Source organism: uncultured Ruegeria sp. (assembly GCF_947497005.1).
Lineage (GTDB): Bacteria > Pseudomonadota > Alphaproteobacteria > Rhodobacterales > Rhodobacteraceae > Ruegeria.
Genome location: NZ_CANMFF010000004.1, coordinates 173,015 through 230,685, shown reverse-complemented (window position 1 = coordinate 230,685; position 57,671 = coordinate 173,015). Strand labels below are relative to the sequence as shown.

Genomic DNA, 57,671 nt, shown 5'->3' with positions numbered 1-57,671 from the left:
AAAACCGCGTAGCGCTTGTTGTTCTGCGCTGGCTGTATCGCTGGCCCCTGTTCATTCCTTTTGTCGTCGCCGCACAACTGATGCGGACTTTCCTTGCCAAGAACGGCATGATGAATAACATCATCGTTTCAACCGGTTTGATGGAGCCCTTGCAGGCCGCCAGCTATCTGGACTGGCGCGGGATCGTGATTACTTTTGTGTGGAAACAGACACCATTCGTGGCATTGCTGGTCGCAGGAGCAATGGCTTCATTGGATCGCTCTACGATCGAAGCCGCACGCAATTTGGGCGCATCCCGCCTGAGGATTCTATTCGAAATCGTGGTCCCGCAGGTCGCCACCACACTTATGGTCGGGTTGATCCTGTCTTACGTCGTGATGATGTCCGTTTTGTCGGTTCCACTTATGATCAACGCGCAGACGCCAACGATGATCACGGTCGACATGGCATGGCGCATCAACGCCTATTCCGATTATGGCGTCGCAAACGCGCTTGGCTTCATCTCATATGCAATGACGGCCGTTATCGCCTGGGTCTATCTGCGTCAGGGCGTGCGCGAAGGAGGGAAACCCGCATGACCATCCTGCGCACAACCCTAACAGCCGTTCTATTGGCCCTGCTGGCGTTTGCCATCTTCGGACCGATCACCAATATGCTGATCTGGTCCGTAGCCGAAACGTGGTATTTCCCGGCGAAGCTGCCGCAAAGCTACGGTTTCTCTTTCTGGGAGCGCGTATTCCGCCCTCAAGGCAACGCAATGGAGTCGCTTTGGAGTTCGGTTCTGATCGCACTGTTTACTGTACTGGCGTCTCTAGCTGTAGCAATTCCGGCCGGACTGGCTTTGGGACGGGGCAGCCTGCCATGGCGGACATTTTTCCTGCTGTTGTTCCTGTTGCCGCAGGCCTTTCCATCAATTGCAGTCCATATGAACATCGCCCGCATTTTCTATGGATTGGGCTTAAACGGCACCTATGGCGGCGTGGTTCTGGTTCATACGATTCAGGGGCTGGTGTTCTCGGTCTGGATCGCCACCGCCGCCTTTGCCGCAGTGGATCATGAGCTTGAAGAGGCCGCCGCAAATATGGGCGCGTCCCCCTTCACGGTTTTCCGAACCGTGACCCTGCCGCTTGCCCTTCCCGGTCTTATGGCAAGCGCAATCTTCGTATTCCTGATTTCTCTGGACGAGTTCACCGGAACCTACTTTGTCGGTGTGCCGGACATCACCACAATGCCTCTGCTGCTGTTCACAGCTTCGATGGAGGGAAACTATCAAATCGCTTCGATCACAGCTCTTATTCTGCTGGTCCCTTCGGTTGGGTTCATGTTGTTCATCGAACGGTTCCTGAAATCGGACGTTCTGGCAAAGGTAGGAAGCTGACATGACCGACATCGAGAACCGTTTGGACTTCGCCAAATCTCTGGCACAGGAAGCAGCAGCGCTGGCTGTCCGGCTTCGTGACGAACGCGGCGCGGAATTCATCGCCGAAAAAGGCCCGCAGGATTTCGTAACCTTCGCAGATCGCGCTGTTGAGGATCTGATCCGTAACCGCATTGCGGAACGCTGGCCATATGACGCAATGTTGGGCGAGGAAGACGGCGTGTCCGGATCCGGGAGCGCGCTTTGGGTCGTGGACCCAATAGACGGCACTGCCAATTTCATGCGCGGGCATCGTGACTGGGGCGTATGCATTGCCTTTTGTGATGGTCAAAACATATCGCTTGGTGTGATCTGCGCACCGGATCTGAACATGCTCGCCTGGGCGTCCACCGGGAGCGGTGCCTGGTTGAACGGAGAACGCCTAAGCGTGTCAGATTGTACCGATCCGACCCGCGCAGTGCTTATGCTGGGCTGGTCGACCCGTCGCCCGATCGCAGAGCACACAGCACTGATTGAGACCTTGCTTGAAACAGGTATTGAATACCGCCGTAACGGCTCCGCCGCGATCAGCCTGATGGCTGTCGCAACGGGCCAGGCCGAGGGGTATTATGAGGCCCATCTGAACGCGTGGGATGCATTTGCAGCAATTCCGATTATCTCGGAAGCAGGTGGGCAGGTGGAGTGCGCACCGCTGGACCGGTTCATGAAAAGCGGAAGCCGGATAATGGCTTGCAACATCGGGGTTCTCGACACATTCCGACATCTCATCGATAGCGAAACAAGCACAGTGTAGTTGGTGAGAAATTGCAAAAGGCGTCGAGTGCATTCTACGCCGTTACATTCCTTTGGACCGAAATACTTTGACGGGTGACCAGAGTGCGCCGCCTTGGGTCTACAAAGCCCAGATACCGATCCGACATGTGTGCGGAATTCAGAGAGACGGCATATTCACGTTTTTTTCGTCATTATGACACATCAACCAATCAATTCGTCACATTGATACCTATGAATTGTCGCGGCTTCCCATCACGCTCAGGACAGGATGGGAAAACACGGAGATATTGATGTCCTGGAATGTTTGCGTGGTCGGGGCTGGAAAGATTGGGCAGATGATCGCGACCCTACTGAAAGGGTCGCCGAATTACTCTGTGACGGTAGCAGATCATGATTTGAAAGCCTTGGGCGACATCGCACGGATGGGCGTTGGCACCAAGCAGATTGACGCCAAAAACGCGGATGGTCTGGCCAAGGAACTGAACGGATTCGATGCAGTCATCTCGGCGGCGCCATTCTTTCTGACCCCTATGATTGCCAAAGCCGCCAAAACGGCAGGCGCGCATTACTTCGACCTGACCGAAGATGTCGCAGCCACAAATGCGGTACGTGAGCTTGCCGAGGGCAGCGAGACTGCATTTATGCCTCAGTGTGGTTTGGCACCGGGCTTTGTCGGCATCGCCGGGTCTTCGCTGGCGGCAGAGTTTGATGAGATTGACAGCTTGCATATGCGGGTAGGCGCGCTGCCGCTCTATCCGACCAATGCGCTGAAATACAACCTGACCTGGTCGACCGACGGGTTGATCAACGAATATTGCAACCCATGCGATGCCATCGTGAATGGCAAGCTGGTCAAGACCGCACCGCTGGAGGATTACGAGGTACTGGGCCATGACGGAGTGGAGTATGAATGCTTCAACACCTCGGGCGGTCTGGGCACTTTGCCGGAAACGCTGGAAGGCAAGGCACGCGCTGTGTCCTATCGCTCGATCCGCTATCCGGGCCATTGCGATATCCTGAAGCTGCTTTTGAACGATCTGGGGCTGGAACGCCGTCGCGACCTGTTGAAAGAGATCTTCGAGGCCGCCCTGCCCCGTACCGATCAGGACGTGGTACTGGTTTACTGCACCGCCAAGGGCAAGATTGACGGCGTGCTGCGCGAGAAATCCCTGATCAACAAGAGCTTCGCTCGCACCATCAGCGGACAAGTTTGGAGTGCCATTCAGGTCACCACCGCCGCTGGCGTTTTGGGAGTTGTCGATCTAATGCGTATCGGCGCGCTGCCCTCGAACGGATTTGTCAGGCAGGAGCAAGTCAAACTGAACGATTTCCTTAACACAGAATTTGGCCAGCTGTATCGCGCTGGCGACGTCACCGAACAGAACAAGGCGGCCTGAGATATGAAAGACATCGTAATGACAGCCCAAACCACGCTTGCAAATCTGGATCTGACCGAGGCTGAGCTGACAGGCGGAACACTCAAGGTGACGTCGCCGGTCGACGGCAGCCTGCTGGCTGACGTGCACGAAACGCCGATCTCAGACATGGATGACATTTTTTCCCGCGCCAAAGCAGCCTTCAAGGAGTGGCGTGTAGTCCCAGCGCCGCGTCGGGGCGAACTGATCCGCCTGCTGGGGGAGGAATTGCGCGCTGCCAAGGATGATCTAGGTGCTCTGGTAAGTTGGGAAGCTGGCAAGATTACCTCGGAAGGGCTGGGCGAAGTACAAGAGATGATCGACATCTGCGACTTTGCCGTAGGCCTGTCGCGTCAACTCTATGGACTGACCATCGCATCCGAGCGTCCCGGCCACCGGATGATGGAGACGTGGCATCCTGCGGGACCCGTCGGCGTAATCTCGGCTTTCAATTTCCCGGTTGCGGTCTGGTCGTGGAACGCTGCTTTGGCAATTGTATGCGGTGATCCGGTAATCTGGAAACCGTCTGAAAAAACACCGTTGACGGCACTGGCTTGCCAGAAGGTTTTCGAACGCGCGCTGGCCCGGTTCGGCGATGCACCTGACGGCCTGCTGCAAACGCTTATCGGTGGCACTGATCTGGGTGAGGCGCTGGTGGCAAGCGAACATGCCCCGGTGATCTCGGCCACTGGCTCGACCCGCATGGGCCGGGCGGTGGCCCCCATCGTGGCACAGCGTTTTGGCAAGTGCATTCTGGAATTGGGCGGCAACAACGCTATGATTGTCGGCCCTTCAGCTGATCTGGAAATGGCCGTTCGCGCCATTGTCTTTTCGGCAGTCGGCACCGCGGGTCAGCGTTGCACTACGCTGCGCCGTCTGATCGTGCATAACTCGATCCGCGAGGAGCTGGTGGGCCGCCTGAAAAAGGCATATGCGGGTCTGCCCATCGGCAACCCTCTGACCGAAGGTACGCTGATTGGGCCGCTGGTGGACGAAGCATCAGGCGCGGCAATGACCGCAGCACTAAAATCTGCCGAGGCAGAAGGTGGTTCGGTGTTCGGTGGCAAACGTGTGACCGAAGGCGTTCCGGCAGGTGTTTACATGGAACCCGCTATTGTCGATATGCCCGGTCAGACGGCGACGGTGAAAACCGAAACCTTTGCACCGATCCTCTATGTCATGGGCTATGACGATTTCAACGATGCGCTCGAACTTCAGAATGACGTGCCGCAAGGCCTCTCCTCCTGCGTGTTTACTCTGAACATGCGCGAGGCTGAGCAGTTCCTGACCGCGGCAGGATCCGATTGTGGCATTGCCAACGTCAACATCGGGCCTTCGGGGGCAGAGATCGGTGGCGCCTTCGGCGGCGAAAAGGAAACCGGCGGCGGGCGCGAAAGCGGTTCGGATGCTTGGAAAGCCTATATGCGCCGCCAGACCAATACTGTGAACTACTCTGCCGAGCTGCCACTGGCCCAAGGTGTCAAATTCGACATCTGAGTGCCATAGGAAAGTCGTTGGCACAGTTACCAGTCTGATTGGAAACAAGTCATCCGGGACAACCGCGCCCTGGGTGACTTTTTTTTGAGCCTATCCATAAAAAGGCTCAGTCCAGATCACTGTAATGGTTGGTTTCCTTTTCAGAGCCGACCACACGGCAGCACAAATCGCAACCTTGTGAAATAAGCCCAATGGTGCAAGGCGCCCGCGATCATCCCAGTTGACGGTCATTAAGCGTACTGAAACTCATCAAGAATGCCCTCATTCACAGGCCTGACCCTATTGGCATCGGCCACATTGTCACGGCAGGCAAACACATCACTTATCCAGGATCTGCAGCGCCTGAATAGCCGAGCCTGTTTCAGGTCGAGGTTTTTTTGATGCTGAAGGTGCGGCAGTCATTCCAGAGCTGATCGATGGCCATGCACATATCACCAACAACGGAATGACCCTTTCTGATGCGCTGGCCCCATTCACCTCAAATGTTGCCGACCTGCTGAAACTACAGCGCAAAGGGCGCATGATAGCGGGAATGGACGCCGATTTGGTGGTTCTTGACGAAAACCTTGCTGTGCGGCATGTGATGGCCCGGGGGGAATGGCATGTCCGCGATGGCCAGGTAGTCCGGCGCGGCATGTATGAACAGATTTAAGCGTCCGCGCGGTCCCCGGTGACTGCCCGCTTTAGCACCGGAAGGTAGTTAAGATATGTGCCCTGCGCCCGTTGATGCAGAAACCCCACGCGGGTTTATCATCCCAATCGGTGGCGGTGAAGACCGCGTCAAGGAAATGCAGATTCACCGCAAGTTCGTCGAGCTATCCGGCGGTGCGGACGCCGATATCGTCGTGATCCCAACAGCCTCGATGCTGGAAGAAACCGGGCCTGACTATCATCGCATCTTCTCCGAACTGGGTGCGGGTCAGGTCGAGTTTCTGCCCATCTCGCGCAGGGCCGATTGTGACAACCCTGATTATGCCGAGATGCTGGACCGCGCCACCGGGATTTTCATGACGGGTGGGAACCAGTTGCGCCTGTCAGCGATTCTGGGTGGCACTCTGGTCGCGCAGAAAATTCGTCGCCGAAATGCGGCCGGCGTGCCCGTTGCCGGAACTTCGGCGGGTGCATCAATCATGTCCGAACATATGGTGGCAGGTGGCAGCAGTAACTCGGCCCCGGCTGAGGGCAACATCACACTTGCACCGGGCATGGGCCTGACCAATGCCGTCATCATCGATCAGCATTTCACGCAACGAAATCGGCTTGGACGCCTGCTAACCGCTTCATCTTTCAACCCATTTTTGATCGGTCTGGGAATTGATGAAGACACTGCCGCGTTCATCGGGCCCGACAATGTCTTTGAAGTCATCGGCAGCGGTTCAGTTACCGTAGTGGATGCCAGCCATTTGACTCATTCGTCGATGTGGGATGCCCGCCGGGGCGAAGCGCTGAGTCTTCTGGGACTTCGCCTTGACGTTCTGGGCGAAGGGTGCCGTTATGATCTGATGGCTCGCCAGGCTTTTCCGCCGGATGAGCATATGGCGTTCTGCACGTTGCCGGACCTGTCTGGGGACGAGGCCGCCGCTGGGGGGAAAACAAAAAGCTAACCAACGGGGAGCCTCATGAAAATAATCTCGACCAATGTCTTTGTCGGCCCAAATGTCTGGGCAAGTTTTCCGGTCATTCGTCACGTCATTGATCTGGGTATTCTGGAAGATTGGCCCTCGGCAAAAATTGGTTCCGAGTTTATAGATGCACTGATTGAAGCGCTTCCCGGACTGGCGGAACATGGGTGTTCCTACCGCGAGCCCGGCGGTTTCATCCGTCGCCTACGCGAGGACGAAGGCACGTGGCTGGGTCACGTGCTGGAACACTGCGCCATCGAAGTGCAGAACGTAGCCGGCACCGATGTGACCTTTGGCAGGACACGCGGCACGAGTGAGCCGGGTCAATACAACATGGTCTATGAATATAGGCAGCGCGACGTCGGTCTCGATGCGGGTAAGCTGGCCATGCGGCTGTTGATGCACTTGCTGCCGCAATCTCTTAAGGATCAGGTGGATTTCGATTTCGATCCGGATTTCAACTGGGATGATGAACTGCGCAGTTTTGTCCTGCGGGCGCAGCGCAAGGAATTCGGCCCCTCGACGGGATCGCTGGTCAAGGCGGCGCAAGAACGTGACATTCCATGGATCAGGTTGAACTCCGGCTCACTGGTGCAGTTCGGACACGGCAAATTCCAGAAACGCATTCAGGCAACCATCACGTCCGAGACCAAGCATATTTCGGTCGAAATCTCGTGCGACAAGGAAGACACCCACAACCTGCTGAACGATCTGGGCCTGCCGGTGCCGCAACAACGCATGGTCTACTCGGCGCGCGAAGCAGTACGCGCGGCCGGACGGATCGGGCACCCAGTGGTTGTCAAGCCGCTCGACGCCAACCACGGTCGCGGTGTTTCGATTAACCTGAACTCGGATGAAGAGGTCGAGACAGGCTTTGCCGAGGCCAAGGAACATTCCCGCAGCCGCGCTATTCTGGTGGAAAGCTTTATCACCGGTTTCGATCACCGAATGCTGGTTGTGGACAACAAGCTGGTCGCCGTGGCCAAGCGCGTACCGGGCCATGTGGTCGGTGACGGCAAACACACGATTGCCGAACTGGTCGCCATCGTGAACGAAGACCCCCGCCGGGGGATCGGGCACGAAAAAGTGCTGACCATGCTCGAGATCGACAACCAGGCCAAGCGCCTGATGGAAAATGCAGACGTGACGGACCAGACCGTTCTGCCGGACGGAGAGGTGTTCTATCTGCGATCCACGGCAAACCTGTCGACCGGTGGTACTGCAATCGACCTGACGGATGTGGTGCACCCTGACAACCGTGATATGGCAGAACGCGCCATCATGGCAGTAGGGCTGGATGTCGGCGGTGTGGATTTCCTGATCGACGACATCACCAAATCCTACAAGGATATCGGCGGCGCAATCGTTGAGGTGAATGCAGCCCCTGGTTTTCGGATGCATGTGGCCCCGTCCGAAGGTCAACCACGTGATGTGGCGGGCAAAGTGATTGACATGCTGTTTCCCGCCAATGAGGAAACCCGCATCCCGATTGCGGCGATTACTGGAACCAACGGCAAAACCACCACGTCCCGAATGCTGGGCCATATCATGAAGACCAGCGGAAAGACCGTCGGCATGACCTCGACCGATGGTGTTTACGTTGACGGCAAACTGAGCGTCAAGGGTGACATGACAGGGCCAAAATCCGCGCAAATCGTCCTGCGCGATCCGATGGTCGATTTTGCGGTGATGGAAACCGCACGCGGCGGGCTAGTCCGGTCAGGTCTGGGCTATCAACGCTCAAACGTGGCGGCCTGTCTGAATGTCTCTGCAGATCATCTGGGCCTTGGCGGCATCAACACGGTCGAGGAACTGGCCGTGGTTAAACGCGTGGTGGTGGAAAGCGCTACAGATACGGCGGTTTTGAACGCTGATGACATCAATTGTCTAAAAATGGCCGATTATGCCGGGGCGGATCAGATTTTCTATGTCACCACCAATCCGGGCCACAGTCTGGTCAAGGAACATATCAAAGCCGGTGGCAAAGCGATCGTGCTGGAAAAAGGTATGAATGGCGACATGCTGACGATCTATGATAACGGGCTTCACATCCCTGTCCTGTGGTCGCACCTGATCCCCGCCGCACTGGAAGGTAAAGCGATCTTCAACGTTCAAAATGCCATGTTCGCAGCAGCGATGGCCTATAGTTTCGGCGTCGATCTGGACAACATCCGCCACGGGTTACGGACCTTCGACACCAGCTATTTCCAGGCTCCGGGACGGATGAACGTTTATGATGAACATCCCTTCAAAGTGATCCTGGATTACGGCCACAACCCCGCCGCGCTCAAGGCCATGGCTGCACTGGCTGATCAGTTGGAGATCAAAGGTTGCAGATTGTGTGTCGTTGCCATGCCCGGCGATCGGCGAGATCAGGACATTGTCGATGGGGCCGTCGCACTAGCCGGACATTTTGACCATTTCATATGTAAGGCAGATGATCGCCGCAGGGGTCGAGGGCACGATGAAGTACCGCAAATGATGCGTCAGGCCCTGATCGACAATGGGGTGGACGCCGCCGCGATCACAATCATCCCTGACGAAGTTGAGGCCGTAAATGCTGGGCTGGAACGGGCAACACCGGGGGATCTGTTGGTGATTTTCGGCGACGACACCACGCGTTGCTGGAAACAGATCATCTATTTCAACTCCGACGGCGAAGCTCCTGAATCCGATGCTGCTCCCAAGGCCAAGCCCGTCGACACTTCGTTCGAGGATATGTTCGAAAGCGACCAGAACCTGATCCGGGACGAGCGCGGCGTGCGTCTGGCTCGTGAGATCAGTGAAGACGCGGACTGAGCGGAGGCACCGGAATGGACCGGATCGAAGAGCTTGAAACCGCGCTGACTATTGTAAGCGCGACCGCTGACCATATTAAAGTGGATGACGCCCGACGTTTGACTGGACCCGGCCTGCTATGGAGTCGGCCCGGCGCGGTAATAGACGTTTTTTCCACGGAGATTGATCCATCTCAGATCTCCGCGTTGTGGGAGAAACATGCACGCACGGTGCTGGACGCGCTTGGCTGGCGAGATCAGGATCTGACATATCGCACCTTCACCGGCGGTATAAATCTGGCGATTTCCGCGCCAATGGATCAGCTTTATTCGGCAATCTTCGCGGCGCAAACGGCGTGGCACTTCTGCGCTGCCGAACTTCTGGCGGCAGAGCCGGGAGATTTCGGTCAGATGGTGGCGGATGTGAAAGGCGTCATGGCGAAGGAAGCCAACCCGGCCCTCATCGCCCTGATCGCAGCAGCTGACACGCATGGCGTCGATGTCCTTTGCGATGATGACGAAGTCTCCATCGGGCACGGTACAGGCAGCCGGACATGGTCAGTCGATACACTGCCGACCCCCAATAATGTCGATTGGTCCGCACTACACAATGTCCCTGTTGCCTTCATCACCGGAACCAATGGCAAGACCACCACGACCCGATTGCTCGAGGCCATAGCACGCGCTTCAGGCAAGGTCGCCGGGTTGACCTCGACCGAGTTTGTGCGGGTAGGCAACGACATTCTGGACCGCGGTGACTATTCGGGCCCTGGCGGTGGGCGGATGCTTCTGCGCGATAAGCGACTAGAAATTGCGTGCCTTGAAGTGGCCCGTGGCGGCATCCTGCGCCGTGGTTTACCTACGCGCGCGGCCACAGCGGCTGCTGTCACCAACGTCGCGAATGACCATTTGGGGCAATACGGCGTCAACACGGTTCCCGAACTGGCGCAGGCGAAGTTTGCCGTGCACCGAACGCTGGCCGAAGGCGGTGTGCTGGCCCTGAACGCAGACGATGCGTATGTCCTCGCCGAGGCAAAAAACACATCAGCAAATATCTGGTGGTTTTCCTTGGATGCTCAATCGGACCTGATCCGTGAGGCGCGCGATTCCGGCAATTGCTGCGCCTATGTGCAGCAGGAAAATATCGTGTTTTTCGATGGCAAAACCGAGCAGGTGGTGATTGACGTGTCAGACGTACCCCTGACAATGGGTGGGGTTGCGAAGTACAACATCCTGAATGCGCTGGCGGCCTTGTGTCTTGCTTTGGCGCTTGACCTGCCCCTTCAGGCGGTGCGGGCCGGGTTGGCTGGGTTCAAACCCGACGCCAAAGACAATCCCGGGCGTTGCAACGAGTTCCACTATAATAACGCGCGCGTTTTTGTAGACTTCGCACACAACCCACACTCAATTTCTGCAGTGTGCGACGCGCTGTCCAGCCTTCCCGCAAAACGTCGGTTTATCATGCTCAGCCATGCGGGCGACAGGTCGGATCAGGACATTCGGGACGTCACGGCGACGGCTTTGAAATTCGAACCCGACGTGGTCGTCACGGCTGAACTGGAAGGCTACCTGAGAGGCCGTGCGTTAGGAGAAATTCCGAACCTGATTGAAGGGTCGGCATTGGAGCACGGGTATGAGGCCGCGCAGATTCAAAGGGCCCCATCACCGTCTCAGGCGGCGGCTAAGATCTTGAAACAGCTTGAGCCAGGTGATCTAGCCCTGTTGCTTGTGCTGTCCGAGCGCGACACTGTGCTTGAGATGCTCGACACATAATCGAACAACCTGTTTGAATTTCTCTGTAATCGTATGAACAACGACCAAAGTCGCCAAAGAGTCTGTAGCAGCTCAGATGTTGCTGCCACAGACTCGTTGCCAGCGTGGTGCTTGGCTTGTTCAGTTGATGAAGGTGTTATCCTCCATTCGAATTCGCCAGCGGCGGCTGGGCAAAATCATTCGCCGGAGCTGTCAGGTCCTTGGCGCCGGTGCCGGGCATCAATTCAAACCCGAGATCGAACTGGTCCAAGGTCGAAGCCAGTTGCGCTACGATTTCCACGTCGCCTTCGGATTTGGCAGTGCCATCGGTCAGCATCTCGGACATCTTTCGCTCGCCTGTCATGACCTTTTCCAGATCGGCGCGGTTCAGGCTGATCGACAGATCGGCATTTTCTGCGGTCTGGTCGACGATATGAGTCAGCGTGGCATTGCTCATCTCGATTACGATGTTCTCGTCACGATCCGGGATCGACAGGTTGATGGTGAATTCCATGTCGGCAGCCTTGGAGCTGTTGACGCGGATGGCGAGAAAATCCAACCACATGGTGGTCTGCATCGCCTTGATCGTGTCGGGGCCGGTGGTCTCGATAGTGGCGCCTTGCGGGATGCCGTTGCGAAGCTCGAACGCCGCACCAAGGAACGAGTTGCGGACCGAGGGGCTTTCTTTCTGATACCCAATCTGCTCGAACGCGTCGGCCAGCAGGTCCTTGGCGGCCTGGTTTTGCGGCTCGGCATAGACCAGTTTGTTCAGGATCTCTGTCGCTTGCAGATATTGACCATTATTTACCAGTTCCTGTCCTTTGGCCAGGATCGGTTCCGCACCGCCCATCATCTCGACAAACAAAGGTGCGCTGTCTTCGGGCGACAGAGGGGCCAGTGTTGTCGGATTGGCATCCCAGTAGCCCAGATAACGGTTGATGACCGCGCGGCTGTTATGTTCGACCGAGCCATGATAGCTGCGCGCCGCCCATTGTTGTTGCAGGCTTTCGGGCACGTCATAGACGTTGTGAACCTGATTGATGGTCACGCCCTTGTTGGCAAGATTCAGAACGCCGTTATTAAGGTTGGCGTAGGTGTCCCGCTGGGCGCGCATCACTTCCTGAATGCGTTCATTGCCGTAGCGGGGCCAGGAATGCGAGGCGAACATCAGCTCGGCGTCCTGCCCGAATTTGTACAGCGCATCGTTGACGTGTTTGGACCAGCTCAGCGCATCACGCACCAGCGCGCCGCGCAGGGTATAGATGTTGTGAATGGTGCCTGTGATGTTTTCCGCCGCCCAGAACGCTTTGAGATCAGGGAAATAGGTGTTCATCTCGGCTGGAGCCTCGGTGCCGGGCGTGTTCTGGAAGATCATGCGCACACCGTCGATGGTGATCTCTTCATAGTCGTCCGAGACATAGCGGGTCGGCTCGATCAGACCGGTTGTCCCGGCCGAGATGTTCTTGCCGATCGACTGATCCACATGCCCAAACGGGCTGCGCGGCAGTAACACGCCATATTGAAAGAACAAACGGCGGTTCATCACGTTACCGGCATAGACGTTTTCCGACACCGCGTGTTCCATGAACCCTTCGGGCGCGATCACTGCGACGCCGTTGGCCACGTCCTCATCCGTGATGACACCGCGCACGCCGCCATAATGGTCTGCGTGCGAGTGTGAATAGACAACCGCCTTGACCGGCCGTTCACCCACGGTTTCGTTCAGCAGCTTCAGTGCGGCAGCGGCAGTTTCCTTCGAGGCCAGCGGGTCAAAGATGATCCAGCCGGTGTCACCGCGGATGAACGTGATATTCGACAGGTCGAATCCGCGCACCTGATAGATATTGTCATCCTGAATCTCGTAGAGGCCGAAATTCATGTTCAGGATCGCCTGACGCTGCAGCGACGGATGGATCGAGTCGAACTGCTCGCCTTCTTTCAGCAGATAGTCATAGCTGCCGATGTCCCAGGCAACGATGCCATCCTCGGTCGTGATCTGCCGATATTCCGGCATCGCAAGCAGACCCTTGCGGCTCTCTTCAAAATCCCGTTCGTCATCGAACGGTAGCGATTGGCGCATTTGGTTCTGGAAATCGATGGTATACTGCGACGGCAGCTTACCTTTCGGGTCGAAATGTTCATGCCCATGGTCCTGGGCTGCCGCCAATCCTGCGGTGAGGCCTAAAAACGCGGTAGCTGCCAGCGAAATATGTCGTCGTGCCATGTTTGGAACGGCTCCTGTGGATGTTGTGTTCCTGAAAATCGAGTGCAAAGCCAAGAAGGGTTTGACGACCCGAACGCCCCTGTTCGCAGGGCGCGCGACAGACGCGCGTCTGCGATGAGCGGTTGCGAGTAACATTCAAGTGCTCTCCTTGACACTTTGACGCTTGCCGATGTGGCAAGCCGTTCGCACGTGGTAGCCACATGCACGCCATAATGAAGTGCGAACATGTTGCTACATGCCAGCATCCCGCGCTAAGAGCAGTGGGAGCATTGTCTTAACGCTCCGGTTTCAAATGCTTTTCAGGACGGATTGTCGTCGGTTGCCTATTTCAAATCACGATATTCGTGCGCAGATGCAGCATCTTCTGGAGCACCCCGATTTCCCGGCGACTCCGCAGCGCCGGGCATTTCTGAGTTATGTGATCGAGGAATATCTGGCCGGACGCGCCGACCACATCAAGGGCGTGTCGATCGCCATTTCGGTTTTTGGCCGCGATGAAACCTTTGATCAGCAGGTTGATCCGATTGTCCGACTTGAAGCGCGTCGCCTGCGTCAGGACATAGACAACTATTATGCCGGACCGGGCCGGTCTGATCCCGTCCGGTTGTCCATTCCCAAAGGCGGGTATGCCCCCCGGTTCGAAAGGGTTGTACCCCCGGTCGTGGCCTCACCGCCCCCACAGGACCCGCCTGTGTCCGCTGTGGAAAGTCGCCGCTTGCTTTTGATTGGTCTTGGCGCTGTCTGTGCTTTGATGGCCTGCGCGTCGATCTGGATTTCCATATCCGGTTGGGGCATACAAAGATCTGCGCCCACAGATCAATCATTGCCGCAGGGCCCAGTGGTTGCGGTGCTTCCTTTTGAAACTTTAGGCAGCGGACCGGATTATTTCGCCGTTGGCATAACACAGCAACTGACCAGCGAACTGGTTCGCTTCCGTGATATCTGGGTTCTGCCTTTGGGCAGCGTTCAGCGATTTTCAAAGGGCGGCGTGGATTCACAGGCTTTGCGCTCGGAACTCAGTGCGGATTTCGCATTGGAAGGCAGCGTCCTGGATAAAGGTGACACCGTGGTGTTGTCTGCCCGTCTCATTGATCTCAAAAGCGAACGATACGTTTGGGTGCATGATTATGACGTCGGCAATTCTCCTGGAGAAATCTACGCCGGGCAAGATATGATCATCCAGGATGTAATCGGAAAACTTGCGGGCAAATATGGGGTTCTGACGCAAGATGCGATGAAAATCGCGACCCGAATACCGCCACTCAATCGTGACACCTATGATTGCGTGCTGAGCTATTACAGCTATCAGATCACAATCGACCTCAATCGACATCCGGCAATCAAGACCTGCATTCTAAGGGCTTTGGAGCACAGTCCGGATTACGCCGAAGCATGGGCCGTGTTGTCTAACCTTTACCTACAACAGATCCGGTTCGGTCTGGGGGGGCATCGCCAAGAGATACTGACTGCCGCAGACAATGCCGCGCGCCGTGCTGTGGAGGTTGACCCGAACCTGGCTGCGGGGCATTTGATGCTGGCGAATATGCGATTTGTTCTTGGTGATCTTCAGGGCTTTCGCCGGGAGGGTCAAATGGCAATCAATCTAAGCCCGAATGACAGTGCCGTTCTCGCGCATTACGGCATGAGACTTGCCTTTAGCGGCGACTGGGACGAAGGGCTGGCGATTGTGGATCGGGCGATCGCGCTAAACCCAGTGCATCCGCACTGGTTTCATTTTCCACGCGTGTTTTACGAATTCGAACAGGGAAATTACCAGCAGGCATTGACGGTTCTGGATCAGATCGACATGCCGAATTTCTTTTGGACACATCTTTGGGGCACAGTTCTGAATGCAGAATTGGGGCATCAGCAAAATGCGCAGGATTCGCTGAACAAATTGCGATCGCTGCGCCCGGATTTTGCGTCACAGGCCGACGGCATCCTGTCTATCTGGCAGTTGTCTGACCCGTTCCAGAAGAAACTGATGAATAGCCTTCGCAAGGCTGGCCTTGCAACTCAGTCCTGAAGGCCCTCGGTCGCAGGTTTTCCCGTTTTACAATTTACTCGGCCAACATATGCGACAGTTTTTCTGCACCACGGCGCAAGGTGCCGAGAAATGATATCAGGCTGCCAACATCATGCCGTTGCGTCGGGGCATGAACTGAAAGCGTGGCTACAAGCCTACCCTGCCCGTCCTGTACTGGCACGGCAATCGCCGCCATGCCTGTCATGAATTCTTCATCATCGGTGGAAAACCCCCGCTCGGCCGTAATCGTGATTTCGTTAAGCAAAGCCTTGGGCTCAGTAAAAGAGCGGTTGGTCTGCTCTTTTAGCTTCCCGGCTGACAAGAACCCGTTCAGTGTTTTGGGGCGCAAAGTGGACAAATACATCTTGCCACTGGCCGTGCAGTGGAACGGAACCTGTGTTCCTATGGGCAACTGAATCCGCAACGGCCATTTGGTTTCGACGCGGTCCAGATAAATCATGCCCTCTCGGTCCGGGATGGCCAGATTGCATGTCTCGCCCACTTCGTCGGCTACACTGCGCAGGATGGCAAGACGTGCGGTCCGCAGATGTTCGGCGGACATGGTATTCACGGATAACAGCCGCAACCGCCTGCCCGGGCCGTACGAGCGTCCATCAAGATCACGTTGCAGGAAACCTTCGGCCTCAGCCGTCTGCAGCAAACGATGGACTGTGGGTTTGGCCAATCCCAATGCATCGATCAGGTCCGAGGGTTTGACCGCCACGCCGCGCCGCGCCACCTCTTCAAGGATCAGCAGCAGGCGCAAGTTGGTTGGGATCTGGGTTTCTTTTTCTTGTATATCCGTTTCCGCCATCCCTTATCATTCTAGTTATTTGGCAGAAGGATCAAGGCCAGATCGGGGACCAGCGACACTAAAATCCAGACCGACAACAGTGCCACCAGATACGGCACCGTGTAACGCAGCAGCCGGAAGTAGGGCACACCCGTCACGCCCGAGGCTACGTAAAGGTTCAATCCATACGGTGGAGTGATGAACCCGATGGACGCACCGACGAGAAAAATTACCGAGAAATGGATCGGATCAATTCCAACCGAGGTTGCAATTGGTGCTAGAATCGGGGCCAGGATGATCGTGACCGGAAGGCTTTCCAACACCATGCCCGAAAAGAAGACGATCACCATCGAGGTGAACAATACTGCATAATAACCGCCCATCGACGTCACGAAGTCGCCGATAGTTTGCTGCGCGCCCAGCAAAGACAGGATTTGCTGCATCACCACGGAAATCGCGATCAGCGGCGCAAGGATACCGGTGATCTGAGCGGACCTGATAACGATCGAGGGGATTTCGGGGATCGTGAACCCTTCGACCACGAACATTTCGGCGTAGCTTTTTTCAGTTGGCGAGATATCATTCCGAGCCCCCATAATCTTGTTGATCGGGTAGCTAACCAAGCCCGCGATCACACAAAAGCCCACTGTAACACCTGCCGCTTCTGTGGGGGAAAACTTGCCGGTGTAAATTCCCCAGAGTACAAGTCCGATTGCAAAGAAACCCAACCATGCGCCGAACGCAGTTTTCAACACCCGGTTCAACTGCAGCGGGATCAGATGCCCCCAGCCATTTATGCGACAGATTATCCAGCAGGCGAATTGCATCCCGAAGACCATAAGTGCGCCGGGCAGAATGCCAGCGACAAACAGCTCGGAGATCGGCAGGTTCATCAGGAAGCCATAGACGATGAAGATGATCGACGGAGGAATGATGATGCCGACAGTACCGCCCGCTGCAGCGGTGGCCGCGCTGAACCTCTCGTCATAGCCACCCTTCACCATCTCAGGGTGCAACATCGACCCGATGGTTGCCGTTGTTGCCGAGTTCGACCCCGAAATTGCCGCGAAAAGCCCGCAAGCACCCAGCGATGCCATTGCCAGCCCGCCACGGATCCAGCCCAGACAGGAATAGGCAAAGTCGCTGAGACGTCGCGCGATGCCAGACTTGTTGATCAGGTCTCCGGTCAGGATGAATAGCGGCATGGCCAGGAGGGCAAAGCCCTTGTTGAAAACGTTCAGCAGCTCGGCGCCCATATTGTCCAGCGTCAACCCAAGGACAAACGAACAGCCGATGACCCAATAACCGATAACCAGCAGCACCGGCACGCCCAGCATGAAAAGAAAGGTGACCCCCAGCGAGATCAGTGTAACGAGTGTTCCGTCTGTCATCAGTCTGCCCCGATTACGGCCTGCTTGATCAGCGGCTCGCCTGTTTTCCAGTTGTGCAAGTCATCCGCGAGGTTCTGAAACACGCGCCCGACCATCAAAAAAAACGATAATGGTGCCATCAGCAGGAACCACCACTGCATGATATTGTCCGTGCCCAGAACAATCTGAAAGTTCGAGGCCGAAAGCGCCACCAGTCGCGTGGTGGTCACGATGACAATCACCGCAAAAATGAACCACAGCACCGCATCCAGAAACAGGCAGGCCAACTGCCCGCCGCGGGGCATGGCAGAACGGAATTCGCTGAAGCTCAGATGGGTGCGCAGACGCACGTTATAAGAGGCACCAAACCAGGCCATCACCATAAAGAGAAGCGGAGGAATGGTGGTGGACCAGGGTTCCTGATCATTGAAAACAAACCGGTCGATCACCCCCCAGAAAATGATCAGCGCGATAGCAAGATAAGAATATACCATGACCGAACGTTCCAAATGACGCTCGATAAGCGGTACCTTGCGATAGATCAGCATGACCAGCAGACCCCCAAGCGCCGCGACCACCGCGCCAACGACCCACGCGGCGTCGGATTGCAACGCCGTTTGAATCTCGAATGAATCCTGGCTGAGAAAAGCGCTGAAAATCGCGCCTATATCCGCCCATAGTGACATGAACCCCGTCCTCCCAGTCGGTGTTTAATTGAACCGGCCCGTTTGGACCGGTTCAGACAAATTGATCAGGCCTCGCCCTTCCACCAACGGCGCGGTTCGACGTTCTCAGGGAGCGTATCCGCAGGGATCTCACGTGCGATGTCATAGATCTCTTGGTATGTATCGATGCCACCGGCCCATTTGTTCAGCCGTTCACGCCACTGCGCCCACGGTTCGGGGTTGTAATTCGGGGCGCACATTTCTTCGGCCAGTTTGATCTGATCATCCGGCAGGAAGGCTGGGCGTACGCCGTTTTCTGCAAAGATCGTTCCCGGCAGTTGCGGGTCCGAGAACCCAACGGTGTTCAACAATGCGGCTTCATTCGCACCCTGAATCAGCGCTTGCGTGAAATACGAGGATTCCATCACCGCATCCTGCAATTCACCCCCCAGACCGTCAAAGACTTTGGCGGACATCGAGGTATGCTCGGTACCGCAGAAGAATTTCAGGTTCACGGATTGCGAGACCACCGGTGCCATGTTGGCATACGCCACAGCCGAGGCCCAGGTTTCGGCACCATCGATCAGACCAGTCTTAAGCGCATCCAGTGTTTCTTCCCATGCCACCGGCACAGGGTTCAGGTTCAGCAGCTGCATCGCTATCCGACCTAATTGCGTGCCCGTCACGCGGTTTTTGGTGCCAAACAACTCTTCCAGTTTGGTCACGGTCGGCTTGTCGGCAAAGTTCGACCCCATTTGCAGACCGCGCAGTTCACAGTGAGTGAACAGGAACTTCAATCCGTGCCGTTTTTCCAGCGGCTCACGCAGGATGCGCTGGCTCGCGGGACTATAGAAAAAGTGATACTGCGCAGCGCGGCTGGGGAACATATATGCATAGTCCAGCACGTTCAGATAAGGCGCGCCACCTGCCGAGTTCTGGGTTGAAGCCGCATAGATGTCTACAATTCCCTGCTGCGTTTTCTCAACACAGCTAAGCTGTCCGCAAATCTGGTTGTCGCCGATGAATTCAATCCGAATCTCACCATCAGTACGCTCTTCCAAGTCGCGGGCAAATTCGATAGCGCCAGCGCGTTCAATCAGAAGATTGCGCGTATTGAAGCCTGAAGCACCGAATTTCAGCGTGTGCTTCGGTTCTTTTGAGAAGCGTTTTTCATACGTGGATTCAGCCGCTTGCGCCAAATTGGCCAGGCTCATCGCCCCGCCGAATCCTCCTGCCGCAAGTAGTGTCGAGCTCATGCCGTAACGACCTGCAACCCGGAAAAAATCCCGCCGTGAAATACCATTCAGTTTCCGACCGATCCCCATTGCTTACCTCCCTGTTCGCAATTATTGAGACGTTTTGTATCAAAAAAGGCTAGTATATTTCTTACATCTTGCATAGAGTTTTTTTCAACAACGTTGGAAGGAGGCGGTCATGGAAGTGGATTATGCGGTAGTTGGCGCGGGGTCTTCGGGCTGTGTCATTGCCAATCGGCTGAGCGCCGACCCCAACACATCCGTCGCTTTGGTGGAGGCGGGTGGCCGCGATACCAACCCCTGGATTCACATCCCCGTTGGCTACTTCAAAACCATGCATAACCCCTCGGTGGACTGGTGTTATCGAACTGAACCCGATCCCGGTCTGAATGGACGTTCGATAGATTGGCCGCGCGGTAAGGTGCTGGGTGGCTCGTCTTCTCTGAACGGCCTGCTTTACGTACGCGGCCAAAAGGAAGATTACGACCGCTGGCGTCAGATGGGGAATGTCGGCTGGGGTTGGGAAGATGTCCTCCCGCTGTTCAAACGTAGCGAAGATCAGGAACGCGGCGAAGACCCTTTCCACGGTATTGGCGGGCCGCTATCGGTGTCGAACATGCGCATTCAGCGCCCGATCTGTGATGCCTGGGTCGCCGCGGCACAAGCCGCGGGATACCCGTTCAATCCGGATTATAATGGCGCAGATCAGGAAGGCGTCGGCTACTTTCAGCTGACCACCCGTAACGGTCGCAGATGCAGCTCAGCAGTGGCTTATCTAAAACCGATTCGAAACAGGCAAAACCTGAATATCATCACGAATGCACTGGTGACGCGAATAACGCTGGAGGGCAAACAGGCGACCGGCCTAGTCTATCGCGATCGCGCGGGCAAAGAGAAAACCCTGAAAGTGCGGCGCGAAATCATCCTGTCTGGCGGCGCAATAAACTCTCCTCAGATACTGATGCTATCGGGGATCGGCGACCCCGACCACCTGAAGAAGAACGGGATCGAACCGGTGCATGCCTTGCCCAATGTCGGCAAGAAACTGCAGGACCATTTACAGGCCCGCCTCGTTTTCAAATGCAACGAACCGACATTGAATGACGAGGTGCGTAGCCTGTTCAATCAGGCTCGGATTGCCCTCAAATACGCTTTGTTCCGCGCAGGTCCGATGACAATGGCCGCCAGCCTTGCAACTGGATTCATGAAAACACGCCCCGATGTTGAAACGCCCGACATTCAGTTTCATGTGCAACCCTGGTCCGCCGATAGTCCCGGCGAAGGCGTACACCCGTTTTCAGCCTTCACCATGTCAGTGTGCCAGCTGCGACCAGAGAGCAGGGGCGAACTGCGTCTGAACGGGCCAGATCCGTCAGAGCATGTCAAAATCGTTCCAAACTACCTGTCGACTGAAACGGATTGCAGAACCATCGTTGATGGCGTGAATATCGCGCGCAGGATCGCACAAAACAATCCGCTCGCCTCGAAAATATCCGAAGAATTCAGACCCACCTCTCAGCTCTCCAGCGACGATTACGAGGGCACGCTGGACTGGGTCAGATCGAATTCGGTTTCGATCTATCATCCGACCGGTACCTGCGCGATGGGAACGAACGAAACCGCGGTTGTCGATCCGGCACTCAGAGTTCACGGCATCGGAAACCTGCGGGTCGCTGATTGTTCGATCATGCCCGAAATCGTCAGCGGCAATACAAATGCCCCTGCAATCATGATCGGAGAAAAGGCGAGTGATTTGCTGACTGCCGGGGCGTAGCATGGCGTCCCGTGCATCCGTGCTTTTTGCGCATCTGGGCCGCAACCCATGTGTTCCTCGAACGCTTCGCCCCAATGCGGATTTTGTGAAATGCAAAGGTCGCAGACGACCATTGCATCATTAAGACTTCGCGCGGTTTGACATCTACCGTGAGCTAGCGCAAGGGTGGTGTCAGCCATTGATCTGACATGCCAAAGTTGGAGTTCTTCAGCTCCTGCTTAGCAATAGCCTGCAGATGAACCTCATCCGGCCCATCCGCATAGCGCAAGGCCCGGGCCCAGGTATAACTGTCAGCCAACGGCGTATCAGGCGTCATACCCATCGCGCCAAAAACCTGCATGGCGCGGTCGGTGACCGTTGCATGCACATTTGGCGCCACTACCTTAATCAAAGAAATTTCGCGGAACGCCGCTTTCGCGCCCACCTGATCAATCTTCCAGGCTGCTTTCAGGGTCAACAGGCGCGCTTGCTCAATCTCTAATCGGGACTTAGCGATCCACTCTCGGATCACGCCCTGTTCCGAAAGCTGCTTGCCAAAAGTCTTCCGTTCCTGCGCCCGTTCGACCATCAGGTTTAGCGCCATTTCCGCCGCCCCGATCGAACGCATACAATGGTGAATACGTCCCGGCCCAAGCCGCGCCTGCGCCAAAGCAAACCCACCGCCTTCTTCGCCAAGAAGGTTGCTGACCGGGACACGCACATCCTTGAACACAAGTTCGGCATGGCCTTCGGGGTCGTGCATGTTCAGAATGGTGGGGTTGCGCACAATCTCAAACCCTGGAGTGTCCTTAGGGACAATGACCATGCTCTGCTGCTTGTGCCGGTCGGCGTTAGGGTCGGTTTTACCCATGACGATGAACAGCTTTGTGTTCGGATGGCAGGCATTGGTGATGAACCATTTTCGGCCATTAATGACATAATCATCGCCGTCGCGCCGGACCGAAGTGGTAATATTGGTCGCGTCCGAACTGGCCACATCCGGTTCGGTCATTGCAAAGGCTGATCGGATCTCACCGTTCAACAGAGGCACCAGCCACTCCTCGCGCTGCTCGGCCGTGGCGAACATATGCAACAGTTCCATGTTGCCGGTGTCAGGCGCGTTACAGTTGAATACTTCCGAAGACCAGCCAACCTGCCCCATCAACTCTGCCAAAGGCGCATATTCCAAATTGGTGAGCCGTGTGCCGGGTTCATCTTCTCGCAAGGAAGGCAGGAACATATTCCAAAGCCCTTCGGCCTTGGCCTGCGCTTTAAGATCTTCCATGAAGGAGACAGGGAAATTGCCTGCCTCAATCTCTTCTTTGTGGTCGCGGATACGCGGATAGATATATGCCTCCAAAAAGGCTTTCAGCCGGTCGTGCATTTCCGCAGCGCGCGGCGATGGGGCAAAATCCATTGTGATCCCTTTCAGTGAGTTGCGGCCGAGATTTCGTCGAGCGCCATTTGCGCCAGAGGAGCCACCAGACCCTTGAACGCCATTGCGTTCTGATTTGAAGCATTGCCCGCTAACGCACGGCTGTAGACACCCTGCGCAATCGCAGCCATGCGGAAGAAGGAAAACGCCAGATAGAAGGTCCAGTTTTCAATTCCCGACAACCCACGCAACGCACAATAGCGGTCGATCATCTCAGCCTCGGACGGGATGTTCAGCGCAGTACGATCCAACCCTTGCAACCCCCGGATCAGACCGGTCGGCGGCAACCTGAGACAAACACAGAAATAGCCCAGATCGGCCATCGGGTGGCCCAGTGTGGAAAGCTCCCAATCCAAAACCGCCGCGATTTGCGGGGTGCCCGAAGCGAAGATGAAATTGTCGATGCGGAAATCGCCATGGATCAGACTGACCGAACCGTCATCGGCGGGCAGGTTGCCGACCAGCCAGTCCATCAACTGTTCCATTCCGGGCAGGTTATCGGTTTCCGCGGCGCGGTACTGCTTGGTCCAGCGGCTGTATTGGCGCTCGAAGTAATTCCCCGGCTTGCCAAAGCCCGACAGACCAACAGTATTAACGTCAACTGCGTGCAATGCGGCCAAAACGCGGATTACTTCGTCGAAGATCGGCTGACGGTTTGCCATCTCCACCTTGGGCAGTGCCGGATCCCAGAATATCCGGCCCTCTTGAAATCCCATGACATAGAACATGGAACCAATGATATCCGTATCGTTACACAGCACGAATGGCTTGGCGACCGGCACCGTACTGCCATGAAGCGCCCTGAGAACGCGGTATTCTCGATCCACCGCATGGGCCGAAGGCAGCAGATCGCCGGGTGGCTTCCGCCGCAGCACGTATTTCGCACCGCCAGTGGTCAGCAGATAAGTTGGATTGGACTGCCCGCCTGAAAACTTCTCGTATGTCTGAAGACCGGTGAAATCTTCGATATGGCGCTTAAGGTAAGCTGAAAGGCGTTCGACATTGAGTTCGAGGCCTGATGGAGTCATGCAGGGGTCTCCGTGATCCGCTGAGATACGTTGTAGCTTACCGTCACTGATGGCGTTTGTGAAACTTACCTATGTGGTTTCTGCCATAAATCCGATGAATGACGTGGCGATCCAGTTCAAAAAAATCGAACTGAACCTCTTTTGTCGTCTTCGGCGCCATTTATGCCGTGCAGCGATCGACATCGCGTCGAACATGCCGGTGCCAGCCAGCTCAGACCTGATCAGCCGGGCCATGCAGCGGATGCAGACACGCAACCTGATGAATTTCTCTGTCAAGCTCGGGCAATGCCGCTCTGCACTGGTCAGTCGCCAGCCAGCATCTCTTCGCAAAAGCACAGCCTGTGGGAATGTTCATCGGCGACGGCAACTCGCCTTCCAGCTTGATCCGCTCTTTCCTTGCTTCGGGGTCGGCCCGTGGCGTCGTGGACAGCAGCGCCTTGGAATAGGGATGACGTGGCGCGGCGAACAGCTGCTCTTTTGGGGCTTTTTCAACAGCACGACCCAAATACATAACGATCACGTCATCAGAAAAATGCCGAACCACCGAAAGATCATGCGAGATGAACAGATAGGCTAGGTTCAACCTCTCCTGCAAATCCACAAGCAGGTTCAGAATCTGAGACTGAATCGAAACATCAAGGGCTGAAACCGGCTCATCCAGAACCAGAACCTTGGGGTTCAGCATCAGCGCACGTGCGATGGCAATCCGCTGGCGTTGCCCGCCCGAGAACATATGCGGATAACGGTCATAATGCTCGGGTCGCAATCCCACCAGTTCAATCATGTCGCGCGCTTGCCTCTCACGGTCAGCGGCGCTCATTTTCGGACGGTTGATGATCAGAGGTTCTTGCAGAATCTGACCGATCCGCTGACGCGGGTTCAATGATCCATAGGGGTCCTGGAACACAATCTGCACCGTCTCGCGCATTTTGCTCCACTGCGACGGAGTTATATCGACACCGTCAATCGTCAGACTGCCGGCCGTCGGCTCTTCTATCATGGCGACCAGTCGCGCCAGCGTTGACTTGCCGCAACCGGACTCACCGACGATGGCCAAGGTCTTTCCGGGTTTCAGATCGAAATCCACCCTCGAAAGCGCCTTTACCGTCGCTGATTTGGACAGCAACCCGCCCTTTACCGCGTAAAATCGGGCCAAACCTTTTGCCTGAACGATAGGTTCGGTCATGCCAATTCTCCGGCTGCAATTTTTTCAACGTGGTGGCAGCGTGCTTTGCCAAAGGCCTCAGCATGAGGTGTCGGTGGTTTTTCAGCACAGGTTGCGTCTGCAAACTGGCATCGCGGGCTGAACAGGCACCCTTTGGGCCGGTCGAATTGCCCCGGCACAACGCCTGGAATTGTCGGCAGGATCTTTGACGTCGCGCGTTCAGGCAATGCGTTCAACAAAGCCGCAGTGTAAGGATGACGCGGTGTACGGAACAGATCTCCGACGGGCTGTTCTTCGACTTTCTGCCCGGCATATTGCACTTGAACCCGTTCGGCGGTTTCAGCCACCACGCCCATATCATGAGTTATCAGCACAAGGCCCATATCATATTCATCGCGCAACCGGACCAGCAGGTCGAGTATCTGCGCCTGTATGGTCACGTCCAATGCCGTTGTGGGTTCGTCCGCAATCAGCAGCTTGGGCTTGCAGGCGATGGCCATCGCGATCATGACGCGTTGGTTCATGCCCCCAGACATCTGATGCGGAAATGTGTTCAGGCGGCTTTCAGGTGCAGGAATTCCCACCAGATCGAACAGCTCGACCGCGCGTTCATGACGATCCTTGCGGTTCAGCCCCAGATGAATACGCAAGGCTTCTTTGATTTGGAAACCGACCGTGAAACAGGGGTTTAGTGACGACATCGGCTCCTGAAAGATCATCGCCATGTCCTTGCCGATGATCTTCCGACGCTCGCGGGCCGAGATGCCGGCCAGGTCACGCCCCTCAAAGCTCATCTCGTCGGCAGTGATGGTCGCGGTCCACGGCAACAACCCCATCAGCGCCAGCATCGACACCGACTTGCCCGATCCGCTTTCCCCCACGATGGCCAGCAGCTCACCCTTGTTGACCGACAGATCGACGCCATCCACGGCGCGAAACTTGCCCGAGGCGGTGGCGAATTCAACAGTCAGGTTGCGGATCTGCAAAAGGCTCATGCGATCAGCTCCGTTTCAATTTTGGGTCCAGCGCATCGCGCAGGCCGTCGCCCATCAGGTTGATGGCAAGTACGGTCACAAGGATCGCCAAACCGGGGAAGGTAACCACCCACCAGGCGCGCAGTATGAATTCGCGCGCTTCGGCCAGCATGGTGCCCCATTCCGGCGTGGGCGGTTGCGCGCCCATACCCAGAAAGCCCAAGGCAGCGGCGTCCAGAATCGCCGTTGAGAAGGACAGTGCTGCCTGCACGATGATTGGCGCCAGACAATTGGGCAGCACAGTGATGAACATCAGCCGCGACTTGCCCGCACCGGCCACCCGCGCCGATGTGACATAATCTTTCTGTCGTTCCGCCAGAACTGAAGCGCGGGTCAGGCGCACGTAGTGGGGCTGAAACACGATAGCGATCGCGATCATCGCGTTGGTCAGCGACGGGCCAAGGATGGCCACCAGAACTAGCGCCAGCAGCAGCGAGGGAAAAGCCAGAATGATATCCATCACCCGCATGATCAGCGTATCGACCCATTTGGGGGCAAAGCCCGAAAGCAGGCCGACCATCACACCGCCCGATACGGCAACACAAACAACAACGATCCCGACAAAGAAGGAATAGCGTGAGCCCATGATCAGGCGTGACAGCATATCCCGGCCCAAAGGGTCGGTGCCCAGTGGAAAAGCCCAGCTTCCACCTTCCTGCCATGCCGGTGGTTGCAGGATGTGATCGCGGAACTGCTCTGTCGCATCATAGGGGGCCAAAAGCGGCGCGAAAGCTGCGCAGAACACAAAGGCAGCAAAGACCCACAGCCCAATAACCGCACCGCGGTTTTCGCTGAAGTAGTACCAGAATTCACGCAGGGCGCTGGGGCGATTTTCGGATTTGGTAGGAGTTGCGGACACTTCGGCCATCACCGCCTCCGGATTTTGGGGTTGATGATGCCGTACAGGACATCGACCAGCAGGTTCACCAGCATCACAATCACCGCGATCATAAGCAGACCGCCCTGCACCACTGGGTAATCGCGGCGGAAGATACTATCGACCATCCACTTGCCGATCCCCGGCCAGCTAAAGATCGTCTCGGTCAGGATCGCACCCGCAAGCAATGTACCAACCGACAAGCCGATCACGGTAACAACCGGGATCAGAGCGTTGCGCAGCGCGTGCAACCCGTTGATCCGCGTCGGAGAAAGGCCCTTGGCGCGAGCGGTTCGGATATAGTCCTCGCCCAGCACTTCCAGCATCGCCGAACGTGTCTGGCGCGCAATCACCGCCAGCGGGATGGTGCCAAGTACGATGGTTGGCAGGATCAGGTGCCGCACGGCGGAACCAAACGCGCCTTCCTGCCCGGATAGCAGGCTGTCGATCAGCATAAAGCCCGTAACGCTGGGAAAGTAATACAGCAGATCAATTCGACCCGAGACCGGCGTCCAGCCCAGATTGCCGGAAAATACGATGATAAGTAGCAGCGCCCACCAGAAGATCGGCATGGAATAGCCAATCAGGGCTGAGGACATCAGCGCGCGGTCAAAGAACTTTCCCCTGTTGACTGCCGCGATCACGCCCGCAGGCAGGCCCAGAGCCACTGCAAAAATCATCGCGCAAAGCGAAAGTTCCAGCGTCGCCGGGAACAGCGCAAAGAATTCGTCCCAAACGGGTTTTTTGGTCACAAAGCTTTCACCCAGATCACCTTGCATGACGCCAACAAGATAGTCCCAGTATTGCTGAAGCACGGGTTTATCAAAGCCCAGCTTCTCGACCATTTCCTGATAACGTTCCTCAGTCATACCACGTTCACCGGCCATGACGATAATCGGATCGCCGGGCAAGACGCGAATGAACATGAAGGAAATCAACGTCACACCCAGAAAGGTCGGGATGAACATGCCCAGTCGAGTTAGAAAATAGCCAATCATCAGTGACCTATGATTCTGAGATTTTTGGGAAAGCTGGTCAATGACCGGCAACCATCTTCCGTCACCAGTACGTCATCTTCGATGCGCACACCGAAATTGTCTAGTTCATATAGCCCGGGCTCGTTCGTCCAGACCATTCCCTTGCGGATCACCTGATCGTTGCCGCGCATGATATAGGGGGCCTCGTGAACGTCCCGGCCCAAACCGTGGCCCGTTTTAGTTCGGATGCGGTCGGCATAGGGCGAAGCCTCAAGCACGCCGATCACCGCGTCGTCAATATCATGCGCTGTCACGCCGGGGCGGCAGACCTCGAAACCTTTTTGGTTGGCACGTAGCACTGTGTCGTAGACCGCCCGACCCTCGTCCGAGACCTCGTTAACAAAGAAAGTCCGGGTGATATCCGCTGCGAAGCCCTGATTGCGGGCTCCGAAGTCGAACAGCAGAGCGTCACCGGAACGAATCTCGTAGTCCGCGCGCGCTTTGCCATGCGGCCTGGCAGAGTTGTCACCTGCCGCTACGATTGGATTGAATGCCAGTGACTCGGCCCCTTCAGCAAACAGCGCTTGTATTAAAGTCTGTTCGACCTGCTTTTCGGTCTGGCCGACACGCACGCGGGCGATGACCTGCTCCAGAGCGCGTTCGGAAACATCGATGGCGGCTTGCAAAGCCAAGATGTCGTCGTCGGTCTTGACAATCCGCAGCCCGGAAATCTCGCGCTCGCCGTCCACGATGCGCAGGTCCGGCATTGCACGGGTCAGGGCCTTGGACACAAACACCCGCATCACCTGACCTTCTACCGCCACAGACGACAACGGCATGTGATCGGCCAGTGCGGTAAACGCATCTTCATATCCGGTCTGATCGAACCAATCGAACACTGCACCATCAAATCTGACCAGTTCCCATGAGCCGAGTTCGAGATTTGGAACGATGGCCGCCGGGCTTCCCTTCGCCGGGATCACTACCAGAAACGGGCGTTCGTGGCTCATAAAGGCTTTGCCCAACGCGCGGGTGAAATTTGGGCCGGGCACCAGCGCCACGGCATCAACAGACATATCGCGGGCCAGTTGGCTGTATTCGGACAAATCCGGCATTCAGGCCAGTCTCCAATAACAAGAAAACCAAAGCCGCCCAATCAGGCGGCTTTGGCAAATGAGTGGTGATTTACTCGACGCTCACATCATAAAAGATGTGTCCGCCCAGCGGGTGCACTTTGTAGCCCTGCACCTTGTTGCTCATCGGCATGTAAACAACCGAATGCGCGATGGTCGCCCATGGCGCCTGATCCTTAAAGATCACCTGAGCGTCTTCGTACAGCTTGGTGCGTTCGGCCTGATCGGTACTCTGCTTAGCTTGCAGGATCAGATCTTCGAACGGCTGGTGGCACCACTGCGCACGGTTCGACGCTTCGCGACCATCACAGCCCAGCAACACGGCCAGGAAGTTGTCCGGATCGCCATTGTCACCGGTCCAGCCCAGCAGAACCGCTCCGTCCCGGTTCAGGTCTTTCGAACGCGACAGGTATTCACCCCATTCATACGAGACGATTTCGACATCGACGCCAACCTTCGCGAAATCCGCCTGGATCAGTTCAGCCATACGACGTGCATTCGGGTTGTACGGGCGCTGTACCGGCATCGCCCAGACCTTCATCGACAGGTCGGAAACGCCTTCTGCCTCAAGCATCGCCTTGGCCGCTTCCGGATCATAAGCGTCGTCGGTGATCGCGTCGTTATAGCCCCACATTGTCGGCGGGATCGGGTTCTTGGCCGCCTGACCCGAGCCTTGGAAGACCACGTCGATGATCGCCTGCTTGTCGATTGCCATATTCAGCGCCTTACGCACCTTGGGGTTGTCGAACGGCGCCATTGTGGTGTTGTAGGCCAGATAGCCGACGTTCAGACCCTCCTGCTCCATCATGTTGATGTCCGCATCATCCTTCATCGCCTGAATGTCGGCAGGGTTAGGATAGGGCATCACATGGCATTCACCGGCTTTCAGTTTCTGATAGCGCACGGACGCATCCGGGGTGATGGCAAAGATCAGATTGTCAACCTGCGCCGGGTCTTTCCAGTACTCGCCATTGGCTGAGTAACGGATCACTGCGTCCTTCTGATAGGCCACAAATGAAAACGGCCCGGTACCGATGGGCGCTGTGTTCAGTTTTTCAGGCGTTCCAGCTGCCATCATTGCATTGGCATATTCCGCCGACACGATCGACGCGAAGTCCATCGCCATGTTGGCGACAAAAGGTGCTTCGGGTTTGGACAGGGTGAATCTCACAGTGTAGTCATCAATCTTTTCGATGGATGAGACCAGATCAGGCATCCCCATACCCTGGAAATACTCCCAAGTACCGCCTGATATTTGATTATAAGGGTGACTTTCGTCTTTCTGACGCATGAACGAGAAGATTACGTCATCCGCATTGAAGTCGCGGGTCGGAGTGAATTCGTCATTGGAATGGAACTTTACCCCCTGACGCAACTTGAACGTGTATTCCAGACCATCGTCGCTGGCCTCGACACTTTCGGCCAAGCCGGGGATTACGTTGGTTGTGCCCGTTTCAAATTCCAGCAACCGATTGTAGATCGGATGTGAAGACGCATCAAAGGTCGTCCCTGCGGTGAACAGAGCAGGATCGAACCCTTCAGGCGAGCCTTCGGAACAATAAACCAGAGTATTTGCCTGCGCCACGGCACCCGTCAGGGCAATCGCAGTGGTTGCGGCCAGAAGTTTGAGTTTCATGATTTTCTCCCAGAAAAGGACTTTTCAAGACAATCGCAGGGCTCTTTGTCGTCAGAGCATTCAGTGACAGAACAAGTCGTCGCGATCTCGCTGCTAATGTATCCAAAATACAAAATCTAATGTCAACAGCGTCTGTCGCAGTTCACTGTAAAGCATGCATCTGCCCTAAGTCCCGGAGGGGTGCGGTCGAGACTGCTTCATTTTCACTTTACTCACCTGGAATGACTTACATCCCTTGCCCTCTGCATTGGGTTCAGCATTAAAACGGCATCGGGGATTTTGCCCATACTCGTGAACGCTGATCTCCGAACCCACTTTGTGCCGAGATCACCAGGAAGGATTCGGAAAATCGTTTTTTAGCCTAATCAAAAAAATTTTGATCTTCACGAAATAGTTCTATTGAATGGATCGCACTGTCCGAACTGCAGAGGACCTGCGAATGCAATCACCGACCGAGCACGTCAAAACCAGACAAAAGGGTAAACCGACTGAATTGGGACACGCCATCCGCAGGCGCCGCAAAGCGATGGGAAAAACACTGGATCAGGTGGCCAGATCCGCAGATCTGACAACAGGATTCCTGTCGCAGGTGGAACGTGGGTTGAGTTCGCCGTCGCTGACTTCGCTGATGGCTATTGCTGCGGCGCTGCAAACCAGCATCGAACAATTGCTGAGCGTGCCGGAAGTGTTTACCCAATATGTCGCCCGAGACGGCAGACAAACATACTCTTTGGGGACACGCGGGCGGTATTACGAAAAGCTGGGACCGGGATTCGCCGGAGCGTTATTTCACCCGCAGATCGTTCACCGCCCGCCAGGCCATGTTTCTGAAAAGATGTGCCACACTGGTGAAGCTTTTTGCTACCTCATGTCCGGGCAGCTGGAATATCATCTGGGGGATCAGATTTTCATCATGTCTCCCGGCGACGTGATTCATCATGATACATCTACGCGACACTATTCGGTCGTGCTTGGCGAAACCGAGGCGGTTGAACTGTGGGTGACGACCTCACCTATGAATAATGCGATCGATCAGGGGCAGGATTCATAAAAACTTTTTATCTTCTACTAAAAAAAACTTTAGTATTGTAAAAAAATGATTACTCTCCCGTCGCGTGAAGCATGTGCTTTTGCGGGAGGATAAGAGAATGCAACTGAAATCGGTTTTGGGATTAGTGCTGGCCACGACGTTGGCCGTGCCGGCGCTGGCGCAGGAAAGAGGCGGAACACTGAACTTCGCCCGTTATGATGGATCAAGGCTGATTGACCCGATCTATGCCGATCGAAATCCCGACATCTGGATGGTAGGCAGCCTGTTCGACACTTTGTTGCGCGGTAGCGCCGACGGGAATTCTGTTGAGCCTGGTCTGGCTGAGGCATTCTCCGTCTCGGAAGACGGCAAAACGGTGTCGTTGACCCTGCGCGAGGGCGTTCTGTTCGCCGATGGCGCACCCATGACCGGCGATGACATTGTGTTTTCGCTCGACCGGGCACGGAACCCGGACCTTAGCCCCTGGGCTGGCCTTCTGGGCTCGATAGACACCGTCTCGGCTGATGGCAACGCGATTACAATTGCCTTGAAAGACCCTGATCCGACCATCCTGTCGATGCTGGCCACCTTCAATACGGCCATCGTTTCGAAGGCCGCTTTTGAGACTGCAGCAGGCGAGACAGATCAGGACAAATCCGCAGCAATCTTTGCCTCGACATCCGCTGGCGTCGGTTCTGGCCCGTTCTACCTATGCGGGTTCGAACAAGGGTCTTCGATGGATTTCTGCGCCAATGAAAACTATTGGCGCAATGGTGCCGATGGAAAACCACTGCCCTATTTGGAAGCCGTGCATTTCGAGATCATCCCGGATGACGCCACGCGCATTCTGAGCCTGCAAGCCGGTGAAGTGGACGCTGCTGAATTTATCCCGTTCAGCCGCGTGGCCGAGCTGGAGGCCGATTCAAATATCAACATGCAGCTCTACCCTTCGACGCGAATCATCTATTCGCCGATCAACACGCGTGACACACGCGCGGATGGGTCGCCTAACCCGTTGGCTGATGCTCGGGTAAGACAAGCATTGAACTATGCTACTAACAAAGATGCTTTGATCGGGGTCGTCCTACATGGTGCCGGTCAGCCGATGAGCTCGCCGCTGATGGCCAAGGCCACACAATTTTCCACCGATCTGAGCCCGCTCTATGCGTTTGACATGGAAAAAGCCAAAGCGTTGGTTACCGAGGCCGGTCTGGAACAAGGTACTGAGGTTACTCTGACCACTCTCGCAGGTTCGGCAGACGACTCGACGATCTTTGCGGCACTTCAACAGATGTGGGCACCGCTGGGTATCGAACTGGTGGTCGAGCAGGTGGATGGCGCCACACGCGGTGCAAAGAACCGTTCCGGCGAATTTGACATCCATACGTATGGCTGGGTCAACGACGTGAACGACCCCAGTCAGGTTGTCGGCTGGCTGGGCTACACACCCACGGCCAAGGCCGTTGGCACCGGATGGGAGAATGCCGAGTTCAATACACTGTTCGAGGAAGCCGCAAACGAAATGGACCCAGAAGCCCGCAAGGTCAAATTCGCCAAAATGCAGGAACTTTACGCGAACGCGGCCCCCTTGCTGTTCATGTATGAAACCCCCTTCGCAGTGGCGCTTAGAACTGCGGTCGAAGGCTATGTTCAGACGCCCTTGGGTAATAACATCTTCGATGAAGCAACAGTCAGCCGTTAAGAGCTGATGCCCTTGCCTCGCCGCACCCTGGCGGCGGGGCCCTTTGCGGAGTGCGGATGTGTCCAGCCTTAACTATATCTTCAAGCGCCTGTTGATGATGGTGCCAACCTTCTTTCTGGTTATGGTCATCATCTTCCTGCTGGTGCGGATGCTGCCGGGCGATCCGGCCATTGCGATGGCGGGAGACCGCGCCTCGGACGCTGACATTCAGGCGATCCGGGAACGGCTGGGTCTGACTGAACCGATGCTGGTACAGTTCTGGCTATTCCTTTCCAACACGGTTCAGGGTGATCTGGGGCGCTCGATCCTGATGCGCACAGATGTGATGGATGTCATCGTCGACCGCCTGCCGGTCACAGTGTTTTTAACCGTGTATTCAGTGATTCTGTCGCTGTTGATTGCAGGGCCGCTAGCCTTTGTGGCCGCGCTCAATCGCGGACGCTGGCCCGATGCGGTGATCCGCACAATATTTCAGATCGGCCTGTCCATGCCGGTCTTCTATATCGGCTTGGTCCTGCTAACCTTTCTGGCAGCTCAATTGCGCTTGTTCCCGGTCGGCGGGTATGGCGATACGTTCAGCGAGAAACTCTATCACCTGTTTCTGCCATCGGTCACGGTTGCGCTTTATACCTCGGCCATCATCATGCGGAACCTGCGCAGCGCGATTATCGAAGTGCTGGATGCCGAATATGTTCAATTCGCCCGCGCCAAAGGCCTGCCCTCTCGTCTGATCCTTGGTCGGCACGTGCTGCGCAATGCGCTGATCTCGACGGTTACACTGCTTGGCCTATCCATTGGCAATCTGATGAGCGGGACTTTGGTCACAGAAACCGTATTCGCCGTACCCGGCATGGGACGACTGATGCTCGAAGCGATCTTTGCCCGCGACTACCCGTTGATTCAAGGACTTACCCTGACATTTGCCGTGCTGGTCTCGTTCGTCTTTTTGATGACTGATGTGTTCCAAAGTCGCCTTGACCCGAGGATGCGCCTGCAATGAGTGATATGACCTTCACTAACAGCCAGCCCTCGTTTTTCAGGATGGCTCTTCGCAAACCAGGGTTAGTCGCCGGGCTGTTGATCATCGGGTTTTCGATCCTGCTGGCCGTCTTTCCCGGCGCTTTCGCGCCCTACGATCCAAACACAATCGATTACAACGCAATCCGACAGCCCCCATCTTGGGCGCATCCATTTGGCACCGACCTGTTGGGCCGCGACAGCCTTTCGCGGGTGATCTGGGCCTATCAGGTGAACATGCAAATGGCCGTGTTCGGCACGGTCTTTGCGTTGGTGACCGGCGTGATAATCGGAGCACTTGTCGGATACTACCGGGGCATTGCCGACCTGATCTTCGGTCGGATTGTCGACGCCGTCATTACCTTCCCGTTCCTTGTTCTAGTCATCGCCATGGTTGCGGTGTTGGGGCCTGGGCTGGTTAACATGTATATCGCCATCTCGGTCGTTTACTGGGTCTATTATGCACGCCTGATGCGAGCCGAAGTCATTGCACAGATGGGCAATGACTATGCCGCCGCAGGTGTCGTCATGGGCTATTCTGATCGGCGCATCATCTTCCGGCACCTGCTGCCCAACGCGATCACACCGGTCATTGTCTACTGGATGACTGACATGGCTCTGGTGATCTTGTTGGGGTCGTCGCTGGGTTACCTGGGGCTGGGCGCACAGCCACCACAAGCCGAATGGGGCGTACTTATCGCAGAGGGGCGCAACTTTATCTCGACCGCGTGGTGGCTGAGCCTGATGCCCGGATTGGCCATTGTTCTGACAGGGTTGGGTTTTTCTCTGTTGGGCGACGGGTTGGCTGATCTTCTCAGGCCGCGAGGGTAAGATGGACGAAAATACACCGATCCTTCAGGTCGACGGCCTGAATACAACATTCCACCGCAATGGCCGGGCTTTGCCCGCGTTGCGCGATGTCAGCTTCTCGGTCGCACGGGGCGAGGTTCTGGGGCTGGTTGGCGAAAGTGGGTCAGGCAAAAGCGTCACTCTGCGTTCGATTATCGGGTTGGCGCGCCGCTATGGAGATGTGACCGGGCAAGTACGCTGGCAGGGTCGTGATCTGGTTGAGATGGCGGATCGCGCATTGCGTCAGATACAGGGCCGCGAAATCGCTATGATTTTTCAAGAGCCGATGACCTCACTCAATCCACTGCTCACGGTTGGATTGCAGCTTGAGGAAACCTTGCGCGCTCATACAGACCTGCCACGTGCCGCGCGTCGGGATCGCGCCATCGAAATGCTGGATCTGGTCGGAATCCCTTCTGCCGCGCAGCGCCTAAAGGATTACCCGCACCAGTTTTCCGGCGGGATGCGACAACGGGTGATGATCGCTATCGCGCTGGCGGCAAACCCGAAATTGTTGTTGGCGGACGAGCCGACCACGGCACTGGATGTGACCATTCAGGCGCAGATCCTCGACCTGATCCTGCGACTAGCACAGGACATGGATATGGGGGTTTTGCTGGTAACTCACGATCTGGGTGTTGTGGCGCAAACCTGTGACAATGTTGCCGTGATGTACGCGGGCCGGATTGTCGAGCAGGGGCTGGTGCGGGATGTACTGCGTGAACCACGCCACCCCTACACGGTCGGGCTGATGCGGTCGGTGCCGGAGAACCTGCCGCCGCGAACGCCGCTTTATTCCGTGCCGGGTGTTCCCCCCGGTCTGGACGCCTTGCCACCTGGCTGTGCATTTGCCCCCCGATGCACGTCTTGCATTGCGCCATGCAGTCAGGACCGTCCCGCCCTGTCGCTGATCACCGAGGGGCGACAGGTCGCCTGCTTTAACCCGGTTACCAAATCTCAGGGAAATGCGGCATGACTGGCACTGTAATGGAAATCCGCGATCTGCATCTGCGGTTCCCAATGGGGCGAAGCCCTGCAGATTACGTCACAGGTCGCCCGGGGCGCGTTGTCAATGCGCTGAACGGGGTCAGTCTGGATCTGATCCGTGGTGAAACGCTGGGCGTCGTTGGAGAGTCCGGGTGCGGAAAATCGACTTTGGCTCGTTGCATCGTACGCCTTTACACACCCAGCGAGGGCGAAATCCGCTTTGACGGGCAGGATGTTTTTGGCACTGAACAGCGCGCAGACAGGGCCTATAACCGTCGCGTCCAGATGATGTTTCAAGATCCCTATTCGTCACTCAACCCCCGAATGACCACGGGCCAGATACTTGCCGAAGCCCTGAGCGTACATAAGATGCGCCCAGATGCGAAAATTCCCGCCCGCGTTGCCGAGTTGTTGGAATTGGTTCGCCTGTCACAGGACGCACAACATAAGCTGCCACATGAATTTTCAGGTGGCCAACGGCAACGCATAGCCATCGCACGGGCCCTGGCGGTCGAGCCCGAGGTTCTGATCGCGGATGAACTGGTTTCAGCACTGGACGTCTCGGTTCAGGCACAGGTGGTCAATCTGCTTCTGGAATTGCAAGAGACTCTGGACCTGACAATCCTGTTTGTCGCCCACGACCTGCGGTTGGTTCGTCATGTTTCGAACCGGGTGGCAGTGATCTATCTGGGTCGCATTGTCGAGGTCGGCGACAGCGAGACCCTGTTTTCAGCACCCGCGCATCCTTACAGTCAGGCGCTGCTGTCTGCGGCTCCATCCCTTAACCCCGACGAAAGGGGCAAGGCGGTCAAGCTGGAGGGCGAGCTGCCTTCGCCGCTGAACATGCCGTCTGGATGCCCGTTCCACGTGCGTTGCCGCCACGCCACCGAAACCTGCAAGACTACGTTGCCCGTCCTTTTGCCGTTCAAGGGACGGGGCGAGGTTGCCTGCCACCATGTCGAAGAGATCAATGCCAATGCTTGACGCACCGGACACAAACCGAGCCCCAATCGTCGCGGCCCTGCGGGCCGAACTGCAATCGTGTCGTCTGGATGCTTTTATTCTGCCCCGATACGATGCGTATCAAGCGGAATATGTCGCGCCCCATGATGAACGCCTTGCCTATGTGACGGGCTTTACCGGATCAGCAGGCCTGGCGATCGTCACCATGGAAACAGTCGCAATTTTCGTGGACGGAAGGTATGTTGTTCAGGCAGCAAACCAATGCCTGGAACCCCTGTTTTCCCACCACCATCTGTTCGATGATCCGCCCGAGAACTGGCTGGCTGCAACATCGCAGCCAGACTGGCGCATCGGATTCGATCCCATGCATGTGCCACCCGTCCTGTTTGATCGGTTCGCCGGAGCATTGAAACAGGGTGAGTTGATCCCGGTCGAAAACAACCCGGTGGACGTTATCTGGACGGATCAACCACAAATGCCCAGAGGGAAGGTAGCCCCTTTCCCTGTGCAAATCTCGGGTCAGTCTGCACAGGAAAAGATCAGCAATTTGGCAAAGAAGATAGATGCCCGTGGTGCAGAACTGATGGTTGAGACGCAGCCGGACAACATTGCCTGGCTGTTGAATGTCCGAGGGGCAGATGTGGCCTTTAACCCGGTGCCACAGTCCTTTGCCATTGTGGATACGACCGGTCAGGTGCTTTGGTTCGTCGCGTCGTCAAAACTAAAACAGGATGTCACGGATCATCTACCGGATGCGGTAGGGATCTGTCCGCAGGAGGATTTTCTGTCCACGTTGAAAAGCCGGATCAAACCGGGGCAGAATGTCCTGTTCGATCCTGATTTTTCACCCACGGCCGTCCGCATGGCAATTGAACAGACCAGCGCTGCTGCAATCCCGCAGGGCAGTTTTTTAACCGCAAGCAAAGCCCTTAAGAACCCGGTCGAAGTGGAAGGGATGCGGGCCTGCCATATTGAAGACGGCATTGCCTGGGTCGAGTTCTGCGCCTGGTTGGCTTCTGAAGTTCCACGCCGCGCCACCGCTGACACGCCAGTCACAGAACGCGAGGCCGAGGAAGCCATGTTTAACTTTCGCCAAGGCCGGCCAGGGTTTCTCGAGCAAAGCTTCAATTCGATATCCGCTGCTGCCGGAAATGCCGCAATGTGCCATTATGCAACGCAGGACAACAATTCGGCTCCAATCCGTCCCGAAGACACATATCTGCTGGATTCAGGCGGGCAATACGACACTGGCACCACGGATGCCACGCGAAGTTTCGCTTTTGGGCCAAACAGACCCGATGGGTATGATCGGGCCTACACAGCGGTATTCAAAGCTTTTTACGCCATCGCAACGCTGCGGTTCCCGCCGGGCACACAGGGTCACCACATCGATGCGATCTGCCGTCGCCCGCTGTGGGATCTTGGGTTGGATTATGACCACGGCACAGGCCACGGCGTAGGACATCGGCTGTCCGTGCATGAACATCCCCAACGCATAGGCAAGCCTTATAACCCGATCGATCTGGCCCCGGGTATGATCCTGTCCATTGAGCCCGGATATTATGAAACTGACCGGTTTGGAATTCGGATCGAAAACCTTTTCGAAGTGGTGCAACTAAGCAATGGGTTCATGGCGTTTTCAAACCTGACATGGTGCCCCATTCAGACCGACATGTTGATGACAGAGATGTTGACTGATGCGGAACGCAACTGGGTGAACACCTATCATGCGGATTTATTGGCTCGCCTCGGCCCCAGATTGTCGCCGCACGCTTTGACATGGACTACGGCAGCCTGCGAGCGTTTATAGCGACCGAGCTTCTAAATCCCGTAGGATTCGCGCATCAGTGTACCGATATATTCAACCGCGCTGATCGGAGCATATCGTGGCGGGCGCGCTTCGGACTGGCAGTTGTCCAACACACCCAGTTCCGTCAGTGGATTGGTGCTGGCAAAAAACGGCAGCGAGTATCGCTCCAGACCGGTACGATTGACGACCCGATGAAAAGTCGAGCGGTACAGATCGTTCGTCCAACGCTGCAGCAGATCACCGACATTCACCACAAATGTATCCGAAATGGGGGGCACGGGGATCCATTGATCAGCCGTATTCTGCACCTCAAGCGCGGGCACGTCATCCGTGGCAACAATTGTGAAAGCGTCGTAGTCGGAATGCGCACCGATACCCATGATCTTTTCCGGGTCATGGATCGGCGTTTGAGGCGGATAATGCGCCAGACGCAGCTCGGCGATAGGTTTCGTGATATGTGCTGCAAAATAGTCTTCCGGCAGACCCAGAGACAGGGCGAATCCACAAAAAAGCGTCTCGCTCAGGCGTAGCATTTCGCGATGATAGGCCATCACCGGTTCCCGGAAATTGTCCAACTCGGGCCATTGATTTGGCCCACACCCATATGTGCCCGCCGCAGTGTCAGGGTCGTCTGGACCCAGATCCAGCGCCAGGTCAAAATGCTCATGCAGATCACCGTGGTTGTCTGGGTTGGTATTTTCCTCCAGCAACCCACCATAGCCACGCAGAAGCGGAGAATTGCGGATCGAAACCTTACGCTTCTCTACATCGGGTAAATCGAAAAACCGTTGGGCAGCGGTAAAGGCCCCTGCCCGAATATCTGGGTCAAGGCCGTGGTCCGAAACATAAAAGAACCCTACTTGCGTGCAGGCGGTCCAGATGGCATCAGCAACGCGTTGCTTGGAAACAGGGTCGCCATCTTTCAGCGCGGCGATATTGATCACCGGAACCTTTGTAAACGGTGCCATTTGCACAACCCCCGCCAACAGGCGCGATGCATTTCGTTTTTTTATGCTAAGTGTTTCCATCACCTATCCTCCGGTGCAGAGCATTGCCACAAGTCGTGCTGAAAGATAAAGGCCTCCGACCTTTTTCATCGGGCGTGAAAGCCTTTCGGACGGCAGAAGTAGCCGCCTGGCAATACGAGTATTGTTTATGCGCAGAAGCTTTGGAACCCGGCCAATCGAGCTGGAGAACGTCGAGACCAACGTATCCGACATTCAGACGAAAAGTGCTAAACGTGGTTCCAAACAGGAATTAAACATGGACCATGGCCTTGCATTTGCGTTGATCGGTGCAACTGCAATCCTAGTCGCCATACCCGGCCCGAATGATGCGCTGATCTACGTTGCTGTAATTCTTTTTGGTAATCTTTTGTGGTCAGCCTGCGCTCACTCGGTACGCCCGGTTATTGCCAGGTTAGGACGGATTCGCCACAAGCTGAAAGGCATCCTTTTTTCGGATCAGGCCTTGGATTGGCGCTGGCAACGGATGATCGGTAGTGAAACGCATCAGGGCAACCGAGTCTCAAATCTCGAAGCCCACGCACTTATTTCTTGTCTGTATGTGTCACCGCGCGCCAATCTTGTGACGGGGGGTTGGCCAGCAGATTCATTGCTCGCGATTTCATGGCGCCCGACACAGGGTCTCCACCCCGCTCGTTATCAGCAGACTCAAAGGCAGCTATGGCCTTCTCGAACTGCCCCGCTCGATAATGCGCAAGACCCTTTTCGTAGGTTTCAATCCAAGCAGATAATCCATCAAAACTATCCGCCATCGCGATCAGCTCATAGACCACCAACTCTTCGGCCCGCCCAAAAACCGTAAGCGTGTCCAACTCACGCACGACAATTGCGTCCGCCGCTTCACGCCTCGTCTCGGGACCAATCAGAATGAGCGTGCCGTAATCCTTATTGGCCCCTTCCAAACGGCTGGCAACATTCACAACATCGCCAATAGCGGTGTAGTTCAACCGTTGCTCTGATCCGATATTTCCGACCAGAGCTTCTCCACTGTTCAACCCGATCCTGACACGCAGTGGATTGCCAGCCTCGTCCTCAATGCCGGCCTCTTCTACGGTGGCTGCAAGGTCCAATGCCGCGCGACAAGCATTCTCGGCATGGGAGGCATCCGTACGAGGTGCCCCCCAGATCGCCATGACCGCGTCACCCATGAATTTATCGATTGTGCCGTCATGGCGGGCAACGGCTGCTGCTGCTGCGGTGAAAAAAGGCTCCATCAATTGGATAATTTTGGGGCCAAGTTTTTCCGACAATCCGGTAAATCCGGTCACGTCACAGAACAACACGGATATCTGCTTCATGTCGCCACCTGGCTGCGTTTTGATACCCTCGGCAACCAGCATCTGCACAAGATCGGTTGGTACGTATTTTCGGAACGCAGACAATCCCGCTGCCATACTTGCAGTGGCGGCGGACAGATTGGCCAGCTCAGACAGGTTTGAAGGCCTGCGTGGAATGTGTTCAACATCAAAACGTTCGATTTTGCTCAGGTCTTCAGCGATGCGCGCAAGTGGATTTGCTACAATTCTACGGATCAGCCAGATCGCCAGAGCGGTGGCGACGATCACAACTCCGATCAGAATATAGATCAGGTCTATCAAGGTTTCATCGATGCCTGACAAGAAGGCCGATTCTGGAATGACCGTTGCGACACGCCAGCCGTAAAAACCCAAGGGCGTAAGGGCAACTGCATAGGGCACCCCATCGATGACCACGCGTTTGCTCGAACTGCCCGAAGTCTTGGCGTCCGGACCACCTAACAGCTTTTCACCCGAAATCTTGGCAACCTCGTATAGATCTCCTTCACCCATTCGCGCGGGCGTAACTTCGTCCGCTTCCGCATCGGGAACGGCTATTACGTTGCCATCTGCGTCCAGAATAAAGGCAGCGCCGAATTCACCGGGCTCAAGCGTCGCCAGAAAGCGCGACAACCGGTCGGTTTCGATTGCCACCGCCAGAACACCCTGCCGCGCCCGGCTAACATCGATCGGACCCGCAAACGCATAGACGGTCTTGTTACTGCCCGGCAGATCGCGCGCTTCGATCCACCCCTTAGAGTCCAGAGTCATGAAATTACCAAACCAGGCATGTTCACGCGGGTCGTAAGATGTCTTGGCAAAGCTCCGTTCTTCGAACTGGATATCCCCGGGAATAAAGATGTACCGATCGGTCCGTAACTCGCGGTCGCGAATTTCCTTGTCGATTTCAATCATCTCAAGCCCGCTGTCACCCAGTCGGTGCGATGCAAAGAAATTTCCATCCGGCCAACCGAAGAATATCCAGGAAATATTTGGTTGCGCCAGCAATTGTGACAGAAAGACGAATTCTCGCTTATCAGCCTGTCGCGTTGCGATGACATTCTGTACAAAGATCGTCCGCACCGCAGACCACGCAGCCTCGGCCGATCTGAGGGTTACGCCCACCTCAATACGGACGGCGTTTGCGATCTGGCTGTTGATCTCAGCTGCAAGCATTCGGCTGTTGTCACGCGCTGTTGTCCACCACAGCGAATGAACAACAAACGTCGACACGCCTATCGAAAGGGCGACCAGCATAGATACAGCAATGCCGACGCTGAACCGCATGAAAACTCCACAAAAGAATGTCCTGTTCCACAGTATTCAATTGAGATGGCAAGAAGAGCAAAGCTTACTTTGCTCCAAACCTGAAAAATCACGCAACTGTTAGGCTCTCGTGTATTCCCTGTCAGGAATTCGGGGTAATTTGCTGCCTCATCCGAGAGAGAGAGAGCACCTCAGGCAGATAGCCGTTTGCCGCAGCCCAGAGCACAGGCTTTGACCAAGTCGCAAATCAATAGACCGGTGGCTAGGTTTTCCGGCGTTTGGGGACAGCGTTGCCACCTTTTGCAGATTTTGCCGCCGCAGTACGTGCACGGTTTTTCTTGCTGCTCGGCTTGCCCTTTGGCGGCGGCGGGCCTTTTGGGGCATCTCCGGCAGATTTGAAATGCGCGCTCTTTTCCGCAACGCTGCGAGTTTTGCGGGTTTTCGGTTTTGCACCCGTTGCTTTGAACTTACTTTTTGAATCGTCGTTTGAGGTTAGGTGGGGTTCGGTCGCATACGCAGGTTTTTCGGACTGAGCCTCGGGCTTGGGTTGGCGCCGTGGCGCTTTCCGCTCAGCCGAAGCAGCATCCTTTTTATATCCTGGCGGCTTGCCTTTAAACTTGCGATTTAACTCCGGTCGTCCGGTTGACGACAGGTCTGGCGCTTTGTCCAATTGCACAAGTTCCTTGGACCCTTCGATTTTCATGTCTGAACCGATGGCGGTCAGAAAACCGTCGACGCTGCTTTCTCGGATTTCGACATAGGTAACGTCATCAGCAATCCGGATGGCACCGATGTCGTCCTTCGTGAGATCGCCTGCCTTGCATATCATCGGCAGCATATGACGTGGAGACGCGTTTTGATTGCGTCCCTCGGATATAGAGAACCAGACGCTGGGACCAAAAGCAGCACGTGGTTTTGGGCCGCGCTGATCGACAGATGCCAGCTCTTCCGGGGCGGAATGGCGCAGTTTGTATTGCCGAAGGTAAGCCGCCGCGATCTGCTCCGGAGTAAAACTCGCCATCAGTTTCTCAACTGACGGGCCTTCGCTTTCCGTGACTTCAGCCTGCCAGTCCTCCGACGCGAACATTCGCACCTGATCGCGCTCGTTCACCTCATCAGCCGAAGGGGCCGTTCCCCATTCAGCCGTCAGCTTGGCGAATTTCAGAATGCGCTCTGCCTTTTTTCGCGATGAGGGCTCGACGACCAACGCGCTGACGCCCTTGCGACCTGCGCGACCCGTACGCCCAGACCGGTGCAACAGGGTTTCATGGCTGTTTGGCAACTCGGCATGGACCACCAGATCAAGGTTGGGCAGGTCGATCCCACGGGCCGCGACATCGGTTGCCACGCAAACCCGGGCCCGCCCATCGCGCATGGCCTGCAACGCGTTGGATCGTTCGCTCTGGGTCAATTCGCCAGAAAGGGCCACAACCGAAAATCCTCGGTTCGACAACCGCGCGGTCAGACGCGAAACCATTGCGCGTGTGTTGCAGAAAACAATGGCGTTCGGGGCCTCGTAATACCGCAAAACATTGATAATCGCGTTTTCACCATCACGGGGGCCCACTGTCATGGCGCGATACTCGATATCCGCGTGCTGGGTCTTTTCGCTGACGGTGCTCACACGTTCCGCGTCGCGCTGATACCGCGTGGCCAGATTGGCAATGGCGCGGGGCACCGTGGCGGAAAACAACAGTGTCTGACGTTCGGCAGGTGTTTCATCAAGGATGAATTCAAGATCCTCGCGGAATCCCAGATCCAGCATTTCATCGGCTTCATCCAGAACAACGGCACGGATGGCCGTCAAATCAATTGAACCCCGCATGATATGGTCACGCAGCCGCCCAGGGGTGGCCACAACGATATGAGCACCTCTCGCCAACGCACGACGCTCGTCCCGGATGTCCATGCCGCCCACGCATGAGGCCAGAAACGCGCCTGCCCCGGCATACAACCAGCCAAGTTCACGCTTCACCTGCAGAGCCAACTCGCGCGTCGGCGCAACAACCAACGCTAACGGCGCACCCGACGCCCCGAAGGTTTCCTCCTCGCCCAGCACTCTGTGCGCCACCGCCAAACCAAACCCAATGGTTTTTCCTGATCCGGTCTGGGCCGATACCAGCATGTCACGCCCTTCCAGCTCGGGCTGGGTAACGGCACGCTGTACTTGGGTCAAAGTATCATAGCCCTTGCGCGCAAGCGCATCTGCAATGGTTTGTTTCACGGTGGTGGTTCTTTGTATCGGCCAGGTGATATGGGCAGTGCGGTATTGCAATCAGCACATCATCCAAAGGTAAAGACAGCCCCATACCGGGTGTCATTCCCAATGTATAGACAGGAATACCGACACTGTCGCTGAAAAGTTTCCCACTATAGGAACACTCCGGCAGGACAGAAGCCTGCTCCAACCGATCAGACCAGACAGGTTCAATCCTATCTCCACACGGTCCTTGAGTTCGACATATTTGACGTAGATACCCGAGAATAGACGTCGATTTCTCAACATCGGGCGTGCACTTTCTGGTCAATCCCTTCGGTGGCGCGGCCCTCGCCGATGCGTCGCAGATCGAAAAGGTCCTGAGCCAGGTTCATTCTTAACTTTGCAACCTCAAACTCAATCCGCTTTTACACCAAGAAGGGTCCTGCCTTGGGTCAGCCCATTCACTTTTTCCAGGATGGCCTCTGAATCAATGCGGTGGTGGCAATAAAGGTCACTGATCGTTCCGGTCTGACCAAAATGCTCGACCCCCATCGGAATGGTCTGATGTCCAAGTACGGCCCCCAGCCAGGAAAGTGTCGCCGGATGGCCATCGATAACGGTGACCAACTTGCAGTGTGATGGAAGACCGGACATCAGAGTTTCAATGTGCGACCGTGCTGCCTGATTACCACGCGAACGCGCTCGTTGCGCGGCTGTCCACCCGGCATTTAGCCGATCGGCCGAAGTCACGGCCAAAACACCTATGTCACGACGGCCTTCACCAATCATACCGGCAGCCTTGATTGCCTCCGGCGCAACTGCTCCTTGATAGGCGACTACAACTTCGCAATTGGGCCCGGGTTTTCGTAACCAATAGGCCCCATCAATGGCACCTTGGCGGAACTCGTCGTCCACGCGTTTGCCGGGCTGTTCAATCGGGTTGGTGGTCAGGCGCAGGTAGACAGACCCTCCAGTTTCATCGCGCAGCCATGTGCGCTCGTCGGGCTGTCCTTCGCCAACGCGCTGCAGGTAGTCAAAGGCCCACTCCATGATCACTGCCAGTTCGTCAGCAAAGGCGGGCTCGAAAGCGGCCAGCCCGTCCTGGCTCATCCCGATCAGCGGTGTGCCAACAGATTGATGCGCCCCACCTTCAGGTGCCAGTGTGACGCCTGACGGAGTGCCAACCAACATGAAACGAGCATCCTGATAGCAGGCGTAGTTCAGCGCATCGAGACCGCGACTGACAAAGGGGTCATACACGGTGCCAATCGGGATCAATCGCTTGCCGAACAAGGAGTGCGACAAACCCGCAGCGCCCAACAACAACATCAGGTTCATCTCGGCGATGCCAAGCTCGATATGCTGTCCTTCCGGCGTGAACTCCCATTTCGCAGTCGATGGAATGCGGTGTTCAATGAAGACGTCGGCTTGTTCAGATCGGGCGAACAACTTGCGCCTGTTCACCCAAGCACCAAGGCTTGTCGTGCCTGTCACGTCTGGCGAGGTCGTCACGATGCGTTCGGCCAATTGGCTTTCGCCTTTTGACAGATTGTCAAGGATCTTGCCAAGCGCCATCTGGGTCGAGATTTCGCGGCTGGTTTCGATCGCGATAGTCGGAACATTCAGCTTGTCATCAAAATAGCGGCGTGGACCCTTGGCAAAGAAAGGCGTGCCCGCCAAAAAATCCTTGAACGCGTCTGGGTCTTGCACTGTCGCAAACAATTCCCATTCCTCGCCTTCTGCCACCCCCATATGCGACTGCCATTCTGCGAATTGGCTGTTATTCATCAGCCCGCCGTGATTGTCCTTATGGCCCGCTATGGGCGTACCCCACCCCTTAACTGTGTAGGCCAGAAAACATGTGGGGCGATCATGATCTATGGCGGCGAAAGTCTCGGCCATGGTTTCGACGCAGTTGCCGCCAAGGTTTTCCATCAAGGCAGCCAGCTCGGCATTCGAGCGCCGTTCGATCAGAGCGGTGACATCCCCCTGATCGCCCAGATCATCCATGAGGCGCTGGCGCCAGACTGCGCCTCCCATGAACGTCAGGGCCGAGTAGTCCTGGTTGGGGCACGCATCGATCCAATCGCGCAGGCGATCGCCGCCTGGCTCTTCAAAGGCGGCGCGCTGCTGGACGCCGTGCTTCACGCGCAGGACGTCCCAGCCGAAGGCATCGAAGATCTTCTCGATCCGCTCGAACAACCCCTCTCGTACGATCCCGTCCAGTGACTGGCGGTTGTAGTCGATGATCCACCACGTATTGCGAAGATCGTTCTTCCAGCCTTCCTGCAAGGCCTCGTATACGTTGCCTTCGTCCAGTTCGGCATCGCCTACAAGCGCCACCATCCGGCCCATGGGTGCGTCCGACCCCCAGCCTTTGGCTTTGATGTAATCCTGAATGATCGAGGCAAACGAGGTAATTGCCACACCCAGCCCCACCGAACCGGTCGAGAAATCAACATCGTCGATATCCTTGGTCCGGCTGGGATAGCTTTGCACGCCGCCAAATCCGCGGAAGTTCTTCATCTTTTCGCGTGTCTGATTGCCCATCAGATATTGCATCGCATGAAAAACTGGCGAGGCATGGGGTTTGACCGCAACCCTGTCTTCGGGGCGCAGGGCTGAAAAATAGAGAGCGGTCATGATCGAAACCATTGACGCAGACGACGCCTGGTGGCCGCCGATCTTGATCCCATCCACCTTTGGCCGGATATGGTTGGCATGATGGATCATCCAATGCGACAACCACAGCAGACGCTGTTCAACGATCTTCAGCTGGATGGGATCAATGGGCATGGTGGTCTCCGGGTTCAGGCGGCGCTACGAGCGGGATAGGGCAGAGCTTGCTCGAGGTCTGCAAGGATATCTTCGACATCTTCCAACCCGACCGACAGGCGGATCAGGCCATCGCTGATCCCATGCTCGGCCCGCTCTTCCGAAGTATATGTCGAATGGGTCATGGAAGCCGGATGCTGGATCAGTGTTTCGGCATCACCCAAGGACACTGCGCGTTGAATCATGTTCAGGTGATTCATGAAAGCGATCCCACCGGTCAGGCCGGACTTGATTTCAAACGCAATCATGGCACCAGGTTGGGACATCTGCCGCTGCGCGACATCACGCTGTGCGAAACTCTCAAGTCCGGGGAAATAAACCTCACCGACGGCGGGGTGCGCTTCGAGGAAGTCGGCCACGACCTTGGCGGACGCACAGTGGCGATCCAGACGCAGGTTTAGCGTTTTCAGTCCCCGCAGGATCAGCATCGCGTTGAAAGGTGCCATCACCGCGCCGGTCATGTCCTTCATCCCGACAAGACGGATTTCGGCAATCTGCTCGGCGGTTCCGACAACCAGACCGGCAACCACATCGCCATGCCCGCCAAGGTATTTGGTAGCAGAATGCAGGACGATATCCGCCCCATGCTCGATTGGGCGAGTCAGATACGGGCTGGCATAGGTGTTGTCGACGACGACCTGTGCGCCAACCTTATGTGCGATGTCCGCGTTGGCGGAGATGTCCACCAAGCGCATGTTCGGGTTGGCCGGAGTTTCGAAATAGACAACGCGGGTATTCTCGGAAATTGCTGCTTTCAGGTTCTCAGGGTCTGTCATATCGACATGGGTAATCGTGACGCCCCATTTTGCCAGACCGTGACGCATGAAGGCGAAGGTGCAGCCATAGAGCGTTTTGTCGACGATAACTTCGTCACCCGGCGATAGAAGGGTCCATAGTACAGAGGTAATCGCACCCATTCCGCTGGAAAGGGCCAGTCCAGCTTCGGCACCTTCAAGCACGGCAATACGCTGTTCCAGCAGGTCGCATGTGGGGTTTGAAATGCGACTGTAAATATGACCCGCGCGCGCACCTGCGAACATCTCGCCGCCCGCTTCGGCCGTCTCAAAGGAAAACGTGGACGTCAAATGTAGCGGAGGAGTCAGAGCGCCGTCATTTTCCAGAGGGTCATAAGCATGGTGAATGGCGCGCGTGGCAAATCCGGTTGAACGAGTCATTACAAGCTCCTGATTCAAGTTGAAGCCAGTTTGCACCTAAATCTTGAGCTATAGGTTGCGAAATATATCAAATGTAGTGATAATATTGGCAGTTTATGCCAATTCAGGGGGCGCAATGGACGCTAAGGACAGGAAAATTATCCGTGCGCTGCAGCGGGACGGGCGCATGACGAACCAGGACCTCGCCGATGAGGTGAATCTGTCTCCGTCACCGTGTTTGCGCCGGGTCAAGAACCTCGAAGCCAGCGGAATCATAAAGGGTTACAGCGCTAACGTAGACGCAGCCGCATATGGGATAGCCATTACGGTGTTCGTGCGTATCCGGTTGGAGCGGCATAATGAAACGGACGTGCAGAACTTTGAAAAGCGCGTTCGGATGATCGACGAAGTCCTTGAATGCCACGTTCTGACCGGGGCGATGGACTACCAGTTGCGGGTATTGGTATCGGATCTCGAGGCATACGAGGAATTCATTCGTCACCGAATTCATCCGATCGGTGGGATAGCCTCGATCGATACCAGCTTTGTCTATGGCACGGTAAAGAAGACAGCAGTTTTTCCGCCCTGATGGAAAGCTTCGAGTTCGACGGAGTCCGCGATAACGAAACACACCTGAAGCATGCTTTGGTCGGGAAAACAGACACATTTTCGTGACAATGGCTAAATCGCAGGCATTTTAAGCCGACTTCAGCTTCTCCCAGGTGTGATGCTTTCGCATTCCACTTCACCGAAGAGCGTGGTCTTGCTAGGCCTTGCTGAACGCGCAATGCAGGATTCTGATTTCTATGACCACCATGTTTTCGCGTCTCACTCTAAGAGGGGTGACATTCAAGAACCGCATCGCGGTCTCTCCGATGAGTCAGTATCGGGCCAAGGGTGGTTTTGCGAACGATTGGCATATGGTTCATCTTGGGCGGTTCGCTATGGGCGGTGCCGCGTTGGTTTATGCCGAGGCGACAGCCGTTGAAAGGAGTGGACGCCGCACGCATGGGGATCTGGGCTTGTGGAACGATGCCCAAGCTGACCGATTGAGACCGATCGCTGCCTTTCTGGAACAGGAAGGCGCAGTGCCCGGAATCCAACTGAGCCACGCGGGCCGAAAGGCGTCTGAACGTAGACCATGGCACGGGGAAACTCCTGTTGACGCGGAAGATGAGACCGAGCGCGATGAGGCGCCGTGGCCCGTTTTCGGACCGTCAGCCCTTCCGTATGCCGCCGGTTGGCCCACGCCTGCCGAGATGTCGGAAGCGGACATTAATCGAGTTATCCAAGCATTTGGCTCTGCTGCCCAGCGCGCTGCAGAGGCAGGCTTCAAGATCATCGAAGTGTATGCCGCTCATGGTTTTTTAGTTCATCAGTTTCTCTCACCTCTGTCGAATGTTCGAACAGATCAATGGGGCGGTTCATCTGAAAGCCGCGCAAGGTTCGCCGTCGAGGTGGCCAGGTCCATCCGTGCTCACTGGCCCGAGCGCTATCCGCTTTCCTTTCGTCTGTCTGCGACCGATTGGATTGACGGAGGATTGGAAATCCAGGACACCGTCGAGATCGCCCGGATGCTCAGGGCGGAAGGCGTCGACCTGATTGATTGCTCATCCGGTGGGGTTGGTGGCAAGGATCGCCCTCGCCGGATGAAGATTTCAGAAGGTTTTCAGACCGAGTTCGCCGCCGAGATTCGTCGTGACGCAGAAATTGCCACAATGGCCGTCGGGTTCCTCTGGGATGCTGCGTTTTGCGAAAATCTGCTGGCCTCGGGCAAGGCGGATATGGTCGCATTGGCACGAGAATTGTTGGATGATCCGAACTGGCCGCTACGCGCTGCACAGCATCTGGAGATGGGGTCAAATCACGAGTTTTGGCCCATCGAGGCCGGATGGTGGTTGATGAAACGAGATCGGCTACTCAGCAAACTCGGGTTGAGATGAACATCTGAAAAAGCGACTATGCCAGCGACTTTCTCGCGGGCATAGCGACGTGACTTGAGCCACCAGAACTGAGCATTCTGCAGACCTTTGGCGCACCTTACGTGTTGCATACCGCTCTATTTGGCGTGCATCTCACGTTTGCGGTTGCGGGTTCGCTTGGTGGCCTCTTCCGAGCCGTCGTGATAGGTGCCGAACCACTTGTCCCAGGGCATTTCCGCATTGCCGTAATTGCATTCATAATAACGGTGATGCAACTGATGGAAAAAGGCACCTAGCAGCAGGGCCTGACGGTCTTTTGCCCAGATCGCTTCATATCCGGAATGAGATGAGGCCGCGCCCAGCATCAGCCAGTAACCCAGAAACAACATGTGGACCGGGTTGCTGGGCAGGATCAGAACGATCAGGATCGCGCTCAGGTAACCAAAGGATTCCACCGGATGCATCGACATGCCCGACCACGGGCCGGTGTTCACGTTGCGATGGTGAACCGCATGTACGTGTTTGTAGATAAAGGGCTGATGCAGGAATAGATGCACGACGTAGAAATGAAAGCTCTGCCACAATGCCAAGATCGGGAACAGCGCGACAAACCAGATCGGATGCGCCGCAAAGCTTAGCGTGCCGATGTAGTCGTTGGCGTACATCCAACGCAGAAAACACTCCAACAGCGACAGGAACGTCGCGCCAAAGACCATGGAGTAATAAATGTTATCCCAGGTCTGATAGCCGAACTTAAACAGCGCATTCTTGCGCTTCATATAAGGCCGCGGGTCGTATTTCAACAGCTTGCCCTGCCCATCGACCCCGTAGAACCACAAATGAAGGCCACCGGCCACGATCAGCAGCAACACCCAGGTGCGGATGAATACCCATGACATCCAGCCAAGGGCAAACGTGGCCTGCTCGGCCACGACAGGTTGCATCCAGAAGGCAACCAGAAAGGCCAACACCAGAAAGATCGAGCGGTCCGAGAATTGCAGCCAGTTCTGCCAGACCCATTTCCCAAACACGCTGAAGTTCGGTGGCCAGTTCCAGTATGGGGCATATTTCACCGGCAACTCCGGATGCCAGTGCCATTCGTGGCTCATCGGCTCGGGTTCGGGGCGGGTCTTAGTGGTGTCCTGAGGGATTGTTTCTGCAATCGTCACGGATTTTCCTTTCCTGAAATGGAGTTACCTGTTTCAGGAGCGAGCCGGAGGCGGCTCATAGGGATACTTGCGTGACAGCCGACAATACATGAATTGACCTATTCGTGGAACGGGCGGCGCTTATCCAACGCCTCGCGCAGCTTGTCCTGCTCACCCGGCTTCATGGAGATGCTGGTGGCGGCATAGGGATAACTGCCATTTAGCACAGCGGCGCGATATGCAGTCAGTCCTTTCATACGTTCAGCCTCCAACTGGACACGGGCGCTGGCCATGTCGGCAAAAGCCTTGGCATGGCGCGGCGGATCAACAGTGTCGCCGCAGGCATCATCCTGAAACAGGAAGATGACGTCCGCAGCCCCGCCCGATCCGATGGAATGAGTGATCAACCCGGTGCGCGGACTGATCTCGGCAATCGCCTCATCCGCGACGCATTCCAGTTCGACGGCATAGGCACCGGCTTCCTCCAGACGACGCAGATCGTCGGCCAGCTGCATCGCCTCATCCGCTGTGCGGCCATAGGCGCGTAGCCCCCCAATCTGGGTGGACAGACGCGGCACCAGTCCCAGATGGCCCTGCACGGCCAGCCCTTCATCAGCCAACAGTTCAACTGCCTTGAAACTGCGCAGAGTATAGACTGCATCGGCCCCTGCAGCCGCAGCGCGAATACCTGCGCGCAGGATATCCTTTTGGGTTTCATAGTCGCTGGCCATCAACGCTGCAGTGGTAAAGGTGTTGGGTGCACCCGCACGCACTTCAACAAGATCATGATCGACAATCGACAGATGGTCGATCCCGGTTGCTTCGGCGGCGGCTGCCTCGATCCGGTTCACGGCGGTAGTCTGGACAAATTTGCGCTTGCCTTTGCCCGCTTTGATATCTGCAACCGTCAGGTTGCGCGTCGCGGGATACCCGCCATAGGTATAGATCCGTTTCATGACAGCCGCCTTTTGACTTATTCAGCCGCTTTATGCTGCTTGCCCTGCGGGATCACCTCGTAACCCGGCTCTTCCGGCTCATCGTCCAGCATTTCCGGCGGGAAACCGGGCGCGCGAATATCCAGCCCTGTTGCCTCTTCCAAGCGTTTGATGATGTTAGGTGAATAGCAACGTTCGCCAAAGCGTTCGATACCGTCCTCGAAGATCTGCACCAGCATCGGTGAGATTTCCAGCGGCACATTGTGGCGATCAGCCACCTGCTGGAACAGGCCTGCGTCCTTTTTCACCAGATCCATAGTGAACGAGATATCGCGCGACCCGTTCAGGATCACCTGACTTTCTGTTTCATGCACAAAAGACGTGCCCGAACTGATCTTCATCGCCTCATATGTGGTGTTCAGGTCCATACCTGCCGCCTTGGCGGTCACCAGCGCCTCGCAGCAGGTGACGAGGTTGGCGGTCGCCAGATAATTGGTCACGACTTTCAGAACCGACGCAGAGCCCAACTCGCCCGTATGCAGGATGCGGCGCCCCATCGTGGTCAGGAAGGGCAGAATACGTTCGAACGTGGCGCGATCACATCCGGCAAAGATCGAAATGTTGCCCGTATCCGCGCGGTGGCACCCCCCTGAGACCGGGCAATCGACGGCGGCCCCACCGCGTTCCATCACCATGGCACCCAGGCGTTTGACCTCAGCTTCATCCGTGGTGGACATTTCCATCCAGATTTTGCCTTCGGTCACTTCGGGCAGCATTTCCTGCATAACTGCGTCCGACGCTGCAGGAGACGGCAAGCAGGTAATAACTGCATCACAATCCCGCATCAGCTGCGCAGGATTCTCGGCCGCCTTGGCACCGAGGCTGACAAAACCTGATACCAGATCAGCGTTCAGATCATGTACTGTCAGATCAACTCCATTGCGCAGCAAACTGCCACTGAGTTTTCCGCCGACATTTCCAAGGCCAATAAATCCAACTTTCATACACACGTTCCCTTGCGAAGCCCGATCACACGACCAGCGCTGTTGATCCTGCATGAAATCTAAGGGCGTTGAATGCACTGTGTAAAACGAATAAATGTTGCCAAAATCCACAATTTTTTTTGGTGCTAGAATGCCTCGATCACCCAATCTCGTTTGGCTTCGGTCTTTTGAATGCGCTGCCCGGCATATGAACTTTACCGCAGCTGCAGAAGAGCTTGGCATTACACAGACAGCGCTGAGTTTGCACGTTCGCTCGCTGGAAGCACAATTGGGTTGTCCCTTGTTTTTTCGCGCTGCGCGAAACCTTAGCCTGACGGAAGTAGGGCAGGCCTATGCGTTTTCTGTTCGGCGGGCTTTGGGCGATATCGACCTGTCGACCGCAAGTCTTTTCGGCTCCGGTCAGATGCAGGAGTTGGTTGTGCGTGTGCCAATTTCCACCGCGACTTTGTTCCTTGCCCGCAAACTGCCCGAGTTTTCGCGTACTCATTCGGGTGTGTCCATCAGGCTGGTTTCAAATATTTGGGCGGAATCCGCAGGGCGGGAAAATGTCGATGCCGAACTGCGTTTTGGCAACAACGAATGGAACGATGGGCCGATCAGCAGGATTTCCAAAGAACGCATTGTTCCGATTGCGGCCAAGACACAGGGCAAAAATCATCCCTCGACCAAAGACTTGCTACAAAAACCTCAGATTCAGATTTTGGGGTTTCAGGACATGTGGCGCAGGTACCTGTCGGCATTTGACGTGCAATACCCTGCCACGGATTCATCCTACACGGTCGACACGACTATTGCCGCCGTGGACATTGTTGCGGAAGGCGGCGGCCACGCGGTCATCCTTGAGCGATTTGCCAGGACCGCAATCGAAACCGGAAGGTCCATCGCGATCGTTGGAGAAGCTATTCCGATTGAGCAGAGCCACTTTCTTGTTGAAGGGCAGAAATCGAATTCGAACTCTGCAGCCAAACAGATGTTTGAAGCCTGGCTCAAACAGATCTTTGCCTGAGTCGAGTTGTGGCGATACGCCGCCAAACAATCCATTCGATCAGAAAGCCGTTTGGATTTGGCGAAGCTGGCCCGGCGACGGGCGCATTCAGTTCACCTGCCATACCTGAAGCGTGGGCACCGCGTCCCGACAGATACGCAAATGGTCTTGTGAGGGGTGAGTGCCTCACGTGCGAGATCGGTATGCATGGCTACCTGGGCCAATTTCTGCGCCAAACATAAATAATGGCGTTGGCGGTAACAAAGAAGTCTTGATGACGTGCTGAAACCCCATCCGGTGCTCGCGGTATCCTTATTTACCTGCGTGCCCGTGCCTGCTTGCTGATCCACTCTGCAAATACTTGAACCGCGCCGTTCTTCTGACCTGTTGGTGTTGCTATGTAATAAGCGCTGTTCGTTGTGTTTGTGATCTGGCCGATTTCGGTCAGAACACCAGATGTCAGCTCTTCTTCAATCAGATAAGAGGGAAGGATCGCCGCACCCAGACCGGCCACGGCGGCCACGATCAGCATTGAGAACTGGTCGAACCGCATTCCGGGGAAAACTGCTCCGCGATCCAGCCCCAACTGGGAGTGGTACCTCGACCACAGATCGGGGCGTGAGGTCAGGTGCAATAGTGGCAGGTCAAAAGTTTGAGTATCTGTTTCCAGCCGGTGATGCCTCAGCAATACGGGCGCTGATATGACCACCAGATTCTCAGGGAACAACCTGCGCAACTGCGCACCCGGCCAGTCGCTCTGCCCAAAATGGATTGCCAGATCCATTCGCCGCTCTTCAAGGCTGAATGGAGTGGTGTAGGAATGCAGGTCCAATTCGATCCCCGGATGCCGCGCTTTGAAATCCGGCAGGCGCGGTACCAACCATCGTGTCGCAAAGGTGGGTAAAACAGCCATGGTCAACAACGACGCACCATCTCCGGCAGCAATTGCACGGTTGATCGTACCGCTTAGACGTTCAAGATCACCTGTCAGTTCGTCTCGCAACGCTCGCCCCGCTTTTGACAGGCGCACTGCGCGACCGATCCGTCGAAACAACGTGACACCTATTGCGGCCTCAAGCTCGCGCACCTGACGACTGACTGCGCTTTGGGTCACGCCGAGCTCTTCCGCCGCCATTGTATAGCTTTCGTGGCGCGCAGCGGCTTCGAAACTGCGCATGAGGGCAAGAGAGGGCAAAGAGTTGATCCTGGGCATGGTATCCATGAGTTTTAGTCACTGAAAAGATACCTAAAGGCGTATTTTTCTCAAGTAGCTTTGCAGCTAAAACCGCACATGACCTTGAAGGAAGTTTCATTGTGTTCCAGCGCGCTGACCGGTTAGACGGTATCGATTTGTCCGAAATCGTTCGGATTTCAGAGGCCGCCGCCCGACTTCGCGCCGAAGGGCGGGATATTCTGGCGCTGTCAACCGGCGAACCGGACCTGCCGACCCCACCTCATGTGGTCGAAGCTGCTCATTCAGCGGCACTGGAAGGCAAAACCAAATACCCACCCACAGCAGGTGTGCCTGAACTGCGCACAGAAATCGCCCGACAAGCGGGTGTCGAGATGACCCAGGTCATCGTATCAACAGGCGCGAAACAGGTGATCGCAAATGCCATGCTGGCCAGCCTGAATGCCGGTGACGAAGTCATCATGCCCGCACCCTATTGGACCAGCTATTCCGATATTGTCCGAATGGCAGGTGGGGTGCCGGTGGTTTTGCCTTGCACGATGGAGCAAGGCTTCAAACTGCTGCCTGAACAGTTAGAAGCCGCCATAACACCGCGCACGCGCTGGCTGATGCTGAATACGCCTTCGAATCCGTCGGGCGCGATTTATTCACAAGCCGAGATCGCAGGATTGTCGGAGGTGTTGAAACACCACACTCAGGTCTGGGTTCTGGCGGATGAGATTTACCGCCATCTCAGCTATGTACCCTTCACTTCAGTGGCCGAGGCCGCTCCGGCGCTGACCGACCGCCTGCTCATCGTCGACGGCGTGGCCAAGGCCTGGTCGATGACCGGATGGCGCATTGGCTGGGGAATCGGACCGACCGATCTGATCAGAGCCATGGTCGCTGTACAGGGACAGGTCACATCGGGGGCATGCTCGATCTCACAATGGGCCTCGCTGGCCGCGATCACTTGCGAACCCGGGTTGCTGGAGGAGCGTCGCGCCCTCTTTGCCACTCGCCGAGACCTGGTCGTAGACGGGTTGAATGCGGTGCCCGGATTGCGCTGTTCAGCACCGGACGGGGCGTTTTATGCCTTTCCGTCCTGCGCGGACTTGTTGAAGGAACAAGGCGGACCATTTGACAGTGACGCGGAATTCTGCACGTGGTTGCTTGAAGAGGCCGGTGTCGCTCTGGTGCCCGGCCGCGCTTTTGGGATGCCAGGTCACCTCCGCCTGTCATTCGCTTATGCCGAAAATCAAATTGCAGCGGGTGTTGCGCGTCTGAAATCCGCTGTGGAAAGGAAACTTGCATGAAACCTCAATCCACCCCGCATCTCGGCCCCTTCACCTGGGACGACCCGTTCCTGATGGAAGACCAGCTGACTGAAGACGAACGCATGGTGCGCGATGCCGCCCACGCCTACGCGCAGGACAAGCTGCTGCCTCGTGTAACCGCCGCGTTTGCCAATGAAGAAACCGATCCGGCCATCTTTCGCGAGATGGGCGAGATGGGTTTGCTGGGGACCACTATCCCCGAGGAATATGGCGGTATCGGGTCCAGTTACGTGACCTACGGTCTGGTCGCGCGCGAGGTCGAGCGGGTGGACAGCGGCTATCGTTCGATGATGTCGGTGCAGTCCAGTCTGGTGATGTATCCGATTTACGCATACGGCACCGAAGAGCAGCGGAATAGATACCTGCCGAAACTGGCCAGCGGTGAATTCATCGGCTGTTTTGGCCTGACCGAGCCTGACGCTGGCTCAGACCCCGGCGCGATGAAGACG

The 57,671-nt window shown here is 56.1% G+C and carries 45 protein-coding genes (2 of these 45 running past the window's edge); 23 read left to right on the top strand and 22 right to left on the bottom strand.

Annotation, left to right across the window (positions count from 1 at the left end):
• From Q0816_RS07730 to Q0816_RS07690, 9 genes are all read left to right on the top strand, one after another.
• Window positions 1–578 carry the 3' portion of an ABC transporter permease gene (locus Q0816_RS07730; RefSeq protein ID WP_298849164.1) on the top strand. The gene continues 259 nt to the left of window position 1, outside the view, so 578 of the gene's 837 nt are visible here — the last part of the coding sequence; its start codon lies beyond the left edge, outside the window; its stop codon occupies window positions 576–578.
• The gene (locus Q0816_RS07725; protein ID WP_298849163.1) at window positions 575–1,378 is read left to right on the top strand and encodes an ABC transporter permease; all 804 of its coding nucleotides are present in this window, start codon (window positions 575–577) and stop codon (window positions 1,376–1,378) included. Before Q0816_RS07730 ends, Q0816_RS07725 begins: the two co-directional genes overlap by 4 nt.
• Before the next feature lies 1 nt (window position 1,379).
• Complete coding sequence (locus Q0816_RS07720) at window positions 1,380–2,171, top strand: inositol monophosphatase family protein (protein ID WP_298849162.1); 792 nt, start codon at window positions 1,380–1,382, stop codon at window positions 2,169–2,171.
• 271 nt (window positions 2,172–2,442) lie between these two features.
• Window positions 2,443–3,549: a saccharopine dehydrogenase NADP-binding domain-containing protein gene (locus tag Q0816_RS07715; RefSeq protein WP_298849161.1), complete on the top strand. Its 1,107-nt coding sequence runs from the start codon at window positions 2,443–2,445 to the stop codon at window positions 3,547–3,549.
• A 3-nt stretch (window positions 3,550–3,552) separates the two neighbouring features.
• Window positions 3,553–5,064: an aldehyde dehydrogenase family protein gene (locus Q0816_RS07710; RefSeq protein WP_298849160.1), complete on the top strand. Its 1,512-nt coding sequence runs from the start codon at window positions 3,553–3,555 to the stop codon at window positions 5,062–5,064.
• Window positions 5,065–5,410: 346 nt separating this feature from the next.
• Window positions 5,411–5,716 (top strand): amidohydrolase family protein, encoded by a 306-nt coding sequence (locus Q0816_RS07705; protein WP_367180478.1) that lies wholly within the window; start codon window positions 5,411–5,413, stop codon window positions 5,714–5,716.
• Between the two features lie 55 nt (window positions 5,717–5,771).
• The gene (locus Q0816_RS07700; protein WP_298849159.1) at window positions 5,772–6,668 is read left to right on the top strand and encodes a cyanophycinase; all 897 of its coding nucleotides are present in this window, start codon (window positions 5,772–5,774) and stop codon (window positions 6,666–6,668) included.
• 15 nt (window positions 6,669–6,683) lie between these two features.
• Window positions 6,684–9,485, top strand: coding sequence for a cyanophycin synthetase (gene cphA, locus Q0816_RS07695; RefSeq protein ID WP_298849158.1), 2,802 nt, complete (start codon window positions 6,684–6,686; stop codon window positions 9,483–9,485).
• Between the two features lie 14 nt (window positions 9,486–9,499).
• Window positions 9,500–11,236, top strand: a complete 1,737-nt coding sequence (locus Q0816_RS07690; RefSeq protein ID WP_298849157.1) for a Mur ligase family protein — start codon at window positions 9,500–9,502, stop codon at window positions 11,234–11,236.
• Window positions 11,237–11,372: 136 nt separating this feature from the next.
• On the opposite strand, the gene Q0816_RS07685 is transcribed toward Q0816_RS07690, so the two are convergent.
• Window positions 11,373–13,439, bottom strand: a complete 2,067-nt coding sequence (locus Q0816_RS07685; protein ID WP_298849156.1) for an alkyl sulfatase dimerization domain-containing protein — start codon at window positions 13,437–13,439, stop codon at window positions 11,373–11,375.
• Between the two features lie 319 nt (window positions 13,440–13,758).
• Here Q0816_RS07685 and Q0816_RS07680 point away from each other — a divergent pair, with 319 nt between their 5' ends.
• Window positions 13,759–15,465: a hypothetical protein gene (locus Q0816_RS07680; RefSeq protein ID WP_298849155.1), complete on the top strand. Its 1,707-nt coding sequence runs from the start codon at window positions 13,759–13,761 to the stop codon at window positions 15,463–15,465.
• Between the two features lie 34 nt (window positions 15,466–15,499).
• On the opposite strand, the gene Q0816_RS07675 is transcribed toward Q0816_RS07680, so the two are convergent.
• The 4 genes from Q0816_RS07675 to Q0816_RS07660 all read right to left on the bottom strand — a co-directional run bounded on the left by Q0816_RS07675 (window position 15,500) and on the right by Q0816_RS07660 (window position 19,618).
• Entirely contained in the window at window positions 15,500–16,279 is a 780-nt protein-coding gene (locus Q0816_RS07675; RefSeq protein WP_298849154.1) for an IclR family transcriptional regulator, read from the bottom strand.
• Between the two features lie 11 nt (window positions 16,280–16,290).
• The gene (locus Q0816_RS07670) at window positions 16,291–17,649 is read right to left on the bottom strand and encodes a TRAP transporter large permease (RefSeq protein WP_298849153.1); all 1,359 of its coding nucleotides are present in this window, start codon (window positions 17,647–17,649) and stop codon (window positions 16,291–16,293) included.
• Window positions 17,649–18,314, bottom strand: a complete 666-nt coding sequence (locus tag Q0816_RS07665; protein WP_298849152.1) for a TRAP transporter small permease — start codon at window positions 18,312–18,314, stop codon at window positions 17,649–17,651. Before Q0816_RS07665 ends, Q0816_RS07670 begins: the two co-directional genes overlap by 1 nt.
• Before the next feature lie 65 nt (window positions 18,315–18,379).
• A complete protein-coding gene (locus tag Q0816_RS07660) occupies window positions 18,380–19,618 on the bottom strand; it encodes a TRAP transporter substrate-binding protein (protein ID WP_298849151.1) in 1,239 nt (412 codons plus the stop codon).
• 109 nt (window positions 19,619–19,727) lie between these two features.
• On the opposite strand from Q0816_RS07660, the gene Q0816_RS07655 reads away from it, so the two are divergent.
• On the top strand, window positions 19,728–21,323 hold the full coding sequence (locus Q0816_RS07655; RefSeq protein ID WP_298849150.1) for a GMC family oxidoreductase: 1,596 nt from the start codon (window positions 19,728–19,730) through the stop codon (window positions 21,321–21,323).
• Between the two features lie 154 nt (window positions 21,324–21,477).
• On the opposite strand, the gene Q0816_RS07650 is transcribed toward Q0816_RS07655, so the two are convergent.
• From Q0816_RS07650 to Q0816_RS07615, 8 genes are all read right to left on the bottom strand, one after another.
• On the bottom strand, window positions 21,478–22,719 hold the full coding sequence (locus Q0816_RS07650; protein ID WP_298849149.1) for an acyl-CoA dehydrogenase family protein: 1,242 nt from the start codon (window positions 22,717–22,719) through the stop codon (window positions 21,478–21,480).
• An 11-nt stretch (window positions 22,720–22,730) separates the two neighbouring features.
• Window positions 22,731–23,765: a phosphotransferase family protein gene (locus Q0816_RS07645; protein ID WP_298849148.1), complete on the bottom strand. Its 1,035-nt coding sequence runs from the start codon at window positions 23,763–23,765 to the stop codon at window positions 22,731–22,733.
• A 211-nt stretch (window positions 23,766–23,976) separates the two neighbouring features.
• A complete protein-coding gene (locus tag Q0816_RS07640; protein WP_298849147.1) occupies window positions 23,977–24,951 on the bottom strand; it encodes an ABC transporter ATP-binding protein in 975 nt (324 codons plus the stop codon).
• On the bottom strand, window positions 24,948–25,925 hold the full coding sequence (locus tag Q0816_RS07635; RefSeq protein ID WP_298849146.1) for an ABC transporter ATP-binding protein: 978 nt from the start codon (window positions 25,923–25,925) through the stop codon (window positions 24,948–24,950). The genes Q0816_RS07640 and Q0816_RS07635 overlap by 4 nt, the downstream gene beginning before the upstream one ends.
• A 4-nt stretch (window positions 25,926–25,929) precedes the next feature.
• On the bottom strand, window positions 25,930–26,832 hold the full coding sequence (locus Q0816_RS07630) for an ABC transporter permease subunit (RefSeq protein ID WP_298849145.1): 903 nt from the start codon (window positions 26,830–26,832) through the stop codon (window positions 25,930–25,932).
• Window positions 26,832–27,839 carry an ABC transporter permease subunit gene (locus Q0816_RS07625; protein WP_298849144.1) on the bottom strand — a complete coding sequence of 336 codons (1,008 nt, stop codon included), beginning with the start codon at window positions 27,837–27,839 and terminating at the stop codon, window positions 26,832–26,834. The genes Q0816_RS07630 and Q0816_RS07625 overlap by 1 nt, the downstream gene beginning before the upstream one ends.
• Window positions 27,839–28,933, bottom strand: a complete 1,095-nt coding sequence (locus tag Q0816_RS07620; RefSeq protein WP_298849143.1) for a Xaa-Pro peptidase family protein — start codon at window positions 28,931–28,933, stop codon at window positions 27,839–27,841. The genes Q0816_RS07625 and Q0816_RS07620 overlap by 1 nt, the downstream gene beginning before the upstream one ends.
• 70 nt (window positions 28,934–29,003) lie before the next feature.
• Window positions 29,004–30,587 (bottom strand): ABC transporter substrate-binding protein, encoded by a 1,584-nt coding sequence (locus Q0816_RS07615; RefSeq protein WP_298849142.1) that lies wholly within the window; start codon window positions 30,585–30,587, stop codon window positions 29,004–29,006.
• A 439-nt stretch (window positions 30,588–31,026) separates the two neighbouring features.
• On the opposite strand from Q0816_RS07615, the gene Q0816_RS07610 reads away from it, so the two are divergent.
• The 7 genes from Q0816_RS07610 to Q0816_RS07580 all read left to right on the top strand — a co-directional run bounded on the left by Q0816_RS07610 (window position 31,027) and on the right by Q0816_RS07580 (window position 38,945).
• On the top strand, window positions 31,027–31,638 hold the full coding sequence (locus Q0816_RS07610; protein ID WP_298849141.1) for an XRE family transcriptional regulator: 612 nt from the start codon (window positions 31,027–31,029) through the stop codon (window positions 31,636–31,638).
• Window positions 31,639–31,735: 97 nt separating this feature from the next.
• The gene (locus Q0816_RS07605) at window positions 31,736–33,319 is read left to right on the top strand and encodes an ABC transporter substrate-binding protein (protein WP_298849140.1); all 1,584 of its coding nucleotides are present in this window, start codon (window positions 31,736–31,738) and stop codon (window positions 33,317–33,319) included.
• A 58-nt stretch (window positions 33,320–33,377) separates the two neighbouring features.
• A complete protein-coding gene (locus Q0816_RS07600) occupies window positions 33,378–34,319 on the top strand; it encodes an ABC transporter permease (RefSeq protein WP_298849139.1) in 942 nt (313 codons plus the stop codon).
• Window positions 34,316–35,167, top strand: a complete 852-nt coding sequence (locus tag Q0816_RS07595; protein ID WP_298849138.1) for an ABC transporter permease — start codon at window positions 34,316–34,318, stop codon at window positions 35,165–35,167. The genes Q0816_RS07600 and Q0816_RS07595 overlap by 4 nt, the downstream gene beginning before the upstream one ends.
• A 1-nt stretch (window position 35,168) precedes the next feature.
• The gene (locus Q0816_RS07590; RefSeq protein ID WP_298849137.1) at window positions 35,169–36,161 is read left to right on the top strand and encodes an ABC transporter ATP-binding protein; all 993 of its coding nucleotides are present in this window, start codon (window positions 35,169–35,171) and stop codon (window positions 36,159–36,161) included.
• A complete protein-coding gene (locus Q0816_RS07585) occupies window positions 36,158–37,156 on the top strand; it encodes an ABC transporter ATP-binding protein (protein ID WP_298849136.1) in 999 nt (332 codons plus the stop codon). Before Q0816_RS07590 ends, Q0816_RS07585 begins: the two co-directional genes overlap by 4 nt.
• Window positions 37,149–38,945, top strand: coding sequence for an aminopeptidase P family protein (locus tag Q0816_RS07580; RefSeq protein WP_298849135.1), 1,797 nt, complete (start codon window positions 37,149–37,151; stop codon window positions 38,943–38,945). Before Q0816_RS07585 ends, Q0816_RS07580 begins: the two co-directional genes overlap by 8 nt.
• A gap of 11 nt (window positions 38,946–38,956) precedes the next feature.
• On the opposite strand, the gene Q0816_RS07575 is transcribed toward Q0816_RS07580, so the two are convergent.
• The 5 genes from Q0816_RS07575 to Q0816_RS07555 all read right to left on the bottom strand — a co-directional run bounded on the left by Q0816_RS07575 (window position 38,957) and on the right by Q0816_RS07555 (window position 48,741).
• Window positions 38,957–39,973 (bottom strand): 2-oxoglutarate and iron-dependent oxygenase domain-containing protein, encoded by a 1,017-nt coding sequence (locus Q0816_RS07575; RefSeq protein WP_298849134.1) that lies wholly within the window; start codon window positions 39,971–39,973, stop codon window positions 38,957–38,959.
• A gap of 521 nt (window positions 39,974–40,494) precedes the next feature.
• On the bottom strand, window positions 40,495–42,552 hold the full coding sequence (locus Q0816_RS07570) for an adenylate/guanylate cyclase domain-containing protein (RefSeq protein ID WP_298849133.1): 2,058 nt from the start codon (window positions 42,550–42,552) through the stop codon (window positions 40,495–40,497).
• Window positions 42,553–42,793: 241 nt separating this feature from the next.
• Window positions 42,794–44,755 (bottom strand): DEAD/DEAH box helicase, encoded by a 1,962-nt coding sequence (locus tag Q0816_RS07565; protein ID WP_298849132.1) that lies wholly within the window; start codon window positions 44,753–44,755, stop codon window positions 42,794–42,796.
• Window positions 44,756–45,145: 390 nt separating this feature from the next.
• On the bottom strand, window positions 45,146–47,527 hold the full coding sequence (locus tag Q0816_RS07560) for a 1-deoxy-D-xylulose-5-phosphate synthase N-terminal domain-containing protein (protein WP_298849131.1): 2,382 nt from the start codon (window positions 47,525–47,527) through the stop codon (window positions 45,146–45,148).
• 14 nt (window positions 47,528–47,541) lie between these two features.
• Window positions 47,542–48,741: a methionine gamma-lyase gene (locus Q0816_RS07555; RefSeq protein WP_298849130.1), complete on the bottom strand. Its 1,200-nt coding sequence runs from the start codon at window positions 48,739–48,741 to the stop codon at window positions 47,542–47,544.
• A 115-nt stretch (window positions 48,742–48,856) separates the two neighbouring features.
• Here Q0816_RS07555 and Q0816_RS07550 point away from each other — a divergent pair, with 115 nt between their 5' ends.
• Both Q0816_RS07550 and Q0816_RS07545 read left to right on the top strand, forming a co-directional pair.
• Window positions 48,857–49,309 (top strand): Lrp/AsnC family transcriptional regulator, encoded by a 453-nt coding sequence (locus Q0816_RS07550; protein ID WP_298849129.1) that lies wholly within the window; start codon window positions 48,857–48,859, stop codon window positions 49,307–49,309.
• Window positions 49,310–49,526: 217 nt separating this feature from the next.
• Window positions 49,527–50,663, top strand: coding sequence for an NADH:flavin oxidoreductase/NADH oxidase (locus Q0816_RS07545; protein WP_298849128.1), 1,137 nt, complete (start codon window positions 49,527–49,529; stop codon window positions 50,661–50,663).
• A 116-nt stretch (window positions 50,664–50,779) separates the two neighbouring features.
• Here Q0816_RS07545 and Q0816_RS07540 read toward each other — a convergent pair whose 3' ends face one another.
• The 3 genes from Q0816_RS07540 to Q0816_RS07530 form a co-directional block, all read right to left on the bottom strand.
• A complete protein-coding gene (locus tag Q0816_RS07540; protein ID WP_298849127.1) occupies window positions 50,780–51,811 on the bottom strand; it encodes a sterol desaturase family protein in 1,032 nt (343 codons plus the stop codon).
• 98 nt (window positions 51,812–51,909) lie between these two features.
• Entirely contained in the window at window positions 51,910–52,746 is an 837-nt protein-coding gene (locus Q0816_RS07535; protein WP_298849126.1) for a 3-methyl-2-oxobutanoate hydroxymethyltransferase, read from the bottom strand.
• A gap of 17 nt (window positions 52,747–52,763) precedes the next feature.
• Window positions 52,764–53,729, bottom strand: a complete 966-nt coding sequence (locus tag Q0816_RS07530) for an NAD(P)-dependent oxidoreductase (protein ID WP_298849125.1) — start codon at window positions 53,727–53,729, stop codon at window positions 52,764–52,766.
• 130 nt (window positions 53,730–53,859) lie between these two features.
• On the opposite strand from Q0816_RS07530, the gene Q0816_RS07525 reads away from it, so the two are divergent.
• Window positions 53,860–54,735 (top strand): LysR family transcriptional regulator, encoded by an 876-nt coding sequence (locus Q0816_RS07525; protein ID WP_298849124.1) that lies wholly within the window; start codon window positions 53,860–53,862, stop codon window positions 54,733–54,735.
• A 295-nt stretch (window positions 54,736–55,030) separates the two neighbouring features.
• Here Q0816_RS07525 and Q0816_RS07520 read toward each other — a convergent pair whose 3' ends face one another.
• Window positions 55,031–55,909, bottom strand: a complete 879-nt coding sequence (locus Q0816_RS07520; protein WP_298849123.1) for a LysR substrate-binding domain-containing protein — start codon at window positions 55,907–55,909, stop codon at window positions 55,031–55,033.
• A 119-nt stretch (window positions 55,910–56,028) separates the two neighbouring features.
• On the opposite strand from Q0816_RS07520, the gene Q0816_RS07515 reads away from it, so the two are divergent.
• Together Q0816_RS07515 and Q0816_RS07510 are read left to right on the top strand one after the other, a co-directional pair.
• A complete protein-coding gene (locus Q0816_RS07515) occupies window positions 56,029–57,201 on the top strand; it encodes a pyridoxal phosphate-dependent aminotransferase (protein ID WP_367180474.1) in 1,173 nt (390 codons plus the stop codon).
• Window positions 57,198–57,671 carry the 5' portion of an acyl-CoA dehydrogenase gene (locus tag Q0816_RS07510; RefSeq protein WP_298849122.1) on the top strand. Its footprint extends 729 nt past the window's final position, so the window shows 474 of its 1,203 coding nt (coding positions 1–474); the start codon lies at window positions 57,198–57,200; its stop codon lies off the right edge, out of view. Before Q0816_RS07515 ends, Q0816_RS07510 begins: the two co-directional genes overlap by 4 nt.

What these genes read in the sequence shown, in the direction of transcription:
- Q0816_RS07690 (WP_298849157.1), top strand. Translation starts at nt 9,500, where the DNA reads ATGGACCGGATCGAAGAGCTTGAAACCGCGCTGACTATTGTAAGCGCG.
- Q0816_RS07585 (WP_298849136.1), top strand. Translation starts at nt 36,158, where the DNA reads ATGACTGGCACTGTAATGGAAATCCGCGATCTGCATCTGCGGTTCCCA.
- Q0816_RS07715 (WP_298849161.1), top strand. Translation starts at nt 2,443, where the DNA reads ATGTCCTGGAATGTTTGCGTGGTCGGGGCTGGAAAGATTGGGCAGATG.
- Q0816_RS07595 (WP_298849138.1), top strand. Translation starts at nt 34,316, where the DNA reads ATGAGTGATATGACCTTCACTAACAGCCAGCCCTCGTTTTTCAGGATG.
- Q0816_RS07535 (WP_298849126.1), bottom strand. Translation starts at nt 52,746, where the DNA reads ATGAAACGGATCTATACCTATGGCGGGTATCCCGCGACGCGCAACCTG.
- Q0816_RS07590 (WP_298849137.1), top strand. Translation starts at nt 35,169, where the DNA reads ATGGACGAAAATACACCGATCCTTCAGGTCGACGGCCTGAATACAACA.
- Q0816_RS07675 (WP_298849154.1), bottom strand. Translation starts at nt 16,279, where the DNA reads ATGGCGGAAACGGATATACAAGAAAAAGAAACCCAGATCCCAACCAAC.
- Q0816_RS07655 (WP_298849150.1), top strand. Translation starts at nt 19,728, where the DNA reads ATGGAAGTGGATTATGCGGTAGTTGGCGCGGGGTCTTCGGGCTGTGTC.
- Q0816_RS07570 (WP_298849133.1), bottom strand. Translation starts at nt 42,552, where the DNA reads ATGCGGTTCAGCGTCGGCATTGCTGTATCTATGCTGGTCGCCCTTTCG.
- Q0816_RS07685 (WP_298849156.1), bottom strand. Translation starts at nt 13,439, where the DNA reads ATGGCACGACGACATATTTCGCTGGCAGCTACCGCGTTTTTAGGCCTC.
- Q0816_RS07630 (WP_298849145.1), bottom strand. Translation starts at nt 26,832, where the DNA reads ATGGCCGAAGTGTCCGCAACTCCTACCAAATCCGAAAATCGCCCCAGC.
- Q0816_RS07635 (WP_298849146.1), bottom strand. Translation starts at nt 25,925, where the DNA reads ATGAGCCTTTTGCAGATCCGCAACCTGACTGTTGAATTCGCCACCGCC.
- Q0816_RS07725 (WP_298849163.1), top strand. Translation starts at nt 575, where the DNA reads ATGACCATCCTGCGCACAACCCTAACAGCCGTTCTATTGGCCCTGCTG.
- Q0816_RS07575 (WP_298849134.1), bottom strand. Translation starts at nt 39,973, where the DNA reads ATGGAAACACTTAGCATAAAAAAACGAAATGCATCGCGCCTGTTGGCG.
- Q0816_RS07670 (WP_298849153.1), bottom strand. Translation starts at nt 17,649, where the DNA reads ATGACAGACGGAACACTCGTTACACTGATCTCGCTGGGGGTCACCTTT.
- Q0816_RS07525 (WP_298849124.1), top strand. Translation starts at nt 53,860, where the DNA reads ATGCCTCGATCACCCAATCTCGTTTGGCTTCGGTCTTTTGAATGCGCT.
- Q0816_RS07560 (WP_298849131.1), bottom strand. Translation starts at nt 47,527, where the DNA reads ATGCCCATTGATCCCATCCAGCTGAAGATCGTTGAACAGCGTCTGCTG.
- Q0816_RS07615 (WP_298849142.1), bottom strand. Translation starts at nt 30,587, where the DNA reads ATGAAACTCAAACTTCTGGCCGCAACCACTGCGATTGCCCTGACGGGT.
- Q0816_RS07650 (WP_298849149.1), bottom strand. Translation starts at nt 22,719, where the DNA reads ATGGATTTTGCCCCATCGCCGCGCGCTGCGGAAATGCACGACCGGCTG.
- Q0816_RS07665 (WP_298849152.1), bottom strand. Translation starts at nt 18,314, where the DNA reads ATGTCACTATGGGCGGATATAGGCGCGATTTTCAGCGCTTTTCTCAGC.
- Q0816_RS07610 (WP_298849141.1), top strand. Translation starts at nt 31,027, where the DNA reads ATGCAATCACCGACCGAGCACGTCAAAACCAGACAAAAGGGTAAACCG.
- Q0816_RS07640 (WP_298849147.1), bottom strand. Translation starts at nt 24,951, where the DNA reads ATGACCGAACCTATCGTTCAGGCAAAAGGTTTGGCCCGATTTTACGCG.
- Q0816_RS07620 (WP_298849143.1), bottom strand. Translation starts at nt 28,933, where the DNA reads ATGCCGGATTTGTCCGAATACAGCCAACTGGCCCGCGATATGTCTGTT.
- Q0816_RS07720 (WP_298849162.1), top strand. Translation starts at nt 1,380, where the DNA reads ATGACCGACATCGAGAACCGTTTGGACTTCGCCAAATCTCTGGCACAG.
- Q0816_RS07545 (WP_298849128.1), top strand. Translation starts at nt 49,527, where the DNA reads ATGACCACCATGTTTTCGCGTCTCACTCTAAGAGGGGTGACATTCAAG.
- Q0816_RS07550 (WP_298849129.1), top strand. Translation starts at nt 48,857, where the DNA reads ATGGACGCTAAGGACAGGAAAATTATCCGTGCGCTGCAGCGGGACGGG.
- Q0816_RS07580 (WP_298849135.1), top strand. Translation starts at nt 37,149, where the DNA reads ATGCTTGACGCACCGGACACAAACCGAGCCCCAATCGTCGCGGCCCTG.
- Q0816_RS07530 (WP_298849125.1), bottom strand. Translation starts at nt 53,729, where the DNA reads ATGAAAGTTGGATTTATTGGCCTTGGAAATGTCGGCGGAAAACTCAGT.
- Q0816_RS07710 (WP_298849160.1), top strand. Translation starts at nt 3,553, where the DNA reads ATGAAAGACATCGTAATGACAGCCCAAACCACGCTTGCAAATCTGGAT.
- Q0816_RS07645 (WP_298849148.1), bottom strand. Translation starts at nt 23,765, where the DNA reads ATGACTCCATCAGGCCTCGAACTCAATGTCGAACGCCTTTCAGCTTAC.
- Q0816_RS07605 (WP_298849140.1), top strand. Translation starts at nt 31,736, where the DNA reads ATGCAACTGAAATCGGTTTTGGGATTAGTGCTGGCCACGACGTTGGCC.
- Q0816_RS07555 (WP_298849130.1), bottom strand. Translation starts at nt 48,741, where the DNA reads ATGACTCGTTCAACCGGATTTGCCACGCGCGCCATTCACCATGCTTAT.
- Q0816_RS07700 (WP_298849159.1), top strand. Translation starts at nt 5,772, where the DNA reads ATGTGCCCTGCGCCCGTTGATGCAGAAACCCCACGCGGGTTTATCATC.
- Q0816_RS07625 (WP_298849144.1), bottom strand. Translation starts at nt 27,839, where the DNA reads ATGATTGGCTATTTTCTAACTCGACTGGGCATGTTCATCCCGACCTTT.
- Q0816_RS07660 (WP_298849151.1), bottom strand. Translation starts at nt 19,618, where the DNA reads ATGGGGATCGGTCGGAAACTGAATGGTATTTCACGGCGGGATTTTTTC.
- cphA (WP_298849158.1), top strand. Translation starts at nt 6,684, where the DNA reads ATGAAAATAATCTCGACCAATGTCTTTGTCGGCCCAAATGTCTGGGCA.